This window comes from Pseudomonas sp. HP_14, from assembly GCF_055283875.1.
The window spans coordinates 57,672-115,342 of sequence record NZ_JBTOQI010000044.1; the positions used below are offsets into that span (position 1 = coordinate 57,672).

General features: G+C 57.0%; 44 protein-coding genes and 1 pseudogene (2 of these 45 cut by a window edge). 15 read left to right on the forward strand and 30 right to left on the reverse strand.

Features of this window, described 5'->3' with window-relative positions:
• The 8 genes from ACYASS_RS23370 to ACYASS_RS23405 form a co-directional block, all read right to left on the reverse strand.
• Positions 1-1,629: the 5' portion of an ABC transporter ATP-binding protein gene (locus ACYASS_RS23370; protein WP_463587877.1), read on the reverse strand. Its footprint begins 216 nt before the window's first position; 1,629 of the gene's 1,845 nt are visible here — the first part of the coding sequence; the start codon lies at positions 1,627-1,629; its stop codon lies beyond the left edge, outside the window.
• A gap of 1 nt (position 1,630) precedes the next feature.
• Positions 1,631-2,506, reverse strand: coding sequence for an ABC transporter permease (locus ACYASS_RS23375; protein WP_122666840.1), 876 nt, complete (start codon positions 2,504-2,506; stop codon positions 1,631-1,633).
• Positions 2,503-3,459 (reverse strand): ABC transporter permease, encoded by a 957-nt coding sequence (locus tag ACYASS_RS23380; protein ID WP_122666839.1) that lies wholly within the window; start codon positions 3,457-3,459, stop codon positions 2,503-2,505. The genes ACYASS_RS23375 and ACYASS_RS23380 overlap by 4 nt, the downstream gene beginning before the upstream one ends.
• Positions 3,460-3,493: 34 nt before the next feature.
• Positions 3,494-5,131 (reverse strand): ABC transporter substrate-binding protein, encoded by a 1,638-nt coding sequence (locus tag ACYASS_RS23385; protein WP_463587878.1) that lies wholly within the window; start codon positions 5,129-5,131, stop codon positions 3,494-3,496.
• Between the two features lie 93 nt (positions 5,132-5,224).
• On the reverse strand, positions 5,225-6,499 hold the full coding sequence (locus ACYASS_RS23390) for an NAD(P)/FAD-dependent oxidoreductase (RefSeq protein WP_463587879.1): 1,275 nt from the start codon (positions 6,497-6,499) through the stop codon (positions 5,225-5,227).
• A gap of 45 nt (positions 6,500-6,544) precedes the next feature.
• Positions 6,545-7,213, reverse strand: coding sequence for a haloacid dehalogenase type II (locus ACYASS_RS23395; protein WP_463587880.1), 669 nt, complete (start codon positions 7,211-7,213; stop codon positions 6,545-6,547).
• Positions 7,214-7,696: 483 nt separating this feature from the next.
• Complete coding sequence (locus ACYASS_RS23400; protein ID WP_463587881.1) at positions 7,697-8,155, reverse strand: REP-associated tyrosine transposase; 459 nt, start codon at positions 8,153-8,155, stop codon at positions 7,697-7,699.
• Between the two features lie 276 nt (positions 8,156-8,431).
• Positions 8,432-9,904 (reverse strand): aldehyde dehydrogenase family protein, encoded by a 1,473-nt coding sequence (locus tag ACYASS_RS23405; protein ID WP_463587882.1) that lies wholly within the window; start codon positions 9,902-9,904, stop codon positions 8,432-8,434.
• Between the two features lie 218 nt (positions 9,905-10,122).
• Here ACYASS_RS23405 and ACYASS_RS23410 point away from each other — a divergent pair, with 218 nt between their 5' ends.
• Both ACYASS_RS23410 and ACYASS_RS23415 read left to right on the forward strand, forming a co-directional pair.
• Entirely contained in the window at positions 10,123-10,986 is an 864-nt protein-coding gene (locus ACYASS_RS23410; protein ID WP_463587883.1) for a GNAT family N-acetyltransferase, read from the forward strand.
• Positions 10,987-11,001: 15 nt separating this feature from the next.
• The gene (locus ACYASS_RS23415) at positions 11,002-11,715 is read left to right on the forward strand and encodes a cupin domain-containing protein (RefSeq protein ID WP_463587884.1); all 714 of its coding nucleotides are present in this window, start codon (positions 11,002-11,004) and stop codon (positions 11,713-11,715) included.
• Between the two features lie 140 nt (positions 11,716-11,855).
• On the opposite strand, the gene ACYASS_RS23420 is transcribed toward ACYASS_RS23415, so the two are convergent.
• The 8 genes from ACYASS_RS23420 to ACYASS_RS23455 form a co-directional block, all read right to left on the reverse strand.
• Positions 11,856-12,725, reverse strand: coding sequence for an aldose 1-epimerase (locus tag ACYASS_RS23420; protein WP_463587885.1), 870 nt, complete (start codon positions 12,723-12,725; stop codon positions 11,856-11,858).
• Between the two features lie 32 nt (positions 12,726-12,757).
• Positions 12,758-13,672: an EamA family transporter gene (locus tag ACYASS_RS23425; protein WP_243247124.1), complete on the reverse strand. Its 915-nt coding sequence runs from the start codon at positions 13,670-13,672 to the stop codon at positions 12,758-12,760.
• A gap of 158 nt (positions 13,673-13,830) precedes the next feature.
• Positions 13,831-15,111 carry a TRAP transporter large permease gene (locus tag ACYASS_RS23430; protein WP_463587886.1) on the reverse strand — a complete coding sequence of 427 codons (1,281 nt, stop codon included), beginning with the start codon at positions 15,109-15,111 and terminating at the stop codon, positions 13,831-13,833.
• Positions 15,112-15,639: a TRAP transporter small permease gene (locus ACYASS_RS23435; protein WP_463587887.1), complete on the reverse strand. Its 528-nt coding sequence runs from the start codon at positions 15,637-15,639 to the stop codon at positions 15,112-15,114. It abuts the gene before it with no gap.
• A gap of 75 nt (positions 15,640-15,714) precedes the next feature.
• Entirely contained in the window at positions 15,715-16,728 is a 1,014-nt protein-coding gene (locus ACYASS_RS23440) for a TRAP transporter substrate-binding protein (protein WP_463587888.1), read from the reverse strand.
• A gap of 55 nt (positions 16,729-16,783) precedes the next feature.
• Entirely contained in the window at positions 16,784-17,671 is an 888-nt protein-coding gene (locus tag ACYASS_RS23445; RefSeq protein ID WP_463587889.1) for a glucurono-1,5-lactonase, read from the reverse strand.
• A 34-nt stretch (positions 17,672-17,705) separates the two neighbouring features.
• Complete coding sequence (locus ACYASS_RS23450) at positions 17,706-18,533, reverse strand: NAD-dependent epimerase/dehydratase family protein (protein ID WP_463587890.1); 828 nt, start codon at positions 18,531-18,533, stop codon at positions 17,706-17,708.
• A 225-nt stretch (positions 18,534-18,758) separates the two neighbouring features.
• A complete protein-coding gene (locus ACYASS_RS23455) occupies positions 18,759-20,027 on the reverse strand; it encodes an OprD family porin (protein WP_463587891.1) in 1,269 nt (422 codons plus the stop codon).
• 611 nt (positions 20,028-20,638) lie between these two features.
• Here ACYASS_RS23455 and ACYASS_RS23460 point away from each other — a divergent pair.
• Positions 20,639-21,097 (forward strand): metallophosphoesterase family protein, encoded by a 459-nt coding sequence (locus ACYASS_RS23460; protein WP_463587892.1) that lies wholly within the window; start codon positions 20,639-20,641, stop codon positions 21,095-21,097.
• Between the two features lie 133 nt (positions 21,098-21,230).
• On the opposite strand, the gene ACYASS_RS23465 is transcribed toward ACYASS_RS23460, so the two are convergent.
• Entirely contained in the window at positions 21,231-22,022 is a 792-nt protein-coding gene (locus ACYASS_RS23465; RefSeq protein ID WP_243247132.1) for a substrate-binding domain-containing protein, read from the reverse strand.
• A 315-nt stretch (positions 22,023-22,337) separates the two neighbouring features.
• Between ACYASS_RS23465 and ACYASS_RS23470 the strand changes: the two genes are divergently transcribed.
• Genes ACYASS_RS23470 through ACYASS_RS23485 form a run of 4 tightly spaced genes read left to right on the forward strand, consistent with a single transcriptional unit; the run spans position 22,338 to position 30,140 of the window.
• Positions 22,338-23,429, forward strand: coding sequence for a glycosyltransferase family 2 protein (locus tag ACYASS_RS23470; protein WP_463587893.1), 1,092 nt, complete (start codon positions 22,338-22,340; stop codon positions 23,427-23,429).
• A gap of 46 nt (positions 23,430-23,475) precedes the next feature.
• Positions 23,476-24,303, forward strand: coding sequence for an ABC transporter permease (locus ACYASS_RS23475; protein ID WP_463587894.1), 828 nt, complete (start codon positions 23,476-23,478; stop codon positions 24,301-24,303).
• Complete coding sequence (locus ACYASS_RS23480; protein WP_463587895.1) at positions 24,293-25,687, forward strand: ABC transporter ATP-binding protein; 1,395 nt, start codon at positions 24,293-24,295, stop codon at positions 25,685-25,687. The genes ACYASS_RS23475 and ACYASS_RS23480 overlap by 11 nt, the downstream gene beginning before the upstream one ends.
• Positions 25,653-30,140, forward strand: coding sequence for a glycosyltransferase (locus ACYASS_RS23485; RefSeq protein WP_463587896.1), 4,488 nt, complete (start codon positions 25,653-25,655; stop codon positions 30,138-30,140). Before ACYASS_RS23480 ends, ACYASS_RS23485 begins: the two co-directional genes overlap by 35 nt.
• Before the next feature lie 3 nt (positions 30,141-30,143).
• On the opposite strand, the gene ACYASS_RS23490 is transcribed toward ACYASS_RS23485, so the two are convergent.
• A complete protein-coding gene (locus ACYASS_RS23490; RefSeq protein ID WP_463587897.1) occupies positions 30,144-32,750 on the reverse strand; it encodes a DUF7657 domain-containing protein in 2,607 nt (868 codons plus the stop codon).
• Positions 32,751-33,000: 250 nt separating this feature from the next.
• Between ACYASS_RS23490 and ACYASS_RS23495 the strand changes: the two genes are divergently transcribed.
• The 3 genes from ACYASS_RS23495 (at position 33,001) to ACYASS_RS23505 (ending at position 35,555) form a co-directional block, all read left to right on the forward strand.
• Positions 33,001-33,858, forward strand: a complete 858-nt coding sequence (locus tag ACYASS_RS23495) for a class I SAM-dependent methyltransferase (RefSeq protein ID WP_463587898.1) — start codon at positions 33,001-33,003, stop codon at positions 33,856-33,858.
• An 85-nt stretch (positions 33,859-33,943) separates the two neighbouring features.
• Positions 33,944-34,309, forward strand: a complete 366-nt coding sequence (locus ACYASS_RS23500; RefSeq protein WP_463587899.1) for a GtrA family protein — start codon at positions 33,944-33,946, stop codon at positions 34,307-34,309.
• A gap of 208 nt (positions 34,310-34,517) precedes the next feature.
• The gene (locus ACYASS_RS23505; RefSeq protein WP_463587900.1) at positions 34,518-35,555 is read left to right on the forward strand and encodes a glycosyltransferase family 2 protein; all 1,038 of its coding nucleotides are present in this window, start codon (positions 34,518-34,520) and stop codon (positions 35,553-35,555) included.
• Between the two features lie 18 nt (positions 35,556-35,573).
• On the opposite strand, the gene ACYASS_RS23510 is transcribed toward ACYASS_RS23505, so the two are convergent.
• From ACYASS_RS23510 to ACYASS_RS23525, 4 genes and pseudogenes are all read right to left on the reverse strand, one after another.
• Positions 35,574-36,437 (reverse strand): methyl-accepting chemotaxis protein, encoded by an 864-nt coding sequence (locus ACYASS_RS23510; RefSeq protein ID WP_463587998.1) that lies wholly within the window; start codon positions 36,435-36,437, stop codon positions 35,574-35,576.
• A pseudogene (locus ACYASS_RS23515) lies at positions 36,429-37,493 on the reverse strand (methyl-accepting chemotaxis protein); the annotation flags it as partial. The pseudogene ACYASS_RS23515 and the gene ACYASS_RS23510, both read right to left, overlap by 9 nt.
• Positions 37,494-37,764: 271 nt before the next feature.
• Positions 37,765-39,654, reverse strand: a complete 1,890-nt coding sequence (locus tag ACYASS_RS23520) for a HAMP domain-containing methyl-accepting chemotaxis protein (protein WP_463587999.1) — start codon at positions 39,652-39,654, stop codon at positions 37,765-37,767.
• Positions 39,655-40,058: 404 nt separating this feature from the next.
• Positions 40,059-40,520, reverse strand: coding sequence for a hypothetical protein (locus ACYASS_RS23525; RefSeq protein ID WP_463587901.1), 462 nt, complete (start codon positions 40,518-40,520; stop codon positions 40,059-40,061).
• A 200-nt stretch (positions 40,521-40,720) separates the two neighbouring features.
• Between ACYASS_RS23525 and ACYASS_RS23530 the strand changes: the two genes are divergently transcribed.
• A complete protein-coding gene (locus ACYASS_RS23530; protein WP_463587902.1) occupies positions 40,721-43,351 on the forward strand; it encodes a bifunctional diguanylate cyclase/phosphodiesterase in 2,631 nt (876 codons plus the stop codon).
• 167 nt (positions 43,352-43,518) lie between these two features.
• On the forward strand, positions 43,519-45,468 hold the full coding sequence (locus tag ACYASS_RS23535) for a putative bifunctional diguanylate cyclase/phosphodiesterase (RefSeq protein WP_463587903.1): 1,950 nt from the start codon (positions 43,519-43,521) through the stop codon (positions 45,466-45,468).
• A 67-nt stretch (positions 45,469-45,535) separates the two neighbouring features.
• On the opposite strand, the gene ACYASS_RS23540 is transcribed toward ACYASS_RS23535, so the two are convergent.
• Positions 45,536-46,501 carry a LysR family transcriptional regulator gene (locus ACYASS_RS23540; RefSeq protein ID WP_463587904.1) on the reverse strand — a complete coding sequence of 322 codons (966 nt, stop codon included), beginning with the start codon at positions 46,499-46,501 and terminating at the stop codon, positions 45,536-45,538.
• A 240-nt stretch (positions 46,502-46,741) separates the two neighbouring features.
• Between ACYASS_RS23540 and ACYASS_RS23545 the strand changes: the two genes are divergently transcribed.
• From ACYASS_RS23545 to mmsB, 3 genes are all read left to right on the forward strand, one after another.
• A complete protein-coding gene (locus ACYASS_RS23545; protein ID WP_463587905.1) occupies positions 46,742-48,085 on the forward strand; it encodes an MFS transporter in 1,344 nt (447 codons plus the stop codon).
• Between the two features lie 20 nt (positions 48,086-48,105).
• A complete protein-coding gene (locus ACYASS_RS23550; RefSeq protein ID WP_463587906.1) occupies positions 48,106-49,632 on the forward strand; it encodes a CoA-acylating methylmalonate-semialdehyde dehydrogenase in 1,527 nt (508 codons plus the stop codon).
• A gap of 152 nt (positions 49,633-49,784) precedes the next feature.
• Entirely contained in the window at positions 49,785-50,672 is an 888-nt protein-coding gene (gene mmsB / locus ACYASS_RS23555) for a 3-hydroxyisobutyrate dehydrogenase (RefSeq protein ID WP_463587907.1), read from the forward strand.
• 109 nt (positions 50,673-50,781) lie between these two features.
• Here the strand turns inward: mmsB and ACYASS_RS23560 are convergent, their stop codons facing one another.
• From ACYASS_RS23560 to argH, 7 genes are all read right to left on the reverse strand, one after another.
• Complete coding sequence (locus tag ACYASS_RS23560; protein WP_463587908.1) at positions 50,782-52,146, reverse strand: MmgE/PrpD family protein; 1,365 nt, start codon at positions 52,144-52,146, stop codon at positions 50,782-50,784.
• Between the two features lie 165 nt (positions 52,147-52,311).
• Positions 52,312-53,214, reverse strand: a complete 903-nt coding sequence (locus ACYASS_RS23565) for a polysaccharide deacetylase family protein (protein ID WP_463587909.1) — start codon at positions 53,212-53,214, stop codon at positions 52,312-52,314.
• Entirely contained in the window at positions 53,207-54,055 is an 849-nt protein-coding gene (locus ACYASS_RS23570; RefSeq protein WP_463587910.1) for a polysaccharide deacetylase family protein, read from the reverse strand. Before ACYASS_RS23570 ends, ACYASS_RS23565 begins: the two co-directional genes overlap by 8 nt.
• Positions 54,056-54,115: 60 nt before the next feature.
• Positions 54,116-54,952, reverse strand: a complete 837-nt coding sequence (locus ACYASS_RS23575; RefSeq protein WP_463587911.1) for an ABC transporter substrate-binding protein — start codon at positions 54,950-54,952, stop codon at positions 54,116-54,118.
• Between the two features lie 28 nt (positions 54,953-54,980).
• On the reverse strand, positions 54,981-55,745 hold the full coding sequence (locus ACYASS_RS23580; RefSeq protein WP_122666804.1) for an amino acid ABC transporter ATP-binding protein: 765 nt from the start codon (positions 55,743-55,745) through the stop codon (positions 54,981-54,983).
• An 18-nt stretch (positions 55,746-55,763) separates the two neighbouring features.
• The gene (locus ACYASS_RS23585; RefSeq protein ID WP_463587912.1) at positions 55,764-56,639 is read right to left on the reverse strand and encodes an amino acid ABC transporter permease; all 876 of its coding nucleotides are present in this window, start codon (positions 56,637-56,639) and stop codon (positions 55,764-55,766) included.
• 18 nt (positions 56,640-56,657) lie between these two features.
• Positions 56,658-57,671, reverse strand: the 3' portion of a protein-coding gene (argH, locus tag ACYASS_RS23590) for an argininosuccinate lyase (RefSeq protein WP_463587913.1). The gene runs 414 nt beyond the window's last position; the window shows 1,014 of its 1,428 coding nt (coding positions 415-1,428); the start codon falls outside the window, past its right edge; the stop codon is at positions 56,658-56,660.

Sequence of the window (57,671 nt, forward strand, 5' to 3'; positions counted from 1 at the left end):
GCACGTGGTCGTGCCACAGGTTTCCAGCCAGCCCTGACGCAGCTCAGGGACCGAATGCACCAGCAAGTCGGTGTAGGGGTGAAACGGCGTATGGCTGAAGGACTCACGGCTGCCTTCTTCGACCTTATGACCGCTGTACATCACCACAATGTCGTCGCACAGCGCGCGCACGGTGGAAATGTCGTGGCTGATGAACAGGTACGACACACCCAGCTCCCGGCGCAAATCGCCGAGCAATTCCAGAATCGCTGCGCCGACCACTGTATCCAGCGCTGAAGTCACTTCATCGCAGAGGATCAGGTCCGGTTTTGCAGCCAGTGCCCGGGCCAGATTGACCCGCTGCTTTTGCCCACCGGACAGTTCGCTGGGACGACGCTCAGCCAGCTCACGAGGCAGGCGCACCAGATCGAGTAATTCATCGATGCGCTGACGCAAGGCAGCCCCTTTGAGGTTGAAGTACATCTTCAACGGACGGCTGAGAATGGTGCTGATGCTGTGCATCGGGTTCAGCGCGGTGTCGGCATTCTGGAACACCATTTGAATGCGTCGGAATTGATCGTCAGTACGTCCGGCCAGGTCGCCGGACAGCGGCTGCCCGTCAAATCTCAAGCTGCCTCGTGCCGGATCAAGCAGCCCCGCCACGACCCGGGCGAGAGTGGACTTGCCCGAGCCCGACTCGCCAATCACGCCAATCGCCTGACCCCGATTAATAGTCAGGTCTATGTCTTCAAGCACGCGAATCATCGGCATGCCTTGCATGTCTTTATTGCCATAACCGGCTGACATTTCAGTGATGGTCAGCAACGGCACATTCTGCGCGACCTCACTGGCCGGGCGCAGTGTCGCGTCGGGGCGGGCAGCGGCCAGCAGGCTGCGGGTGTAGGGATGCCCCGGATCTTTAAGCAACGCTGCGGTATTACTTTGCTCGACGATCTGGCCGCCCTTGAGTACCACAATCTGGTCGGCCATTTGCGCCACGACTGCCAGGTCATGCGAGACGTAGACAGCTGTCGCGCCACGCTCGCGCACGACGCGCTTGAACGCCCGCAGCACATCGATTTGCGTCGTAACGTCCAGCGCCGTCGTGGGCTCATCCAGGATCACCAGTACCGGATCGCTGATCAGCGCCATCGCCGCCATGACCCGTTGCAACTGGCCTCCGGAAACCTGGTGCGGGAAGCGCTGGCCGATGTGTTCCGGGTTGGGCAATGACAGGTCACGAAACAGCTCGACGGCTTTTACTTCAAGCTCTGCGCGCTTGCCGAGCCCATGAATCAGCGCGCCTTCGATGACTTGATCGATGAGCCGTTTTGCAGGGTTGAACGCTGCGGCTGCGCTTTGTGCGATGTACGACACCCGGTTACCGCGCAACCCTTGCAGGACGCCTTCCGGCAAATCGAGCATGTCGTGCTCGCCGATCTGCACCGAGCCACCGGCCAGACGGCAGCCGCGTCGGGCATAACCGAGCAAGGCCAGGGCAATTGTGGTTTTGCCTGACCCGGACTCACCGATCAGCGCCAGTACTTCTCCTTTCTCCAGAGCAAAGCTCACGCCTTTGACGATTTCGATGTCACCGCTGTCTGCGCTGGCGACGACTCGCAGGTCCTGGACCTTGATCAATTGGCTCATCTCAGTGTCCTCCTGAACGTCGGCTACGCCGTGATGAAAGCCTGTCGATGAACAGGTTTACGCCGATAGTCAGCGTGCCGATAGCCAACGCCGGAATCACGATGGCGGGCGCGCCCTGATTCAGCCCGCCGATGTTCTCACGCACCAGTGAGCCAAGGTCGGCGTCGGGTGGCTGGACGCCGAGACCGAGGAAGCTCATGCCGCTGAGCAGCAGCACGATGAAACCAAAGCGCAGGCCCAGATCGGTCAGAACCGGGTTGAGCATGTTGGGCAGGATTTCCACGCAGGCGATGTACAGGCGACGTTCGCCACGGGTACGTGCCACCTGCACGTATTCCAGTGCTTCGATGTTGACCGCCAGGCTGCGGGCGATACGGAATGCGCCGGGGGAAAAACTCAGCACCGCAGTGGTGATCAGCAGCGTCACCGATGAGCCAAACGCGGAGACCATGATCAGCGCCAGCATCTTGCTAGGGATCGAGATAAATGCATCCATCAAGCGGCTGATGACTTCATCCAGCCATTTCGGTACGACCACTGCGAGCAGCGCCAGGCTGGTGCCCAGACCGCTCGCCAGCACGGCTGAAATCAGCGCCAGCCCGACGGTAAAGCGCGATCCGGCCAGCACGCGGCTGAGCATGTCGCGGCCCAGATAATCTGTGCCGAAAGGGTAAGCGCCGCTCATGCTGTCAAAGACATTGTTGGACACGACTTCACCGACCGGATGGGGCGCGAGCCATGGCCCGAACAGCGCCACCAACAACCAGAAGATGCACACGAATGCGCCTGCCAGCCCCAGCCAGGATGTGCTGTGGGCGACCTTGCCCAATGACAGGTCGGGAGAGGATGGCGTCGATTTTACAATGAGGTTATTCATTGGGTTCTCAGCCTCGGGTTGGAGAGGATGGCGCACAGGTCGGCAATCAGTACCAGCCCCAGATACGCGGAGCAGAAGAGCATGGTGCAGGCTTGCACCAGCGCCATGTCGCGGTTGGTTACGGCATCGACCATCAGGCTGGCGACACCCGGATAGTTGAAGATGGTCTCGACGATGACGACACCGCCGAGCAGGTAAGAAAGGCTCAGCGCGATGGCATTGGCGATCGGGCCGATAGCGTTGGGCAGCGCATGGCGCAACACGATGCGTACGGGGCTGACGCCTTTGAGGCGGGCCATTTCCACATAAGGGCTGTCCAGTTGATCAATGACTGCCGCGCGAGTCATGCGGGCCATTTGCGCGACGATGACGCAGCACAGGGTCATCACCGGCAGCGCGTAGGTACGGATGAATTCCAGGGGCGAGTGGGTATCGCTGGCATAGGACAACGCCGACAGCCAGCCCAGATTGACCGCGAAAATCAGCACCGCGAGGGTTGCTACCAGAAACTCCGGAACGGCAACCAGCGCCAGCGTGATGAAACTCAGCGCACTGTCCAGGCGGCCGCCACGGCCCATGGCCGAACCAATGCCCAGCACCAGCGCGACCGGCACGGAAACCAGTGCGGTCGCTCCGGCCAGCATCAGGGTATTGGGGAAGCGCCCGCCGACCAGTTCGGCAACCGACATGGCGTTGGAAGCTGACTCGCCAAAATTGCCACTGAGCAGGTTCATCAACCAGCTCAGGTAGCGCACCACACCCGGTTGATCCAGGCCCATTTTTATCCGCAATGCCGCGACCTGTTCAGGCGTCGCGAATTGCCCGAGGGCAGCTTGAGCCGCGTCGCCGGGTAGCACCGCCGTAATGGCGAAGACCACCATGGAAACGATCAGCAGGGTCAGGATCGCAGCGCCGAAGCGCTTGCCGATCAACCAGAGTGTGTTGCTATTCATGGCATTGCTCCGGCAAAGGAAAAACCAGCTGCTATCAAGCGTCCAGCCAGATTTGCTCGCTGAACATGTAGCCCATGAAGCCGCCGAGCGGGTTACTGCCGTAGCCTTTGATGCGTTTGTCGACCCCGTCAATGTTGCTGATGAACACAGGGATACCGATCCCGCAGTGATCGTGAACAAGGGTCTGCATGTCGCCATACATCTTGGCGCGCTTGGCTTCGTCGGTTTCGCCGCGTGCCAGCATCAGCAACTGGTCGAACTGCTCGTTCTTCCAGGCGGATTCGTTCCACGGTGCAGCAGACTGGAAGAACTGCGAAAAAATGACGTCGGCGTTAGGGCGCGGGTTGATGTTGCCGAAACTCAGCGGGTGCTTCATCCAGTGGTTGGACCAGTAGCCGTCGCTTGGCAGACGGTTGACGTTGAGTGTCAGGCCGGCTTCTTTGGCGGACTGTTGCAGCAGCACTGCGATGTCCACTGAGCCGGTGGCCGCAGGTGAGGCGGCCACGGCCATGGTGATTTTTTCCATGCCGGCTTTTTTCAGGTGGAAGCGGGCTTTTTCCGGGTCGTATACGCGCTGTGGCAAATCCGCGTTGAAGTAGCGTGAGCCTGGAGAAATCGGCGTGTCATTACCGACGCGGGCGTAGCCACGGAACACTGCCGATTTCACTTGTTCGCGATCCAGCAGGTACTTCATGGCCAGGGTGAAGTCCGGGTTTTGCCCCGGCATCTGGTCCTGACGGATGATCAGGTCGGTGTAGTTACCTGACGGTGCATCGAACACGCTGTGCTTGGCGCTGGCGGTAATACGCGCGGTGGAGCGAGGGTTGACCTCGTTGATCAGGTGCACGTCGCCAGACAGCAGCGCGTTGACCCGTGAAGGCTCGTCGCCAATCGCGATGAATTCGATTTCGTCCAGATACGGCAGGCCCGGCTTCCAGTAGTTCGGGTTGCGCACGCTGATCGAGCGCACACCCGGTTTGAATTCCTTGACCTTGAACGGCCCGGTGCCGATGCCCTGATTGAAATCAGTGGTGCCTTCCGGAACGATCAACAAGTGCGATACCGCGAGAATCGATGGCAGCTCGGCGTTGGCGGAGCTGAGGCGAATTTGCACCTCGTTCGCGCCGGTAGCTTTGACTTCGCTGACCTGAGCCATCAACGGCATGACTTTTGAGCCGGTCAATGGGTCCTTGTGGCGGTTCAACGAGAACACCACATCGGCAGGCGTCAGCGCTTTGCCGTTGTGGAACGTCACGTCCTTGCGCAGCGTCACGGTCCACAAGGTGGCGTCGTCGCTTTCGATGCGCTCGGCCAGCTCCATCTGCGGTACCAGATGGGAGTCGAAGCGGGTCAGGCCGTTATAGAACATGAAGTGCCGGACATAGTCGGTGGACAGTGCGCCCTTGGCCGGGTCGAGGGTGTCGGCGGTAGAACTGGACATGCCAGCGACGCGAATTCGCCCGCCGGGTTTGCCCTTGGCAGGCGTTGCCGTTTCGTCGGCAAAGACTTTGCCCGCTGCGCCAAACAGACTGGTCGCACCGCTGGCGACGACACCCGCAACGCCCAGCATTCGTAACGCGTCACGGCGTGAAAGACCGCGATTGAGCCCTTCGAATACCCGCAGGCTTTCCTGGCCCGAGATCAATCGCGAATCGTCTTTGTTGTCAGCCATATCAGTTCTACCTGTCGATTAAGGGAATGCATGAGTTGCTCGCGGTTGACCGGAGCGTCCTTGAAACGCACACAACGACGGTGAAGCAAAAATCTAGTGCCGGGCATCCTGAAAGCGGTACCACGCGCCCACCAGTGGCAGGAACCATGGCGTGCCGAAGTGCCCGGGTACGGCAGGCCAGTCAAGCTCGCGCCAAGGGTTGGCTTGGGGGTTGCCGTCCATCACGTCGGCCATGACCTGGCCCATGTGAACAGACATCTGTACGCCATGGCCGCTGTAGCCCATGGAGTAGAAAACGCCTTCGTGTTCACCCGCACGCGGCAGGCGGTCGGAAGTCATGTCCACCAGTCCGCCCCAGCAGTAATCCACTTTGACGCTGGCCAGCTGCGGGAACATCTGCACCATGGCGGCACGCAATACCTTGCCGCTCTTGGCGTCGGAGGTTGCGTTGGACATGGCAAAACGCGCCCGGCCGCCAAACAGCAAACGGTTATCCGGCGTCAGGCGGAAGTAATTGCCGATCACTCGGCTGGTCACGTAGGCGCGCTGTTGTGGCAGTAATTGATCGATCAAGGTCTGGGGCAGCACCTCGGTCGCAATCACGAAACTGCCCACCGGTACGATGCGCCGCCGATACCAGCCTGGACCGCCATGCTGGCAAGCACCGGTTGCCAGCAGGATCTGTTTGGCCTGAATAGATCCTTTGGCCGTATTCAGCAGATAACCTGAAGCGTTGGCCTGCCAATTCTTGACGGCGGCGTTCTGGAAAACCTGTGCCCCGTGGCGCACTGCAGCGTCGGCCAGCCCGACGCCAAAACGCCCGACATGCATCTGCACGCCATTGCGCTGCAGCAGGCCGCCGTGGAATTCGGCAGAGTCCACTTCGGCACGTGTTTCTTGTGCGGACAGCAGCTCAACGTCCGCGTCCACTTCCCGACGAATCAGCTCGCAGGTGCGGGCCATGCCTTCGAAATGCATAGGTTTGGCGGCCAGCTTCAGCTTGCCGTTACGGGTCATGTCACACGCAATCTGTTCCTGCTCGACCAACGTAACGACAGTCTTTACGGCGCTTTCATAAGCCAGGTAATACTCACGGGCCTGATCGGCACCCAGACTGGCGGTCAGCGCCGAATAGTCCTGAGCCACGCCGGTATTGCACTGACCACCGTTGCGGCCGGATGCTTCACCGATGATCCGGTCAGCCTCCAGCACCACCACGCTTGCGCCTTTCATCGCCAGGGCGCGTGCTGCCGAAAGACCGGTAAAGCCGCCCCCGACAATCGCGACATCCACCTGGCCTTCCACCGCGCCGGTCTGTGCCCCGTTAAAAACCGGTGCGGTATCAAGCCAGTAGGATTCACTTCGCATGTCGCTGTCCTTACCTGTGGCGTTGGGTGACCAGTGCTTTGCTGCTTACAGACCGACTAGCGCAGGCAGGCCACCGATGTCTTTGATGGTGTGGTAGCCATAGGACTCGTTGGCAGGTACGTCATGGCCACGGGCAACGAATGCGCGATTCTTGATCTTCATGTCGTGGGCCGGGAACAGGTCGTAACGGAAGCTCGAAGAAACGTGCAGCACGTCCTGCGGGCCGCAACCGAGGTTGTCGAGCATGAACTCGAACGCACGAAGGCGTGGCTTGTAGGCTTGAGCCTGTTCTGCGGTGAAGACTTTATGGAACGGTGCGCCGAGCATGTTGACGTTGGACATGATCTGGCTGTCGCTGGCGTTGGAGAAAATCACCAGCGGAATCTTGTCGGCGATTTTTGCCAGGCCTGCTGGCACATCGGCGTGCGGACCCCAGGTTGGAACCGCGTCATAGTAAAGCTGGCCTTCCTGGCGGTATTCGATACCCCAACGTTTACAGGTACGCTCCAGCGCAGTCTTGATGATTTCGTCGTAAGGCACCCAGTCGCCCATGACTTGATCCAGGCGATAGGCGGAGAAATCCTTGACGAACTCTTCCATGCGTTCAGTGGGAACACGGTCCGCGAAGAGTTCGCGGGTCATGGCGCCCATGTGGAAGTTGGTCAACGTACCGTAGCAATCGAACGTAATGAATTTGGGGCGTAGAAAGCTCATTGAGTGCGGTCCTGAAGTTCGTTAAGTCGAGGCGGGGTATGCCTGTGCTTCTGGTTTGAAGCGGGTGATGCAACGCTGCACCACACCTTCATTACAACACCGTGAAATCAGCAGATGACGTTAAAAGTGCGGGCTGCTTGATAGAAAACGCCGTTTTAGGGGGCGGCCTCAGCACACTTTGCGGAGCGCTCCAGCCTTGGGCGGGCCGCGTGTTTATGTGCCTTTATGAGCGTTTATGGTGCTGAACCCGAACAGATGTGGTGCTGGCGCAGCACAAACTGCGTCAAGCCAATAAAAAACGGGAGCCGCCATCCAAGGCGCTCCCGTTGCTTCGTAGACCGCCCTTGCTCGCGAGGCGGTGTGTCAGGAGAATCGTCTCGCGAACAAGTTCGCTCCTACCGTTGCGACGCGGTGTTTCAGGCTTGCCGCTTTCCCGGTAGGAGGCACCTTGTTGGCGAGGGGGGATGAAGCGGTGGTTCGAATCTACAACCAGACTGCATCCCAAAGTGGATAATCTCCCACGCGCGTCACCAAGCCGGCCCGCACGGGATTGGCGACGATGTAGCGCGCGTGTTTGCGCAGATTTTCCTCACTGCGAAGCGCGTGATCGTAAAAACCCTGATGCCAGATCTGGCCTTCACTCCCGCTGACTTTATTGAGCGCAATAGCACTTCGGGCTTTGACTTGTTTCAACAAAAGGCTCAGCGATGTCTTCTTGAGTTGAAACAGCCAGTGGAGATGATCGGGCATCACAACCCAGGCTAAAGATTCAGCGAGGCCTTGCTGTTCGGCCCGGCGAAGCTCCTGAACGACGAGCCTTCCTAGTCTCCAGTCGGCGAAGAAAGGGCGGCGCTGATGAGTGGTAACAGTGACGATATAGAACCGGCCAATTTCGGAGTAGCGACCTTTACGAAGTCGATGTGCATTTGCGCTAAGAGCCAATCCGTGGCGCCCCTTTGAAATAGTAGAAACGCGAATTTAGCGGTCGATTGGCAAAGTCGCTCGCCTATTACGTACCTGAGTATTTCGACCTGCCGCTGCAGCGCGGTGTGTCAGGAGAAACGTCTCGCGAACAAGTTCGCTCCTACCGTTGCGACGCGGTGTTTAAGGCTTGCCGCTTTCCCGGTAGGAGGCAACTTGTTGGCGAGGCGGAGTGTCAGGAGAAGCGTCTCGCGAACAAGTTCGCTCCTACCGTTGCAGCGCGGTGTTTCTCTGCAGCTATTGAGCGATATCGATCAACACACTTTTAAAACGCAGATTGGCTTCGAATGCTTCGCGCCCCAGATCCTTGCCAATGCCGGAGCGTTTATAGCCACCGGTCGGCAGGATGTAGTCGTTGCTACGGCCATAGCGGTTGACCCAGACGGTGCCGACTTCCAGCTTGCGGATCAGGCGCAGCGCCCGATTCAGGTCAGCAGTGTGTACGCCCGCGCACAAACCATAGGTGTCGTGTTCGGCCAGTTTCAGGGCCTCTTCCTCGGTGTCGAATGCCTGAATGGTCAGCACCGGACCAAATATCTCCTCGCAGACTGCCGGGCTTTTGCTGTCCACTGCGGTCAGCAATGTCGGCTGGTAATAAGCACCGCCCATGCCTTCGAACAGCCCGCCACCGGCCAGCACTTCGGCTCCGGCCTGGCGCGCACGCTGGACGATGTTTTCGATGCGACTGGCCTGTAAATGGGAAATGATAGGAGGCAGCGTGGCGTCCGGTGACCAGGTCGGGCCAGGGCGCAAAGAAGCGAAGTAGCCCTGAAGATGCTCGATGAACGGAGCCATTATCGAGCGTTCGATCAACAGCCGTGAACCCGAAACACACACCTGTCCGGCATTACCGGTAATGGCCAAAGCAACCGTGCGTGCTGTTTTGGCCAGGTCAGGCACGTCAGCAAATACCAGTTGCGGGCTTTTACCACCCAGCTCCAGCGTGACCGGTTTAGGGCCAACCAGTGCGCAGGTGGACATGATGCTGGAGCCGGTCGCTGTTGAGCCTGTGAACGTCACTTTGGATACACGGGGATGACGACACAGCGCGTCGCCTGTGGTGCGCCCATCCCCCTGGATCACATTGAACATCCCGGCTGGAAGACCCGCCTGGATGGCCAGTTCCGCGAAACGCAGGCTGGAAAACGGCGTCAGTTCCGATGGCTTGAGCACCACCGCGTTGCCCGCAGCGAGCGCCGGTGCGACTTTCCAGTGGCCCATGCTCAAAGGGAAATTCCACGGCGCGATCGCTGCGATAACGCCATAAGGTTCGGCGATCTGCATGCCCAGCCGGTCGCTTTGAGTCGCCGCCACTTCGCCGCCGTGCTTGTCTGCCAGCTCGGCAAAAAAACGGATCCCTTCGGCGACGTAAGGAATGTCCCACGCCAGCACATCTTTATGTGGGCGCGTCGAACCTACCGCTTCCAGTGGCCCCAGGATCGCGCCGTCGGCTTCAATCAAATCTGCCCAGCGCCGCATGACGCGGGCCCGCTCGCGAGGCGGGCGGCTGGCCCAGTCACTCTGTTTGAACGCTTGCCAGGCATTGCTGACCGCTTCGTCCACCATGTCCGCGTCGGCAACCGGCAGGCCAGCGTAAACCTGCCCGTCGGAGGGGCGCGATACGTCCATGCCTGACTGGGCATCGCGATAACGACCACCGATGAAGTGCGCGCTGCGAACAGCAATTTGACGAGGATCGAAGCTATCCATGAAGGACTCCAGCGGATAAAAAAGCCAGCCTCCATGCTAGGAAAAAAGGCCAAGCATTTGCTGCCGACCTTCATGGGGTTTTAAGCAGTTACTGTGGTAAACGGCGGCCTGCCTCATGCAATCTGCCGAATCGTTCCGAGCCTCTTGCCATGAGCTGTAAACAGATGGGATACAGGCGTTATTGCCCTTGCGCGCCCCTTTGACCGGAGAGCTTTTTCATGGCCGATTCGCAACGTTCTTCATACTCGTATCGCCCGATGACTGCAGACGATGTCGACGCTGCACATCAACTTTCAGTGCAGTTGAAGTGGCCGCATCGCCGCGAAGACTGGGCGATGCTGCAGCGCGTCAGTCAGGGCTTCGTTGCTGAAGATAAAGGCCGCGTGATCGGCAGTGCATTCACCTGCCATCAAGGTGATTTCTCAACCATTGGGCTGGTGATCGTCAGTAACGAATATCAAGGCAAAGGCATTGGCCGACAGTTGATGAACCTGGCGATTGATGCCGCCACTCCTCGCACCGCCGTTCTCAACGCGACCCTGGCCGGGGCGCCGCTTTACGCGAGTATGGGGTTCGTTGATTTCGGCAGTGTCGAACAACGCCAGGGCCAGGCTCCAGCCGAAGCACCGTCAGCACCTTCGCTGGCGTTCAGCGAAAGCTGCCGCTCAGTGGGCGAAGCGGATTACCCGCGCCTGTTCGAGTTGGCCAACGCGGGCAGCGGGCTTGATCGCACTGCGGTGCTCAAGGACCTGCTGCCGAGTGTCGAGCATTCGGCAGCCATTGAGCGCAATGGGCAACTCCAGGCGTTCGCCCTGTTGCGTCCGTTTGGTCGTGGGCTGTGTATCGGCCCGGTGATCGCTCAAAACGTTGAGCAGGCTAAATACCTGATCAGCCAGTTGCTGTCGCGAGTGCCGTATTCGTTCGTGCGTATAGATATTCCGACTGATAGCGGCCTGGCGGGCTGGCTGGATCAGGCCGGTTTGAAAGCCGTCGACAGCGTTACCCAAATGGCCAAAGGCAAGGCTCCGCAGGCCAGTGCGGGCGTCACACAGTTTGCCTTGGTCACCCAGGCTATTGGTTAATCCGGAGATTCCTGAATGTCACAGCTAAAAGCTCTGCTGCTGGTTCGCGCTGACGGCAGTCAAATTGATACACCGTTGAAACAGGGCGCTTTGAGCGCTGGCGATCCGTTCAGTGATGTACGTGAGATTGCTTATGCGGGTCCCGATGGAGTGAGTGCAGGTGTAGTCAGCGCAGGAGGGGGGTGGCGCTCAGAAGCCTATCCGTTCACGGAAATGCTGGTGGTTCACAAAGGGCGCGTCAGCCTGCGTGTTAACGGTGAAACCCTCGAAGCCAGCCCCGGCGAAAGCGTGGTTGTCGAGCAAGGGGTCGCCTGTCAGATCGATGCCGTAGATGGCAGCCTGTGGGCTTTTTGCGCTGTTAGTGGCTCCGCGTCGTCGACGCAACCGGCATTAACCTGGATCGACAAGCGAGTTGCACTTGCACCGTCGGCTGCCCCCGAGGCCAGTATCTTGATTGGCCCGGCACCGCAGTGTCGCTCACACAACGCCTATGAAGCCCCGAACAGCTCCCTGCGTATCGGCGTCTGGGATTCGACACCTTATGCCCGTGGTGGCCGTCCTCATAAAGTGCATGAATTGATGCATCTGATCGAAGGGCAGGTGACTCTCACCGGCGCAGACGGCGATGCGCTGGTCGTGAAAACCGGCGACACCGTATTCGTTCCGCAAGGCGCGAGCTGTGCGTGGGAAAGCGATGTGTATGTGCGCAAGTACTACGTGGTGGTTTGATTCTTCGCTCTGAACGCGAGCATCTGTGGGAGCTGAGCTTGCTCGCGATGAACGATGACGCGGTATAGCCATGAAACCGAGTCGCCAATATCGCGGGCAAGCCCGGCTCCCACAGGGGTTTTGTGGGCTTCTTGAAATTGTTAAATCGCCCGGTAACTCAGGCTGAAGCCCAGCTCAGCCGACTCTCCCTGTTGCAACAACCGCAACCCTGGATGCCCCGGCAGATGGTGGGCGTTCACCGGGTGGCTGACGGGTTCGAAACAGAAAAAATCCAGCCCGGGCGGGCAGAACACCAGGAAAAACTCACTACCCGTTGCCCGGCATTCCAGCTCATAACCCAGATCCGGCTGACTGATCAGGCCATTGCCATCCCACTCGGTAAAACCGTTGTCCAGCCGGGTTTGCGGCAAGCTGTTCAATACATTGAAATCCCACTCGGCAGGCAGGCTCTCAAGTTGCGTTGGCAAGCCTGCTTCATCAGTCATCCAGACATGCGAAGCCTTGGCCCGCAACTGGGTGTTAGCGGTGCGGGGCAGGTAAGGGTGCAGGCCCAGCCCGTGCCAGGCCGCGCGTGGTTCCAGATGAGTGACCTTCAAAGTGATGCTCAGCGAACCGTCCTGCAAGCTGAAACGTAGCTCTGCGCGATAGGCAAAAGGAGTGGTGCTGTTCAGTTCGAGGCAAGCGTGTTGAGCACTCTTCTCCACGACCTCCCAAGGCTGCTGCCAGGCGCTGCCATGAATGGGCAGGGCATCGTTGGCGCTGTTGGGCGCAAGTGCGAACCAGCCATCAGGACCCTCAAACCCCCCGTTGCTGATCCGGTTCGACCAGGGCGCCAGCGGATAGCACGCCAGTTTACGTGCGGTTCCGGCGCTCAGGGCTTCGTCATTGCTGGGACGCAGCAGCGGCTGACCACTGGCGATCACGCTCCAGTTCACAATACTGCCGCCGGTCAGCGGGGCCAGCGTCAGTCGGGTGGTGCCATCTTGAAGCGTCAGGAGTGCCGGGTGCATGGTGATCTGCCGTATGAGTAGAGTTAGAGCGCTCAAGCCGTTTTGCGACGCCAGGTCAGCAGCACGATCCCGGTGACTACAATCAGGCCGCCAATGATCTGGCCGCCACTGAGCAATTGATCAAGGATTAACCAGCCAAACAACAGACTCGCCACCGGTTCGATGTTCATCACCGGCGCGTTTCGAGCCATGTCCAGGCGGTTCACGCAAATGAACAGAAGGGAAAACCCGACGCCGTACAACGTGACCAGACACGCCAGTGCGGTCCAGCCGGTTGAGGTGGACGGCAATGAAACACCCCCAGGCAGCACGCCGCTGAAACCTGCCAGTGCTGCGGCGCTGAATACAATCAACATGGTCAGCATGCTGCGGACGGTGCCGCGTAGGGACGAGAGCTTGTGGTCGGTGATCCACAACGCACAGGCGAAAACTCCCGCTGCGCCGAAGCCAAAGGCGATGCCTTCAAGCCACTGAGCTTCGGTGCTGTGCTGGCTGGACAAGCGCTCCGGTACGTCCAGCGCGAAGACCAGACCGATCAGAATAAAGCCCATCAGCAGGGCGGCACGGGCGGTCGGTCTGGCACCGCCTAAAGCCCAGGTGAGCAATGCCAGCAGAATAGGCGCAACGTTGGCGATCAGTAGAGCCAGCGCAACCGGAATACGGGCTACGGCCGAGTAAATGCAGAAACTTTGTGCAGCGATCAGCAAGCCCAGCAACAATTGCCAGCGCCAGGTACCGGCGGTCAAACGAGGGCGTTCTCGTTGCCAGAGCACCAGCCCGGTCAGCACCAGTAAGGTCACCCCCGAGCGACACAGAATCGCCAGCAGCAAGCCGGTGTCATGGTCGAAGGCGATACGCGCGGCGATGTGATTACCTGCGAAAGCACAGGCGAGGAGGGCGAGGAGCAATACAGCGATATGGCGGGGAAACAAAGCAGGAGCAGACATGAGCAACCAGCCTCCTTGGCTGGAAAACAAAGGCTGGCGGAGATGATCTGTAGGAGTGAGCTTGCTCGCGATGGCGTCAGATCATTCAAAGATTTTTGAATGACATATCAAATCGCGAGCAAGCTCACTCCTACAGTTTTTGCTGCTATCTCGAAGCCTTACAACACAACACTCGGCAACCACAGGGAGATTGCAGGGATGTAAGTGACCAGCATCAGCACCATGAACAGTGCGGCGTAGAACGGCAGTAGGGCTTTTACGGTGGCCTCGATGGTGACTTTACCCACCGCAGCACCGACGAACAGCACGGCGCCAACCGGCGGTGTGATGAGCCCGATACCCAGGTTCACCAGCATGATCATGCCGAAGTGCACCGGGTCCACGCCTACACCGACGATCACGGGGAGCAGGATTGGGGTCAGGATCAGGATCAGCGGTGCCATGTCCATCACGGTACCCAGCAGCAGCAACATGACGTTGATGCACATCAGGATCACGTAACGGTTATCCGACAGCGTCAGGAACGCTGTGGTGATCTTCATCGGGATTTCCATCAGCGTCAGGATGTAACCGAAGCTGGCTGCGAAACCGATCAGAATCATCACGATGGAAATGGTACGCGCCGCCCGGTGCATCAGTTTGGGCAGGTCGCGCCATTTGTAGTCGCGGTAGATGAACATGGTGACGAAGAACGACCAGACCACAGCAATGGCTGCCGACTCGGTCGCCGTGAAAATACCCGACAGGATACCGCCGAGGATGATGACCATGGCCATCAGACCCCAGAGCGCTTCACCGGCGATTTTGATCGCCTGACGCAGCGGGATCACTTCACCTTTCGGGTAGTTGCGCTTGCGGGCGAAGATCATGCACAGGCCCATCATCACAGCGCTGAGCAACAGGCCCGGCCCGATACCGGCCATGAACAGCGACGCAATGGAGACCGTGCCACCAGCTGCCAGCGAGTACAGCACCGAGTTGTGGCTCGGCGGTGTCAGCAAGGCTTGAACCGAGCCGCTGACCGTGACTGCCGTGGAGTAGTCACGTGGATAGCCAGCGCGCTCCATTTCCGGAATCAGTACCGAACCTACCGAGGCGGTGTCCGCTACCGAGGAGCCGGAGATGGCGCCGAAGAACGTCGAAGCAACGATGTTCACCAGAGACAGACCGCCACGTACGAAACCGACCAGTACCGCAGCGAACGCCACCAGCCTTCGTGACATGCCGCCTTCGGCCATGATCGCACCCGCGAGGACGAAGAACGGGATCGCCAACAGCGAGAATTTGTTCACGCCGCCTGCGATCTGGATCATCAGCGCGTCCGCTGGAATATCAATCCACCATGCACCGATCAGCGCGGAAAGACCCAGCGCATAAGCGACCGGCATGCCGATCAGGATCAGTGCGATAAAGCTGCCTAACAGTATAAGAGCGTCCATTTATGCGGCACCTTCACTTTCTTCAATCACGTCGAACCGCATGACAGCCCGGTGGCTTTGGTCGCCCAGAAAAAGTCTTTCAAGGACGAAAATCAGGGTCACGATGCCGCCAATCGGAATGGGCAGATACGAGATACCAACACGCAAGAAAGGCAGCTCCCCGATGTATTGATTCCAGGTCGTGCCGCACAGCTTGAAGCCTTTGATAATCATGAACAGCGCGACGATAGCCATCAGCACCTGCACAACCACGGCGGCAATTTTGCGCACCTGAGCAGGCATACGATCGACGGCCATGGAGACGGCCATGTGCGCACCGGCACGGTAGCTGGCTGCTGCACCGAAGAAGGTGAATACCACCATCAACAGAATGGCGGTGGGTTCAGGCCAGCTAGATCCGCTGCCCAGCACGTATCGGGCAAAAATGCCCCACGGAATGATCAGCGTCATGATCAGAATCGACATACCGGCGATTCCGACGCAGACCCGATAAAGAACATCGTTGAGACTTAGCAGCGTATTTTTCATGGAGGCTCACCACTGCGGCGGCGAACGAGCTTGCGCTCGCCCCCGCGGCGTTATCGGACTGGCTTATAGGGCTGCTTAGTTTTTCGCTGCGGCCAGGGCCGGGTTGGTCTGGACTGCCTCGATACGGCTGATCAGGTCTTTGTAAGGCGCGCCGAACTTGTCGCGTACCGGTTGGGTAGCGTCATAGAAAGCTTTCTTCTGCTCAGGCGTCAGCGTGATGAATTCCACGCCAGCGGCCTTGAGTTTGGTTTCGGCATCAGCAGACGACTTGTCCCACAGCACGCGCTCTTCGGCCTGTGCTTCTTTAGCGAGTTTTTTCACCAGTGCCTGTTGTTCAGGCTTGAGCTTGTTCCAGGTGTCTTTGGCCATCACGATTGGCTCAGGCAGGATCAAGTGCTCGGTGATGGTGAAGAACTTGGCGTTCTGATAATGGTTGTGCTGGTAGTAAGTCGGAGGGTTGTTCTCGGCACCATCGATTACGCCCGTCTGCAAGGCGCTGAAAATCTCGCCAGTAGCCATGGCGATACCGTTGCCGCCCATGTCATTGATGGTTTCGATGAATACCGGGTTGCCTTGAACACGGATTTTCATGCCTTTGAGGTCAGAGATCTGACGCACCGGTTTTTTGGTGTAGAGGTTGCGGGTGCCGCCATCCATCCAGGCCAGCGCGACTATGTTGAAGTTGGAGTTGGTGATCTTGTCGAGGATTTCCTGACCGATTTCGCCGTCGATAATCGTGCGCATGTGCGCCTGATCGCGGAATACGAAAGGCAGGTTGAAGACGTTCACATCAGGCACTACAGGGCCAACGATGCCCAGGCTGACGCGGGTCATCTGAATGGCGTTGCTCTGTACCTGCTCAACCACTTCTTTCTCGGAACCCAGCACGCCACCGGCGTACATCTTGAAGCTGATCTCGCCTTTGGACTGCTCTTCGAGCTTTTTGCCCATGTTCTGTTCGGCCACTACCGGAGCATAACCGGCAGGGTGAACTTCAGCGAATTTGATTTTGACTTCAGCCTGGGCCAGGCCCGACATGCAGAAAGCCAGCGGAAGTGCTGCGATGAGAAGCTTGCGTTTGAAATCCATGGATAACTCCAGTTTTGTTGTTTTTGTGGTGCTGGTGGATTTGTTGGATGAATCGTCAACCCTTGAACGCAGGCTCCTCCAGGCCTTTGACTCCGGGTCGCAGGGCAAAGACGCCACCGGCCAGTGGCTGGTCGCTGATATCGCCACCGGGGCGAATCGAGGTTACATAAAGCGTGTCCATGTTCGGCCCACCAAAAGCGCACATAGTGGGTTTCTTCACGGGGACGTTGAGTGATTGATCAAGCTTCCCGGCTGGCGTGAAACGATGGATCTGCCCGGCATCGTTGCCGCAGATCCAGTAACAGCCATCGGCATCTACGGCTGCTCCGTCAGGGCGGCCCAGATAGTTGTTCATGTCGACAAACAAACGACGGTTATGAGGCGTGCCGCTGTCCGTGTCGTAATCGAATGCCCAGATTTTTTGCACGCTTGGGTGGGAGTCTGACAAGTACATGATCTTGCCGTCCGGGCTGAACGCCAGGCCGTTGGGCACGATGAAATCGCTGAGTTGCGCCGTGAGTGGTTCGCTCTGTCCGCCGCCGTAACGATACATCGCGCCGACAGGTGCGCCCGCGCCCATGTCCATCAACATCGTGCCCGCCCAGAAACGACCTTGACGGTCACAGCGTCCATCGTTGAAGCGCATGCCAGGCAGCGCATGCTCAACACTGGCGAGAGCGAAGCTGCTCAGGGTGCCGTCGGCCTGTTCGGTGAGGCGATACAGACCGTCTTCCATGCCAGCGATCCAGTCACCGTTCTCGGCACGAGCGATACAGGCGAGCATTTGCGGCGCTTTCCAGCTTTGGCTGCTGTCATCGGCCGGATCCCAGCGGTGCAGTTTGCCCGCTGGAATATCGACCCAATAAAGGGCCTGTTCCTTGGCGCTCCACACCGGGCTTTCACCCGTTGCGTTCTGTGCGTCGAGAATCAATTCAGCATCCATGTCGGGCTGTCCTCTTTATTGTTTTTATCGCTGTTCAGTTGTCGCCAAAAGGACCTGATGCGACGAATGCGCCGCCTTGATAAACCATGGCCGGGTCGTCTGCGGCTGGCATCGGTTGCGCTTCGACCTTGTCGCGAAACTGCTCCGAGCTGTCCTTCGGGTGGTAGCCAAGGTGTGCTGCGTAACGGTTGTCCCACCAGACATCGCGGTTGGCGGAAGCGCCGTAAACGATGGTGTGGCCGACATTCGGCGCATACAGCGAGCGCTCGATCAGTTGCGTCAAATCGTCGAAGCTTAGCCAGGTGCTCATCATTCGACGGTTTTGTGGTTCGGGGAATGATGAGCCGATACGGATGCTCACGGTTTCGATGCCGTAACGATCAAAATAGAAGCTGGCCATGTCCTCGCCGTAGGATTTGGACAGGCCGTAATAGCTGTCCGGACGGCGCGGGGAGAGCGCATCAATGGTTTCATCCTGCTTGTAGAAGCCGATGACGTGGTTGGAGCTGGCGAAAATAATACGCTTCACGCCATGACGACGGGCGGCCTCATAGATATGGAAGACACCGCTGATATTCGCACCGAGGATTTCTTCGAACGGACGCTCTACCGAAACGCCACCAAAGTGCAGAATTGCGTCTACACCTTCAACCAGTTGGTGAACGGCTTGTTTGTCAGAGAGATCGCACAGTTGCACTTCTTCGCTGGCATCAATGGCGGGAGCCATTTCGCTGATGTCTGAGAGGCGCAGGACCTTGGCGTAAGGACGCAGGCTTTGCCGAAGAACTTTGCCCAAACCGCCTGCCGCGCCTGTCAGTAGCAGACGATTGAAGGGATTTTGGGCGGTATGAGTCGTTGTCATGAGAGTCCCTTGCAATTCTTATTAGTTGTCATCTGTTGTCGTATGACTTCCGGTGATTATTTGCAGTCGTGTATGGCTTTGTCAACGCGACTTAGGTCGAAATTGTCTGCTGGGTTCGGCGTGGGCTTTTCGTAGGAGCGGCTTTAGCCGCGAGAGTATTTTTCCATTCACCTCTAGAAAAAGCCTCCCGGCTAAAGCCGGTCCTACAGGGCCTTCATTCAGGCATTAAAGCAACGAAAGCGGGTAGCTGATGAAGATCCGGTTTTCGTCGAACTCGTTGGTGCTGAAGTCGCGACGAATGGAGGAGTTGCGCCACCGGAAGTTCAGGCTCTTGAACGTGCCACTCTGGACGGTGTACGCCAGCTCCGATTCACGGCCCCATTCCTTGCCGTCGGTGATAGCGCCAGTGTGCACATTGTCACCGCTGATGTAGCGGTTCATCAGTGTCAGGCCCGGCACGCCGAGGATTGCGAAGTCCAGGTCGTGACGCAACTGCCAGGATTTCTCCTTGGCGTTGTCATAACTGGCGTTGTAGCTATCGTTCGCCAGGGTGCCGCCGCTGGTGCCGTTGACACGGAACCAGCCGTCATCGCCACTGACTTTCTGCAGGCCGACATACAGCGTGTTGCCTTTGTATTTGGCTGAGAGCAAAGCGTAGGCGGTTTTGTTATCCAGATCGCCAGCCAGTTTGTTGCCGTCTTCTTCACCCCAGAAGTAACCCAGGTTGGCGCCGAGCGTTACGTCGCCAATCGGTTGGCTGTGCAGGACGTTGATGAATTTCTGGTTGTAGATGTCTTCCAGTTGGGCGTACCACAACCCGATCTGGGTGCGCTTTTCATTGAAGGCGTATTCACCACCGCCAAAGTTGAAGCGATCAGACTGGAAAGCGCCCCGACCGTTGAGCGACATGTCTTCCATGCTCGCGTCGTTACGTGGGCTGTTACCGCGGAACTGACCGCCATACAGGGTCAGACCGGCCAATTCTTTCGACGTGATCTGGCCGCCACGGAACGTCTGCGGCAGCGAGCGGCCGTCGTCCGAACGCAGGATCGGCAGCACTGGCATCCACTCGCCGATCTTCAATTCAGTATTGGAAACCTTGGCCTTGGCAGCGACGCCCAAGCGTCCAAAATCATCCGCCGGGCGACCATCGCTATGGATGGGCAGCAGTTGTGTGCCGCCAGTGCCCTTGCCGCCATCAAGCTTCACCGAATACATGCCCAATACATCAACCCCGAACCCGACCACGCCTTGGGTGTAACCGGATTTGGCATCCAGAATGAAACTCTGCGTCCACTCCTCGGCCTTGCCCTGCGGGGCTGCGCTGTTGGGGTAGGACGGGTTGGTGAAGTTACGGTTGAAGTAGGCGTTACGGAAAGTCAGTGTGGCTTTGCTGTCGTCTACGAAACCTTCGGCCATGCCCATTAACGAGAAAGTCAGGCCCATCGTGCCCAGCCCTAGAAGGACCAGCGAACGTTTCTTTTGAGATGTCATTATTGTTGTGCTCCCATTTTTTTGACAAAGCAGTCCTCCAGCGGCCGTTGATCGGCCTGTACGATGGAAGAATGCAAGGCGCCCCCATGCCGGGGCTTAAGACCTGAACCGCAATGCGGACGAGCCTTTACTTCGAAACGGAAAAACCGTTAGCGAATTCGATGAAAAGAGGATTTATCCCGGGCTTGATCGGGAGCGCGAATACAAGCTCTTACAGGACACGAGGTGTGCTGGTTGCTAAAGCGCGGACATTGCGGGGTTCGAACGAGGTTCGTCATACGTGTGCTTCCCTGATTATTGTTATTTTTGTTATCTGTCGTCGTACAACTTTTGGCGATATTTGCAGTCTGCTTTGGCTTTGTCAATAAGCCTTTCGGACGGGTTTGAGGAATGTCAGGACGTTGTCGATGAGTGGCTCGCAGAAGGGCAGAGGACCGTCTTTCGCCACGCGTCTCTCGGCGCATTGGCCATTCAATCCCCAACATAATTTCACAGACGAAACGCGCTTCCCCTGTGGGAGCCGAGCTTGCTCGCGATGCAGGCGCTTCGATTTAGCGAGCAACTCGCATTGATCCTGTCGCGGGCATGTTTATCAACCTGGAGCCATCATCATGAAAATAGGCCTGATATCCGACACCCATGGCCTGTTGCGCCCTCAAGCCCTGGACGCGCTCCAGGGCTGCGAGCACCTGATTCATGCGGGTGATATCGGCAAGCCCGCTATCCTCGATACCTTGCGTGAGCTCGCGCCGCTGACCGCTGTGCGTGGCAACAATGACGAGGACGCCACCTGGGCCAGCGATGTGCCCTATTCAGAGGTACTGCATGTGGAGGGCGTAGGCATTTACGTGACCCACATTCTGGCTGATGTACCGCAACCACTGCCCGATGATGTTCAGGTCGTCGTCGTGGGTCACTCCCATAAACCGCTGATCGAGCAACGCGACGGCGTACTTTTCATCAACCCGGGCAGCGCCGGGCCACGGCGTTTCAAATTGCCGATTTCGGTTGCCTTGCTGCACATTGATGAGCAAGGCGTAAGGGCTGAGCTGATTGAATTGGCTGTGTGAAGCTGGAATACATCCTGTAGGAGCTGCCGAAGGCTGCGAAGCTTTTATCCTGACACACCGCGATCGCAGCCTTCGGCAGCTTTTACAGGTCAATGTTAGCCGCGGGCTGGGCGGTGACATGGATCATGAGCGGCTATTTGGCCACCGGATCCAGGCCGCTTTTTTTGATCGCATCGGCTGCGGCCACTGAACCCAGATACTCCAGCAGTTGCCGGGCTTGCTCTGGATGCGTGCTGCGCGAAGATACGGCGCCGGAATAAAGCGTCATTTGCTGGGCCTGATCTGGAATCAAACCGATGATGTCGATCCCTTCAACCGGCTTGAGCTCGCTCAGTTGCTGAAAACCGATCTGTGCTTCGCCACGGGCTACAACCTCACCGACCGGCGTCGCAGGGATCATGCGGCTTTTGCTCTGCATCAGATCCCCTATATGCATCTGATTGAACAGCACCCGCGACAGGTAAACGCCGCTGGCGCTGTCTGAATAGGCGACGGACGTAGCATCAAGCAAGGTCTTTTTGAACGCTTCCATGGTGCTGATATCGGGTTTGGGCGCGCCGTGCTGCACAGCCATGGCAATGTAGGATTTACCCAGATCGACGCGACTCTTGGGGTCTATCTGACCATTTTTGATGAGCTTATCCAGCGCCGAACTTACCATCAGGACCACATCGGCAGGTTCATTGCGGGCCAGCCGATTGGGGATCGCTTGCGGTGTGGCGCCCATCGACGGTGCAGCCTCGGCCACCAGGCGCACGCCGGTACGCTGCTCATAGTCGCCGCTGATTGCATTGAGCGCGCCCATGATGCCACCGGAGCTGAGAACGATCAGGGAGACGGGTTTGGCGGGTGTCGCGGCGCTGACGAAGGCCGCAGGAGAGATGAAGAGGACGGCGCCAAAGAAGCATGAAAGAATTTTTTGCATGTGGAGATAGACCTTGCAGTGTAAGAAACCCGACGATTATGTGGCAAAGCCGACAACATTGCGCGGCTATCGAACAGCCGATTTTCGAACGAAAGACATTTTCACAGCAGGGTGAAGTTAACTAACGGATACAGTTTTTGTTTCAAGTTTGTAACACCTGTAGGAAATTGCATATTTCGTGCTCTCGGTTTTATTCATGATTTCAAAGGCCTGTGAAACAAACGACCATTCATCGCCCCGGCAGACTTAAATCTCTTTTGACTGCCACACTGGTTTACACAATTAGGCACTCTCCTTTACCTAGGTAATCCGACAATGATCAACGATCATTTGACCGGAACCTCGTGCTGTATTCATGGCCGTTCGCGTGTAGATGAAAGTTCTGAGTGTTCCCTGAATAAAATAGGTGCGTCTGAAACTTGCGCGGCGGTAGCGTTGGCGTCAATAACCCATCGCGATCACGCCGTTGTTGAACCCTGGCCTATTAGTGTTTCAGTCTTGATACTGATGTGTACTTATAATGGGCAGTCGTTTTTAGAAAAACAGTTGCAGTCGATCAAAGATCAAACCTGTCACGACTGGCACGTTGCTGTTTCAGATGACGGGTCAGAGGACGCAACGGTCAATATTATAAACCGCTACCGGTACCTGTGGGGTGAAGATAAAGTCAGCCTGTGGCGCGGGCCTGAGCGAGGCTTTGCCCGTAACTTTATTTCAACCATCTGTAATAAAAACCTGTCCGCAAGTTATTACGCCTGGTGCGATCAGGATGATGTATGGGATGTGCATAAGTTACAGGCTGCGCTGACGTGGTTGAACAGTGTTCCCGAGGAGGTCCCTGCGTTGTATTTCGGTCGCACGGAGTTAGTTGATCAGCGCGGGGACGCATTGGGTTATTCGCCGTTGTTTCGGCGTCCACCTTCGTTCGCCAACGCATTGGTTCAGAACATCGGCGGCGGTAATACCATGGTGTTGAATCATGCCGCGCGTTTACTCCTGGAAGAAGCCGGGCAACATCTGGACATCGTCTCCCATGACTGGTGGGCGTATTTGTTGATCACCGGTGTGGGTGGCAACGTTTTCTACGATGCCACACCTTATGTTCATTACCGGCAGCACGGCGCCAATCTGGTCGGTTCGAACTCCGGCTGGTCAGCCCGAGTGGTTCGGATACGCATGTTGTTTCAAGGCCGTTTCCGGCACTGGAATGCGGCCAATATTGCAGGTCTGGAAACGATCCAGCATCGCCTTACGCACGAAAATCGACTCATTCTGGAAAAATTCAAAGCGCTGCGTGGTCAGCATTTCCTCGGTCGGCTACTTGGCCTGCGCCGCTCCGGAGTCTATCGCCAGACGGTGCTCGGTAATCTTGGCTTGCTGTTTGCCAGTGTGATTAACGAAATCTGACAGGCGTGGCTTCACGCATCATTTCAATAAGGAGCTTCCTATTAACGTGACCCCCCATCTAACGCCTGGGGCCGACCCCCTGAGTCTTATTCGCAGCCTATGGCAGTATCGTCAACTTATCGCTGTCATGACCAAACGAGAAGTCATTGGCCGTTATCGAGGCTCGATAATGGGCCTGGCCTGGTCTTTCTTTAACCCCGTCCTGATGCTTGCTGTTTACACGTTTGTTTTCTCGGAAATCTTTCAAGCGCGTTGGGTCGGTCAAGAGACCGGAAAAGGTGGTTTTGCAATTCTTCTCTTCGTAGGGATGATTGTGCATGGCCTGTTTTCCGAGTGTGCCAACCGTTCGCCCGCCCTCATCATTTCAAACAGCAACTATGTCAAGAAAGTCGTTTTTCCGCTGGAAATCCTGACCGTAGTCACATTGGGGTCCGCCCTGTTTCATACCCTTGTCAGCCTGGTGGTCTTATTGGCTGCTCAGTTTTTATTGACTCAGCAGTTGCAAGTCAGTGCCCTGTTTTTTCCGTTGATATTACTGCCTTTGGTGATCGCGACATCAGGCGTCAGTTGGGGCCTGTCCGCCCTGGGTGTTTATCTGCGCGATGTGGGACAGGTGATTGTGGTGCTCACCACCGTATTACTGTTTTTATCACCGGTACTGTATCCCGTGGCGGCATTGCCAGCAGCCTATCAGCCCTGGCTGAAACTCAATCCGCTGACGTACATCATTGAGGAAAGTCGCAATGTATTACTGCTCGGAAAATTCCCGCAATGGGACAGTCTGGCGACAGCCATGTTGATCGCGTTGGCGATTGCCTCAGCCGGGTTCTGGTTTTTTCAGAAAACCCGCAAGGGGTTTGCCGATGTCATCTGAAGAAAATGTCATCAGCGTACGTGACATTTCCAAATGCTTTCATACCTACGAAAAACCTTTTGACCGGCTCAAGCACTCCATCATCCCCCGCCTGCAACGCAAACTCGGATCCCCTGTAACGTCCTATGGCAGAGAATTCTGGGCACTGCGCAACATTGATTTTGACGTTCGCCGCGGTGAAACCGTGGGCATCGTTGGGCGCAATGGCTCAGGCAAGTCCACGTTGCTGCAGATTATCTGTGGGACTTTGACGCCTTCGGCTGGGGTTATACAGACCCATGGTCGGGTCGCGGCGCTGCTTGAGTTGGGCTCCGGCTTCAATCCGGAGTTCACCGGGCGGGAAAATGTCTATCTGAATGCTGCGGTGCTTGGTCTGGATCGTGACGAGGTCGATCAACGTTTTGATGCCATTGCCAGCTTTGCGGATATTGGTGAGTTCATCGATCAGCCGGTCAAGGCGTATTCCAGTGGCATGGTGGTTCGTCTTGCGTTCGCGGTACAGGCTCAGGTAGATCCCGACATTCTGGTCGTGGACGAAGCGCTTTCAGTAGGCGACGCACGATTCCAGGCCAAATGCTTCGAGCGGTTGCGGCAGTTGAAAAACAATGGCACCAGTATCCTGCTGGTGACTCATGCCAGCGAACAGGTGGTCACTCACTGCGACCGTGCCGTTCTACTGGAGCAAGGGAGGGTCGAGATGCTCGGGCCCGCGAGGCCGGTGATCAACCGTTATCTGGATATTCTTTTTGGTCGGGACACGCCTGCCGAACGCATGCAGGCGCGGTCAGAGAAACTATCGGCTGTAGCCAGCCTTGATACTTCCCGGGCGGGTACAACACCGCAGTTACTATTCGATCAAGGCGCTTACGCCAGTCGTGCCGGGTTCAACGCTCATGAGTATCGATGGGGCAATGGCGCTGCCAGCGTGCTGGACTTTCACCTTGTCGCCGATGGTCGCTGCTTTCCTGCCGTCATCGAACCCGGTGCTGAAGTGGTTCTGCATCTGGCCATCCGCTTCCACCGAATGGTCATCAACCCGATCCTTGGCTTCACGATAAAAACCAAAGAAGGAGTGACCGTTTACGGCACCAACTCCTTGTTGCTCTCCTGTGCCGCGACTCAACGACTCGGCGCAGCCGACTCCGATGCCATTGCCTGCCTGCAGTTCACCAACCGACTTGCCAGTGGTGACTACTTCATCTCCATCGGTGTTGCCTCTAGGGAAGGTGAGGACGTCGTTCCCCATGATCGTCGTTACGACTCCATTCATTTCGTCGTGCCATCAACCCCGCAAGCGCTTGGCCTTATAGATCTGGCCGTCACTATGGATATCGATCAGGTGCCTGAACATGATCAAGCTACAAGAGAAGGGATACCGCTTTAACTCCGAGACCGGCATATGGGTGCGCGACGATTATCAGGGGCTTTCTTACAGCGATGGTGATGAAAGCGAAGAGCGGATAGCGCGGATTATCCGAGAGGCTGAAGATTTGTCAGTCCTGTCCAGGGAGTTGACTAATCAAAGCGTTGGTTGGGCGTCGATTTATCATCTGGACAGTGCCAGGGCCAATATCCTGCGCCCGTTCGAGGGCTACCTTTGCGGGCGGACGCTGGAGGTCGGCGCTGGTTGTGGTGCCATCAGCCGTTATCTGGGGGAGTGCGGTGGTTCCGTCCTGAGCCTGGAAGGCAGTGTGCGCCGAGCTCATATAACGGCGAGCCGTACGCGGGACCTGGATAATGTCGTAGTGGTCGCCGAACGTTTTGAAGAGTTTGATACCGACGAGCGTTTCAACGTCGTGACGCTTATAGGCGTGCTGGAATATGCCGGTGTCTTTAGCCAGGACAAGGACGCAGCACTTCGGATGCTCAAGCGTGCGCGTCAGCTGTTATTGCCCGACGGCAAGCTGTTCATCGCCATTGAAAATCAGTTGGGGCTGAAGTATTTCGCCGGGGCCCCCGAAGACCATATCGGATTACCTATGTATGGGATCGAGGGGCGTTACACCAAAGGAAAACCACAAACGTTCGGTCGAAAAGAACTGGACGCCCTTATCAAGGCGGCAGGTTTTCAGCAGTCAGAGTTCCTGTACCCGGCTCCGGATTACAAATTGCCCCACTCGATCATCACTGAGCGGGGGTTCAATACGGACTCATTCGATGCGGCAGCCCTGGCCTGGCAAAGCGCCAAAAGAGACCTGCAATTACCGAAGGAAACTACGTTCAATCTTGAGCGTACCTGGCCTGTGGTGATCTCCAATGGTCTCGGTGCTGAGCTGGCAAACTCGTTTCTGGTCGCCGCGTCATGTGCTGCTGAAACCTGTGTGGTGGCGAATATTCTGGCGTATCACTACAACACTGGTCGTATCCCGGTGTTCTGTAAGTCGTCACGGTTTATCAAAACCCCGACAGGTATTGAAGTTCAGCATGAGCGGCTGTTTAAAGGCCCGGGGAATCAACCCGAAAGTCATTTTCAACATATCCTCACAGACGTCGACTCCTACGTCTGTGGCGCTCCTCTAAGCCAGCGTTTCGTCAATATTGCGACCACGCCGGACTGGATGACCCAGGATTTTGGGGTGTTTATCCGGGAGTATCTGGAGCACCTGCGAGCCCTGCTTTCAGTCCACGAGTGCAGCCTTGAGCTCAAGCGTATCGATGAGCAGTTGCCAGGTATTTTTGTCGATGCTGTGCCGCAGAACATCTTGGTCAAATCCGACGGTACTCCGCTGTTCATTGATGTCGAATGGGATTTATCGGGAGGTGTGGAACTGGGCTACTTGCTGGTGCGTGGACTCCTCCCGCTCATCACCAGCACCCAGCCCTTTCACCCCAGCATCATGCCGCCCACCCGCAAGCAGTTCATGTTAGAAGCGATTGACTCGGCAGGTCTGGTCATTACCGAGGAGGATATCAATCGCTACGTTGCGCTTGAGGCGTTGTTTCAGGGCCTGGTCACCGGGCGTTCGGCCAGTGAGTTCCTCGATTGGAAACCCGATGAGCCAATCAATCAGAAGGTGGTGCCTGCTGCAGTGCCTTTGCAAGCCAAGCTTTACTACAGCAACGGCGATGGCGAATTCAAGGAGTATGCGTGCATCACTCACGAATTGATTCCCGGCCATCAACAGTTGTGTTTTTCTTTTGCCTCGATGCCAGCCCGTCCCCAGCGATTAAGGCTCGACCCGGTCGACCAGAAGGTCTCGTTCGCACTGGATAATGTGCGCCTGCTCAGGGGGGGCAACGAAGTCTGGGCGTGGGACCGTGATGTCCAGAGTCTGATCGCTACCTCCGGGTTGATGAGGGTCGACAAGTCCGGTACGCCTGTCTTTTTCTTGAGTCTGGATGACGATCCTTATCTGGAGTTACCGGTTGACCTGTCTTTCATTGATGGGGTTGAGCATCTCAGCCTGCACCTTGACCTGGTGCTTTACACCGACGAGGTCATGGCGAGGCTGGTCAGCGTTGAGCTTAATAGCGTCAGCCAGTATCAGCAGGCGTTCCAGAGTTCGCTTGCACCGCTGGCTGAGCAAATTCAGGCGCTGAGCCGCAGTGTGGGAAATCTGGACAGGGTCACTCATGGCCTTGCTGAAAGTGTGATCGAGTCCGAGAAGGATACGATCGGCATGGTTGAGCGATTGCTGGTTGATCATCGCCAGATACTGACGCGGCAAATGGGAGAGCTGGACAGAGTCACTCACTCGCTGGCCGAAAGCGTCATCGAGACCGAGCATGAAACGATTGAGACCATCGAGCGCCTTTTGAGTGATCAGAGCCACGTTGCTAACGAACGAGGCGTACAGATAGAGCGACTAAAACAAGAGTTGCGCAGCCAGCAAATCGACAAAGACACCCACATCCATCATTTGAACCTGCATGTTATTGCGCTGGAGTCGTCATACAGTCGCAGGCTCTCCGCGCCCGTGCGTAAATCGCTAAGTGCCATCCGGCGCGTCAAGCGTATCTCGACGTTGGTCCCCTCAATGGTCCAGCGTGGCGGCGGACTCACGGAAACCATGGCCAGGGTTATTCGCGTTCTCAGGCAGCACGGCGTAAAGGGGCTCGTCGACCGGGTACGCTGGTTCAGCGGCACCGATCATGGTCAGAACGAAGACCTGTTGGCTCCCGAAGTACCCAGCCGCCACGACTATGCGGCATGGATCGAGCGCTATGACACGTTGAGCGTGCAGTCGCGCTGGGAGATAACCGAACATATCCGCACCTGGGAAAAACAACCGCTGATTTCCATCATCATGCCGGTGTTCGATCCGCCTCTGGATCTACTCCGGGCGGCGGTCGATAGCGTGCGATATCAGCTTTATCCCCATTGGGAACTGTGCATTGCCGATGATGCGTCTACTGATCTGGATGTCCGGCAATATCTGGAGCAGCTCCAAAACGATGATCCTCAAATCAAAGTGGTTTTTCGCGAACACAATGGTCACATATGCGCAGCGAGTAATTCGGCGATAGAACTCGCCAGGGGGGATTATCTGGCGCTGATGGACAACGACGATCTGATCGCAGAACACGCCTTGTATTGGGTTGCGCGCGCGGTCGTGGAGAATCCCGAAGTCGGGCTGATCTATTCGGACGAAGACAAGATTGACCTGCTGGGCAAACGCAGCAGCGCTTATTTCAAGCCCGACTGGAACGCTTTTTTGTTTCGCTCGCAGAACATGATTTGCCACTTGGGTGTTTACCGGCGCGATGTTGTTGAGCGTGTCGGAGGTTTTCGCCTGGGGTTCGAAGGTGCGCAGGATTATGACCTGGCCATGCGCTGTGCCGAACAACTCAAGCCCGATCAGATCTTTCACATCCCGAGAGTGCTCTATCACTGGCGCATCCACGAGGGCAGCACGGCACAAGGAGGCGATCAAAAACCCTATGCGGCAGAGGCTGGCCTCAAGGCGCTGAACGAGCATCTGCAACGTCAATCCATGTCAGCTCATGCGGAATTACTGCCTATGGGCATGTATCGGGTTCGTCATCGGCTGCCCGATGTTTCGCCATTGGTGAGCCTGATCATTCCGACGCGTAATGCGCATGTACTGGTCAAACAATGCATCGAGAGCATCCGGCAACTGACAACCTATGAAAACTACGAAATCATTCTCGTGGATAACGGCTCTGACGACGAAGAATCGCTTCGCTATTTCGCCGAGCTCGAAGGCGAGGCTGGTGTACTGGTGATACGCGATGAGCGACCTTTCAATTATTCGGCGCTGAATAATCTCGCGGTGAGCCAGGCGCGTGGCGAATTAGTGGGTTTGATCAACAACGATATAGAGGTCATCAGTCCTCAATGGCTGGAGGAAATGGTCTCGCTTGCGCTGTTACCTGGCGTGGGAGCCGTAGGGGCCCGACTCTGGTATCCAGATGATCGACTTCAGCATGGTGGCGTCATAGTCGGGATTGGCGGGGTCGCTGGACACTCACATAAATGCTTGCCCAGAGGCGAGTACGGCTACTTCTGTCGCGCATCGCTGATTCAGGAAATGTCCGCAGTGACCGCCGCGTGCATGGTCATCAGGAAATCAGTGTTCGAGCAGGTCAAAGGGCTGGACGAGGTTAACCTTAAAGTCGCTTTCAACGATGTCGACTTCTGCCTGCGTCTGCGCGAAGCGGGTTATGTGAATGTGTTTACGCCTTTCGCGGAGCTGTACCACCACGAGTCAGCGACTCGCGGTGCGGAAGACACGCGCCGCAAGAAAAAGCGCTTCAAGCGTGAGATTGATTACATGCTCGCAAGGTGGCCAGAGCTCAAGGTGGATTACGCCTACAACCCCAACCTGACCCTGGACCATGAAGACTTCGGCCTCGCGTGGCCGCCGCGGGTTTAGTTTCTATTTGACTGTGAACCAGCTCCAGCCATTGGCTGTACCGGCAAACGAAAGGCCTTTGTTCTCATCAAGCCTTGATGTGTCGTTGTCGGGCGCCAGGACGACATTGGCGCCCGACAAACGGAAATCGAACGTCGCCAGGTTGAGGGTCACCATGACGATGTCGGGGTGAGGTGTACCTAGTTTGTAGGCCCCTGCCGGGGGTTGTGCTCCGACAAAGGCGAGATGCTGGTAGCGGTTATAAACGTCTCGCTGTTTCCCGTCTGGATCCATTCGGCTCCACAGTGTTTTTTGCGGGAAGTAATTGATTCCGTTGACGACTGATATTCCGGATGCAATCAGGAACATTGCAGGCGTCGTGCTCTCCAGGACCACAACTCTTTTACCTTTCAGGGCGCTGGCTAGCGTGTCGGCAGTCGTGGGTACAGGACGCAGCCGGACTTCGCTGGGGGCGATGCTGATGGGATGAAAGCTCACTGTAGTCGCCAGCGACAGCCCCAGACTGATGAGGACAAAGGGTTTGAATCTGTTGGTTATCAGGAAGTAGCTGAGGGCAGCAGTGATGAGAAGTATCAATATCAACAGGCTGGATGTCATGCCGGACGTCAGGGTGCTGTCCAGCTGTGCGAGGCTGCGGTACACGATATAAATCCAGCCCACGGAGACCGCGACGGCAATGACTTTGACAGTTTGTGTGGCCTCTTGCGGTTGAGATTTTTGGCCCAACAAGAGTCGGGTAAGAATCAGGCTCGCAAGGCCCAATGCCAGATCAGCGCGATAGGGCGCAGAACGCCCCCACAAAGAGTATTTGGCCAGATCAGTCGGGAAACCGACAAACATGTAGTAGAGCAGTACTCCGCATATCGCGGTGAGCGACCATTCCAGTGCCGTCAGCCTGTTCTGTATGGCTCGCAATGCGACCAGGGCCGCCAAGGGCAGTAGCAGGTAATAAAAACTGGAGATTTCGCTTTGATTACTCATGGTGCTGTTGATCAGTTGCAGGGTCGGGATGTTCGTGAAACCTCTAAGCAGCAGTGGAAGTGTTGCCGTACCGCCCACGGTGAGCCGCTGCCCGGGATAGACCGTCTGGGACATTGTCTGCACCGCATCGCTGGCGTCTAACCACCATGCGGCGACGAGGGCGCCCGCTACACCCATCGCAAACAGATAGGTTATGCCTCTTGGAAGCGTTAGCTGCTGGTGGAGCTTTTCACGGATGACTATTCCTATCGTCATGGCAACGAACACGTAGCCGACTGAAACCTGCCAAGGGGGATACAGGATGAACGCAAACCCGGCACTCGCGAGTCCGAGCAAAACGCCCAACGGAATCAGCCTGTAGAGGGAGGAAGTTTTGAGAATCTGCAACGCACTGAGCAATATCAAGCAGGGGAAGAAAACGGTGTAAGCGGGCCAGAAGGACCAGCCAACGACATAAGGTGCGCAGCAGAACAGCGCTGAGAACAGGAAGCCATGCTTCCAGTGCTCGTCAGACAGCCTGTTGAGTACGAACGCCAGTGCCAGGAAGCATCCGACGATTGGAAAACACCAGTTCCATGACAACGCACGCCTCAAATCAAATACAAAAAAGCCCCATGTGGCGGGCTTGGCCAGTGCCGTGACATGAGCGATGGGAACGCTGGTCATGCTGGTGACCATCATGTTCTGGCCATCCTCCCCCACGTTCTTGTTTACAACTGGAAACGGCGGCTCATGGTTGAATTGCGCTATGGCAAAGGGGGTCTGGACCAGCCACTCGTCGCTGCGTATTGGCTGGTCGTTGCCCATGATTCTGATGCTGTCCATTTCGACAAAGGGAGCATTGGCCTGGCCATGGTGTAACGAAGATCCCGTTAATCCCAGACCCACAAAGAGGAATGAAACCAGCAGGACAAATGAACTGAACAGCGCGGGCTCTGATAGGCCCAGCGCGAATCGGTGATTGATCCGCTGAGTGATCACGGTCGATTTAATGAACGCAATGGCCAGGAACAGCACGCTAAAGGCAATGATCAGTTTTATTGGGCGGATAACGCTCTTGTCATTGGCAGGGTCCTGATAAACATAAAGGCTTTGCGCAGTTGCCGAGGGTGTCAGTGTTATCGACTCACCTGACGCAATCCGGGCTATCGCCGTGACTGCGTGTACCCCGGTTTTTATGCCGTCGGGTATTTCGAATGAAACTCTCCATCCTGAATTCAACCACTGAGGCCGCTGGAAGATTTCCGCCACGTCTGGCCGCAAAGGCTTTTCAAATACCCCGGCGTACACCTCTTTGTCATCCAGCCGTATTGCGATCGAGGTGATTTGTCGGCTGGCCTGCTCGGCGGCGGCCCACCCTTGAGCGGTGATGCGATTGTTTTCAAACGTGATCAAGTCGATATGACCTCGACCTGCCACGGGCGATAGTTGTGGCTCGGTTGCCCAAACGGTACTGCAGTTAATACTCAGCAGTAGTGCAATGTTGAACATATAAAACGGTTTGAAAATACTGAGTTCAGCCCTTGCTTCGTGGGCGCGCGCGCGAAAGGCGACTATCAGTCCTTTGATACAGGATGCGGCGTTGATAATGAGGCATGTCGAATAGCGAGGGCGAGAATTTGACGTCATTTATTGGCTGCCTTCTGTTTTAAATGATCAGTGACCAATCCAGAAAAACAGCGCTACTCTGGTGAGCGCAATCTGTGAAGCAGGCGTTGACTATACGATGTGCTTTATTGCTTTAGCAACCGGCGGACATGAACTATCGTGCTAGTCTAAGTCACTGTTATAGCCCTGTAGTGATAGCAAGTGTAACGTCAGCCTTACAATAACGTCGGCGTGCGAGTCATCACGTGATTTCGATAAGGGGGGTAATAGGATGTCGCTCAATAACTGTCCGGTGTGTGAAACACGGTTGAAAGAGTCGTTGTTTAACTGGCATTTTTCCTGCCCGAGTTGCGCCTATGAGCAGTCGAGTCTCTTGCCTGCCATTAATGAAAATAGGGCGCACGACAATATCGACGAGGCGGCAAGAGAAACGGGGCTGCGGGAGCTGCGACTCAGTAATTTCAGAATACTGCTGCAGGCCATCACCGCGTTGAAGCCCGAGGGTGGGCGCTTACTGGATGTGGGGAGTGCACACGGCTGGTTTCTTGAGGCCGCCATGGGTACTTATGACGTATTGGGTGTGGAGCCCGATGAAGCCATCTGTGCCGCCAGTGCTGCGCGTGGTCTCCCTGTCCGGAACGGCTATTTTCCGGATGTTTTACTGGACCTCGAAACATTTGACGTGATTGTATTCAACGATGTTCTGGAACATATTCCGCCGGTTATCGAGATCCTGCGGTCCTGTCATGAACGACTCAATGAAGGTGGTTATCTGGTTGTCAATTTGCCCAGCAGCAATGGCGTGTTTTATCGCGTCGCCCGGGTGTTTTCGCGGTTGGGTTACACGGGGTTCTTTGAGCGGCTTTGGCAAAAAGGCTTGCCTTCACCGCATGTGCATTATTTCAATGAACATAACCTTGCCGCGCTCCTTGAACGCAACGGTTTTGTAATGACCTCTACCGGGCGGCTGCCTGTCGTCAGCCTCACGGGGTTGTATTCCAGAATTTCCTTTGCCGGGAAAATGGGGCGGTTGAGCAAAGTTATTATTTATTGTGCCGTTGCCCTTGCATTGCCGGTTCTAAAGTTACTGCCCAATGACATTGTTTATTTAGTAGCGCGCAAAGCCTGACGGGTTAAAAACGAGGCCTGACTATCGGGCGGTCTTTTCATAAGACCGATTTTTCAACAGGATCCAGGTATGTGTAGCGGGCATTATGGGACGATTTTTTTTGCGGTATGTCGGCGTGGGCATGGTGAATACGGTGATTCACTGCGGTGTATTTGCAGTGCTGTTCTTCTGTGTAGGGGCCAGCCAGGCTGCGAGCAATTTGCTGGCTTTTACAGTAGCCGTAACCTTTAGTTTTTTTGCCAATGCCCGGTTCACGTTCAGCGCCGATGCTACGGCAGTGCGCTATTTCCTGTATGTCGCTTTCATGGGGCTGTTGGCTGGCACTTTTGGCCTGCTGGCCGATATCTGGGCGCTTCCTCCTCTTCTGATGCTGACGCTTTTTGCCTCTTTTAGCCTGGTGTGCGGGTTCATCTATTCCAGATTCATTGTGTTCTCAAAAACGCGGTCATGAGTGCTGCCAGGCTCATGAACGTTATTCGCTTTACAGGCTAATCGGGCTGGCCTGATGTGATTCCCGCTGACACGGCGTTCCTGCATTTCGCCAAAAGATGATGTATCCAAATTCCGGTTGCGCCGTGTTGCGGAGCAGCAGTCAGGTCCGGACTCTTCCAGAAAGCTGGGGCCGTGATGTACCCACAGAGCATCACCAAGGTACACACATGACCCATATCGCAATCGTTCTGCCGGCGTATAACGAAGAGCTTACCGTTGCTGCGACGATCGAAGATTTTTTTCAAGAGCTGCCAGATGCCTCGATCTGGGTGATAAACAATCGCTCGACCGACGCCACTGAGCACATTGCCCGGCAGACCCTGCAGAGGTTGAGGTGCCTGGGTGGAGTGGTCAATGAGCCTCGACCGGGCAAAGGCAATGCCGTCAGGCGCGCGCTTCTGGATATCGATGCTGAAGTCTACGTGCTGGCCGACGCTGACCTGACTTATCCCGCATCTGATGTTCACGCATTGCTCAAGCCCGTGCTGGCTGGCGAAGCCGATATGGTCGTGGGTGACAGGCACAGCCAAGGGCAGTATGCCGTCGAGAACAAGCGCGCATTGCACGGGTTTGGAAACCGTTTGGTACGTGACCTGGTGAACCGGTTATTCGGTGCAAACCTGGCCGATATCATGAGCGGTTACCGGGTTTTCAATCGGCGTTTCGTCAAAAGCTATCCGATACTTGTGGAAGGTTTCGAAATTGAAACTGACATGACGCTCCATGCACTCGACAAGCGTTTTCGTATCGTCGAAATTCCATCGGATTATCGTGACCGCCCCAGCGGGAGCTTTTCGAAGCTCAATACAGTCAAGGATGGGGTGCGGGTCGTGAGTACTATATGGAACATCCTTCGCTATTACCGACCCATGCTTTTCTTTGGCGGTTGCGCATTGATATTCGCGCTGGCGGGCCTGATCGCTGCCGTCCCGGTGATCAACGACTGGATCCGTGAGCAGTACATCTACCATATCCCGCTGGCTATCCTGGCAACGGGACTGGAGCTGGTTGCGGTGGCGATGGCTTCGATCGGGTTAATACTGGATTCAATTTCACAGCAGGATCGAAGGCACTTCGAGCTTGAGTTGTTGCGCATGACTCACCCTGCTCAGGGGCAGGCTGGTTGGAGCTCGCCTGAGAATGGACGGGAAGCCCGACCGGTTACTCAGGAGCGCGCTAACTCACAAAGCACAAAGCATCTGTGAGCGCGCGGCTGATTTAAGTCAAATCCTGAAATGACTCACCATCGTCTGCAACTGATTACCCAGACGCGCCAGCTCAACGCTGGACGCGGCAGTCTCTTCACTGGCCGAAGCGGTCTGCTCGGAGATGTCGCGCACGCTGATGATGCTGCGGCTGATTTCTTCAGCCACAGAGCTTTGCTGCTCGGCAGCGGCGGCGATTTGCTGGTTCATGGACTGAATGCTGGAAACCGTCTGGGTAATGCTGCCTAGCGAGGTCCCGGCTTTGCGGGTCAGGGCGACGCTGCTGTCGGTCAGTTCGCGGCTGCTGAGCATGATGCTCGAGACCTGACGCGTGCCGTTTTGCAGGCCGCTGACCAGGCTTTCGATTTCTTCGGTCGATTGCTGGGTCCGTTGCGCCAGGCCACGGACTTCATCTGCTACGACGGCAAATCCACGACCGGCTTCCCCTGCGCGCGCCGCTTCAATGGCGGCGTTGAGGGCCAGCAGGTTGGTTTGCTCGGCAACCGCTTTGATCACGTCCATGACCTTACCGATCTTGTCGCTTTCCTGTTCCAGCTGAGTCATCGCATCGGCGGAACGCACCACTTCAGAAGCCAGACGCTCGATTTGTGCGATGGCTTCACCGACGACTTTGTCGCCTGCGCGGGCTTCGCTGTCGGCTGCCGAAGCGGCCTGGGATGCTTGCTCTGCGTTGCGGGCAACTTCCTGCACGGTGGCTGACATTTCGTTCATGGCGGTGGCAACCTGGTCAGTTTCGACCTTCTGGCTGTTGACCCCGGCGCTGGTCTGCTCGGTCACTGCGGAAAGCTCTTCGGCAGCGCTGGCGATCTGCGTGACGCCATCACGAATGCCGCCGATCAAGTCGCGCAGCGTGCTGCCCATACGCTGAATACCTTGCTGCAATTCGCCCAGTTCATCGCGGCGGGTTACGACGGCACTGTGTGTAAGATCGCCGGAGGCAATGCGCTCGACTACATTCAGCGTGTCCCGCAGCGGACGGTTGATCTGTTGGGTGATGACGGCTGCCGCAAGTGTGCCCAATACCAGTGCCAGCAGCGTGCAGGTGATTTGCAGAGTGCGTGCCTGACTGGTGTTCTGTTCGCGAGCATTGAGCTGGAAGTCGTACATGGCGTCACTTGCCTGAGTGATCGCGCGCCCTTGTTCAAGGGTTTCTTTCGTGGCGTCCATGACATCCGCATTGGCTGCTGTGAAGCGCTGTACGGCGGCGCGATAGCCGATCAGCGAAGTCTCTAGCTGCTTGAGCTTGTCACCATGTCTGGTTCCAAAGGTCGCGTACAGCTGCTCCATGCCTTTGAGTGCAGTGTCGAGTTGCCGGAACGCGTTGTCTTTGGTGCTCGTCGTCGCGTTACCGGTATAACCGCGGACTTCGTAGCGCACCAGTGCCAGGTTTTCCTTGGCCTTCATGATGTCCTGATAGGCAGCGAAGCGTTCATCACCTGAAGGCATCTGCATCACGTCATCCAGAATCTGACCAATCAGCTCTGCGCCTTTGACGGCATAGACGCCCATCTCTTTGCGTACTGAGGCGTCGGTTTTATAAGCCTCGCGCATCTTGCTCAGCGACTTCTGATAATCAGCGGTCAGGCTGCTGATCTTCTGCAGGCTGCCCAGGTTGGTTGCGCTGGCAAATACCGTGGCAAGACGCTTTTGTTGCGCATCGAACTGATCCAGTGCCGTTTGTGCCACGGCCGCGCTTTTCTCGTCGCCCTTATCCACCACATATTGCAAGCGTGCGGAGTTCACGTCGTCCAGCAGAGCATTGAGCTGGGTGATGTCGACCATTCTGTCGCTGCGTTCAATCAGCTTGCTGACGCTACTCCAGCCTGTGGCTGCAAGCACGGCAGTCAGAATCAGCACTACGCCGAAACCCAGCGCCAGTTTCATTTTGACGCTGATATTTGCAAACCACGTATTCATGACACTCCTTGGAAATCTTGCCAAAGCTGCAGTAAGGGAGCCAGCGATAGAGATGAACGGACGACGCTGATCACTGATCGAGGCGCTAGCCTGAAACAAATTGATATATATGAATGTATGAATACTAAAAATTGTGGCGCTTGGCCATCAATTTTTTGGCGTCATTTTATCTAGGGTGTCGGGACGATCTTGCAAATACGTGCTTCAGAAACGCTCAAGCCCGGCATTTAGCCGGGCTTGAGGTGTATTGCGAGGTGCTGACTGAAAAGGGTCAGACCTTGAAGTGGCTCACCAGCATTTGCAGCTGATTGCCCAGGCGGGCGAGTTCAACGCTGGATGCGGCGGTCTCTTCGCTGGCCGAAGCGGTCTGCTCGGACACATCGCGCACGTTGATGATGCTGCGGCTGATTTCCTCGGCCACTGCGCTTTGCTCTTCCGCTGCGGCCGCGATTTGCTGGTTCATCGCTTGAATGTTGGAAACCGTCAGCGTGATGCTTTCCAGCGATGTACCGGCCTTGCGAGTCAGGGTCACGCTGCTTTCAGTCAGCTCACGGCTGCTGAGCATAATGCTTGAAACCTGACGGGTGCCGTTCTGCAAGCCGGCGACCAGCGCTTCGATTTCTTCGGTGGATTTCTGTGTGCGCTGCGCCAGACCGCGGACTTCGTCAGCGACTACCGCAAAACCGCGACCAGCTTCACCGGCACGCGCAGCTTCGATCGCAGCGTTGAGGGCCAGCAAGTTGGTTTGCTCTGCGACGGCTTTGATCACGTCCATGACCTTGCCGATCTTGTCGCTTTCCTGCTCAAGCTGAGTCATCGCGTCAGTGGAGCGCACGACCTCAGCGGCCAGACGTTCAATCTGCACGATGGCTTCGCCGACAACTTTGTCACCGTTGCGTGCTTCTTTATCGGCTACCGATGCCGCGTGGGACGCTTGCTCGGCATTGCGTGCAACTTCCTGCACCGTGGCCGACATTTCGTGCATGGCGGTTGCCACTTGATCAGTTTCAACTTTCTGACTGTTAACACCCGCGCTGGTCTGCTCGGTGACTGCAGACAGTTCTTCTGCGGCGCTGGCAATCTGCACAACGCTGTCACGGATATTGCCGATCAGATCACGCAGGGTTGTACCCATGCGCTGAATGCCCTGTTGCAGTTCACCCAGTTCGTCGCGACGGGTCACGACCATGGTGTGCGACAAGTCGCCGGAGCCGATGCGCTCGACAACTTCCAGGGTATCTTTCAATGGACGGGTGATCTGACGCGTGATGATCACTGCCGCCAACACGCCCAGCACCAGGGCAAGCAGGGTGCAGATCAATTGCATGTTGCGTGCGTCAGCGCTTTCGCTGTCGCGACGATCCAGCTGGATCTGGTACATGTCATCACTGAGTTTGACGATAGTTGCGCCTTGGGTCGTCATGTTTTTGCGCAGTACCGCGAGGCTGGCAATGGTGGTTTTGAAGCCAATCAAAGAGGTGCGGTACTCGCCCAGCTCGGCTTCCAGCTGCTTGAGACGGTCAGCTTGTACGCCACTGAAAGTCGATTGAGTGGCTTGCAGACCTTTGATCGCGTTCTCGATCTGGTTCAGCGCCTTTTGCTCATTTTCAGGCGTGGTGTTCCCGGTATAACCGCGAGTCTCATAACGCGCGAGCATCAGGTCCTGTTTGACCTTGCTGATGGCTTGATACTGTTCGAAGCGGCGTTCGTCGTCTGCGCCCAGGTTCAATACATCAGCGTAGAGTTGATCGACCAGCGCATTACCTTTGTCGGCATGAACGCCCATTGCATCGCGTGCGCTATTGCTGGCTTTGTAGCCCGCGCGCATTTCGGCGAGGCCTTTTTCATATTCGGCGATTACGGTGCTCAGTTGCTTCAACAGTGCAATGTTTTCCGGGCTCTTGAAGCTTTTCAGCAGTTTTTCCTGCTGAGCCTTGAAGCCATCCAGGGCCACCTGAACGGTCTGAGCCACGGTGTCGTCACCGTCTGCGACCATGTACTGCAAACGCGTCACGCGTAATTTGGTCAACTGGGCATTGAGTTCGGTGATGTCACTCATCCAGTTGCTGCGGTCAATGAGTTTGCTCAGGCTGTTCCAGCCAGTCAGAGCGAGGATGGCAGTAAAAATAAGCACGAGCCCAAAACCGAGGGCGAGCTTCATATTGACGCTGATATTGGCGAACCAGCTGTTCATTGTGTTTCTCCACGAGTTTTTTTGCTTGGAAGATCAATCACAGCCGGAGCGTTATTTTTTTAAGGCAGCGAGATATCTGTACAACACCCTATCGGCAAGGGTTTACGAACCTGAATGGCCGATCGTCAAAAAGTAAGGCACAGTTTCAAGCAGTTGTTTGATCAACAGTTTTTTAATCGCGGAAAGTTTTAAGCAGATATCGGACATCATATTTGTTGAGCTAATTATCACGCAGATAATTGGATCCAATTATCTCTTTCGCAGAGTGTGTTGGTTAGGCGGGCTTTATATATACCCCGATGACCACAAGGCTTTATTGCAGACAAAATTAAGCCCGGCCAAAGCCGGGCTGTTTGAAGAGCAGAATAAAATCAGCTCAGACGATTTGCACCAACGTGGTCAGCACCATCAGCGGCGAGGCGATTTGCACCGACGTGATCAGCACCATCAGAAGTGAGACGGTTAGCACCGACGCGGTCAGCACCGTCAGCAGCGAGACGGTTAGCACCGACGTGATCAGCACCATCAGAAGTGAGACGGTTAGCACCGACGCGGTCAGCACCGTCAGCAGCGAGACGGTTAGCACCGACGTGATCAGCACCATCAGAAGTGAGGCGGTTAGCACCGACACGGTCAGCGCCATCAGCAGCGATGCGGCTTGCACCGACGTTGGTATGAACTGCACCACCTTCAGCCACAACGATGACTGCCGGAGTAGGGTCTATCAGGTTGGTGTCGTTGTTGCCTGGAAGGCTTGGAAGCTGTGGAGAAGCGAAAGCACTTGAAGCCAGTACGGAGAAGGCAAGGCCGAAAATCAGTTTTGAAGTTTTCATGGTAGTTGCTCCAGATCGGGTTAGTTGTTAACTCGGTATGGAGGCAATGCTACGCCGCTGAGATTTATTAAGAAGTCAATGCTATTGGTACCCATCATTGGCCAAATTGATAGTTGGAAATGCCGCTCAAGGAACGGTGATTCAGGTCGATGACGAGGTGCATTCGAATTTCTTTTATCGGCGTACATGGGTAGCTGCATGTGAACGAAGCCCAGGCAACAGCGAGCCGTTATAAGGGCTCCTACAGCACCTTCCTTTTACCTCTTGGGGTGCTGTTCATCGGTGCTGTCCTTTCCTATGGATTGGGCGCATTGGATAACGCACGCTCTCGAGACAGCGAGCGAGATGGCGTGACGTTGCAGCTCAGCAGTCTGGGGACGCGATTGGCGGAGCGCGTTCGATTTGCTTTCAGTGGCACCGAGGGTATCGCGCAGCTCATCAGCATCGACGGCAGTATTTCCCCACAGCATTTCAGGCGCATGGCTCAAAGCGCAATCGAGGCTGTCCCTTACATTCGCCACATCGTCATCGCGCCCGGTGATGTGATTCAGGATACCTACCCCCTGGCAGGCAACGAGGGCATTATCGGGCTGAACTATAGAGCCCGACCGGAGCAGTTCCCCCTGATTGTGAAAGCGCGTCTGTCGGGCGCGGCTTTGCTGGCAGGGCCTGTGACCTTGTATCAGGGCGGCCGGGAACTGATCTACCGCCGTCCTGTTTTCCTGTCTGCCCATGATGAACATGATGCTTACTGGGGCCTCGTTTCTGTGGTTGCCGGTACTGAAGCGTTGCTGAAAGCCGGTGGCCTTGAGGAAGAGCAAGGGCTCAGAGTGGCGCTGCGCGGCCAGGATGGTCGAGGGTCTGCGGGCGGGATGATTTACGGCGATGCAGCGCTTTTTGATGGCGATCCCGTCGTCGTCGAGGTCAGTATTCCCGGTGGCACCTGGCAACTGGCGGCTCAGCCCAAGGCTGGCTGGGCAAAAGTCACCATTATCGACTCCTCGCTTTTTCTTCTGGCTATTTCCACATCGCTGCTGCTGAGCATTTTTATTCTGCAGGCCAGCTTTAATCACCGATTGATTCGTCGACGAAACTCCGAGCTGCGCGATGAAATCGCCGAGCGGGAAAATATTTCGTCTTCGTTGGTACAAAGTGAGGATCGCTTTCGCACTTTGTTCGAACGTTCTCCTGACCCTATCTGGATCAGAGGCCAGGATGGGCGGATTAACCTGGGCAACTCTGCTGGGCTTCGAGCTTTGGGGTTCGAGGGCCCTGCATTCCCGAGCGTTACCGTCGCCGATATTTCACCGCAGTTCCAGCCGGATGGTCAGTCCTCTGCGGACAAAGCTGCAGCCTTGAGGGCCGAGGTCGAGCGTGAGGGTTCATTGCGTTTTGAATGGGACCACAAGCGTGTGGATGGCAGTGTCTTCCCCACCGAGGTGACGCTGTGCACCATGCAGCTTGCACACGAGCAGGTGACGTACGCGATCGTGCGCGATATCACCGCTCGCAAGGAGGCTGAACGGGGGCTTGAGCGTCTGGCTCATTTTGACTCGGTGACCGGCCTGCCTAATCGGGTGCTGTTCCACAAACAGCTGAATCAAGGCATTGAGCAGGCAAAGCGGCAAAACAACTGCATGGCCGTGCTGATGCTGGATCTGGATGGTTTCAAAATGGTCAACGACAGTCTTGGCCACCCCATGGGGGATTTATTGCTGCAACATGCCACTCGCCGTTTTGTCGATGCGGTGAGGTTCGGGGATGTTGTCGCCCGATTGGGGGGCGACGAGTTTGGTTTCATTCTCGACGGGCTTGAGTGCGAGGCGGACGCCGTCCCTGTGGTGGGGAAGATCCTGCGATCGTTACAGGAACCGTTCGATCTGGAGGGCACCGCCGCACTCGTGACCGCCAGTATCGGCGTCACGATGTACCCCGCGAATGGTGCTACCGCCCAGGCGCTGCTGACTCAGGCCGATACGGCGATGTACGCCGCCAAAGAAGGCGGGCGCAATGATTTCTGTTTCTACCAGTCGCATATGACCACGCTGATTCAGGCGCGAGTGGCGCTGGAGGCCGCACTGCGTCAGGCACTTGAACGCAATGAGTTCGAGGTCTGGTATCAATCCAAGCTGGATCTGAAAAGTGGCCGGGTTGAGGGGGCGGAGGCACTGATCAGATGGCGCAGCCCGACGCTTGGGCTGGTGTCGCCTGCCGATTTTATCCCGCTTGCAGAGCGCACCGGGTTGATCGTCTCTATTGGCCAGTGGGTGCTGGAGCACGTGTGCCGTCAGGCCCGGCGCTGGCGCGATAGCGGAGTATTTACCCGGCACGTGGCGATCAACGTCGCAGTGCTGCAAATAGAACGCGGAAATTTTGTCGAAGACGTGCGGTTGGCTTTGCAGCGCCATGACCTGCCGCCTCAGGCGCTCGAGATTGAAGTCACCGAAAGCCTGATCATGAATCGCCAGGAGTTGGCGCACACGGTACTGAGTCAGTTGCGCAGCATGGGGCTGACTGTCGCCGTCGATGATTTCGGCACGGGCTACTCGTCCCTGGCGTATTTGAAAGACTTGCCCATCGACAACCTGAAGATAGATCGCACGTTCGTTTCCGGTCTGCCCCATGACAAAGCCTACGTCGCGATTACCCAGGCGGTTATCGAATTGGGTCATGCACTGGGTTTCACTGTCACCGCCGAAGGTATTGAAACCCCGGAACAACTGGCCTTCCTGCGTAATGCCGGTTGTGACACGGGGCAAGGTTATTTGATCAGCCGACCCATGCCGGTAGACGAATTTGAAGAATGGCTGGGGGTTCCCATCCCGACTTGAAAACGTGATCTATAATCAAATGGCCACCATTCATCGGAAGGTTTTCATAATCCTGTCATCCGGCCGACACGAATGAGTAAGCGCACTGTCCATTGATGCACTTGGCCCACACTGGAACGGAGATCCGGTCGGTTTTAAAACTGGATGAAATTTCAGAGCCGCGCCTCATGAAGAAAACGTTGCTCGCCAATTTGCGAGCGCTTATGTCTGTGCCTCACGACAACCCCGGCTTGGTCAAAGCCCAATACATCGCGTTGTCCCGACAACTGCCGATGATGTATTTCATTCTGCTCATCAATACGCTGGTGTTGGCGGGCACTCACTATTCATTGGCACCGCGCTGGCTGGCCGTTTATTGCCCGCTGATCATGACGGTATTCGGTGTCATCCGTGCTGCGGAGTGGTGGCGAACCCGCAACCGCATACCCAGCCCGGGACAGATGCTGGCTGCCTTGAAGCGCACGAATCGTCTTGCGCCCTTTGTCGCGGCCGGGTTTACCGCGTGGTCGCTGGCGCTGTTTCCGTATGGCGATAGCTACGGTCAGGCTCATGTCGCCTTCTACATGGCGATTACGGTCATCGGCTGCATCTTTTGCATGATGCATTTGCTCCCCGCAGCGCTGGCGACCACGGTTGTGGTCAACACCGCGTTTGTGATTTTTTTCGCATCGACCAACAACATCACTTTTATTGCCACTGCGATTGATGTGCTGCTGGTCTCCGTTGCGATGCTCGTCATTCTGAAAGCCCAGTACGGCGATTTCACCCGGCTGGTGAACATGCAGGCCAGCACTGAAAGGCTCAGTAACGAGAACCGTCGCCTCGCCAACATGGACAGCCTGACCGGGCTGGCAAACCGCCGACAGTTTTTTTCTCAACTGGAAGCCTTGCTGACGAATGCCCGCGAGCAGGACGTGCGTCTGGCGGTTGGCTTAATCGACCTGGACGGCTTTAAACCGGTGAATGATCTTTACGGCCACAGTATTGGCGACAAGCTGCTGTATCAGGTCGGGCAACGTCTGACAGGACTGCTCGATGACGGCGTGCACCTGGCCCGACTGGGCGGCGACGAGTTTGCGTTGATCATGACCGATGCCAAAAGCGACGAGCAATTGCGTACTTTCGGTGAGCTGATCTGTGCGCAAATGCGTGAGCCGTTCATGCTCGTGGATATTCCGATTCAAATCAGTGCTTCCTTCGGTATCGCAACGTTTCCTGATCTGGCGGCCAGCGAAACCGAAGTCTATGAGTACGCCGATTACGCGCTTTACCAAAGCAAGCGGAACAGACCCGGTACGGTCTGTATGTTTTCCGCTGCCCACCGTCAGCAACTCAATCGGCAAGGGCTCACCGAGCAGGCCTTGCGCAGGGCTGACTTGCATGAAGAGTTTCACGTGGTCTTCCAGCCGATCATGGACATCTGCACTCAGCGCACCGTAGCGTTCGAAGCACTGGCTCGTTGGAAAAGCCCTGAATTGGGTAACGTCCCGCCCAGTGAATTTATCCCCATCGCCGAACGCATCGGCATGGTAAACCGCCTCACTGTGCCGCTGCTGACCAAGGCCCTACGGACTGCAAAGTCCTGGCCCGCCGGGGTTCATCTATCGTTCAACCTGTCCGCGCATGACTGCGGGTCGGAAGAGGCGGCGCAGATTATCGTGCAGGTCATCAAGGACAGCGGATTCGATCCGGCGTGCCTGGACCTTGAAATCACCGAAACGGCGGTTATTCAGGACCTGGCCCAGACTCAAGCCGCCATCGCCCTGTTTCGCAACCTGGGCTGCGGCATTTCCCTGGATGACTTCGGTACCGGATATTCGAGCCTTAGCCAGATACATGCCCTGTCCCTGACCAAACTCAAGGTCGACCGCACCTTCGTTACCGACCTGCACCTCAACCCGGCGAGCTTCAAGATCGTCAAATCGCTGATTGCGTTGTGTCACGACATGCAGCTTGAGTGCATCGTCGAAGGGGTGGAAACCGAGGCCGAACTGGATGCGCTGAAAAGCCTGGGCTGTATGTCGGCGCAGGGCTACCTGTTTTCGCGGCCGATGCCACCGGAAGACATTGACCGGTGGTTTAACAGTGAGCAAGTGAGCCTGGTCTGCGCGCTCTGAGATGACCGGAACTGCTGAATGCGATGGCTGCGTGTCAGGCTAAATGCTTCGCAGCCTTCGGCAGCTCCTACAGATGCCTAGCGAGACTATCCGCAAACCTCAGTTCCCGCGATTGCCCCAGCAGCAACCCCTGATTCAACTCTGTCACCTGCCGGATGTAATCCCATAACACCGTAATCCGCTTCAACTTCCTCAAATCCTCGCGGCAATACATCCAGAAATGCCGGGTGATGTTCACCTCCTCTGGCAGTACCGGTATCAGTCGCGAATCCTGAGCGGCTAGAAAGCACGGCAAGATGGCCAGTGCACGCCCTTGCAGCGCAGCGAGGTATTGGGCAATCACGCTGGTGCTGCGCAGTTGCGCCTGCGCGCCGGGCAGCAGATTGCTGAGGTAAAGCAGTTCGGAACTGAACGCCAGATCATCCACGTAGCTGATGAACGTATGCGCGGTCAGGTCAGCGCTGCTATTGATGGGCGCATGAGCGTCGAGATAGTCCTGGGTCGCATACAGGCGCAGGTTGTAGTCGCACAGTTTGCAGCACACATAAGGCCCATGTTCCGGGCGTTCCAGGGCTATGACGATATCGGCTTCACGCTTGGAAAGGCTGATGAAGTGCGGCAGCGGCAGAATGTCCACCGAGATGTCTGAGTAGTTATCAAGAAAATGGCTGAGCTGCGGCGTGATGAAAAAACTGCCGAAGCCTTCGGTACAGCCGATGCGAATATGCCCGGACAAGGCCAGGCCTGATCCTGAAACCTGCTCGCAGGCCAAATGCAGGGTGCTTTCGATGGACTCGGCATAGCCCAGCAATCGTTGCCCCTCGGCGGTGAGGACGAAACCGTTATTGCGGGACTTCTCGAACAGCAGCGTCCCGAGCGAGCCCTCCAGCGAAGTAATGCGTCGCGACACAGTGGTGTAATCCACCGCCAGACGTTTGGCTGCAGTGCTGGCCTTACGGGTGCGGGCCACTTCAAGGAAAAACTTCAGGTCATCCCAGTTCAGGCTGGTCAGGGAGGTGATGTTTTTTTGCATGTTGGTCCTGCTTTTATGTGCGTTCTTGTTAGAAGTTTGCACATCTATACTCCAATGCACGGCCTGACGAAATGCAATCCGGTAGGAACGAACTTGTTAGCGATGCGATATTTCTGATTACGCAGGCCCAGCGGCTCGCCAACAGGTTGGCTCCTGCAGAAATCGATCCCCGTTGAAAAAATCCCAGGCAACACCCCACGACATAACACCCTGCACAACAATAAATAAGCGGAGGAGTTTATGAAGGACGCAATGACGGCGGACGCTGGTGCACTCGATGCCGGTCCCGCGAAGAAAACCAAATCCTATCGTCTTGCCGGTGCGGCGAGCATGGCGGGCACTACCATCGAGTGGTACGACTTTTTCCTGTACGGCACTGCCGCCGCTTTGATCTTCAACAAAATTTTCTTTCCGGCTCTGGACCCGATCACCGGTGTATTGGCGGCATTCGCCACCTATGCAGTGGGCTTTCTCGGGCGGCCTTTGGGCGGGATTATTTTCGGGCATTTCGGCGACCGCATCGGGCGCAAATCCATGCTGTTGATGACGCTGATGATGATGGGTATTCCGACCATCATCATCGGTCTGATTCCCACGTATGAGCAGATCGGTTACTGGGCGGCGCTGATTCTGGTGGTCATGCGCTTTCTGCAAGGCATGGCGGTCGGTGGCGAGTGGGGCGGCGCGGTATTGATGGCCGTTGAACATGCGCCCGAAGGCAAAAAAGGCTTCTATGGGAGCCTGCCACAAACCGGTGTGGGTGCCGGTTTAGTGCTGGCTACGCTGGCCATGGGCATGGTCGCCAAACTTCCCGAAGAAGACATGCTCAGTTGGGGCTGGCGACTGCCGTTTATTGCCAGCATCGTATTGCTGGGCGTCGGGTGGCTGATCCGTCTGAAGGTCCCGGAGTCGCCGGATTTCGAAAAGCTCAAGCAGGACAAAATCGCCGTCAAGGTGCCGCTGTTCAGGGTGCTGCGTGAACACCCACGCGAGACCCTGACGATTATTGGCGCGCGCACCGCAGAGAACGCCTGGTTCTACATGTCGGTGACCTTTGCTCTGGCCTATGCGGCCAATCAGCTACAGATTCCACGCGCCGATGTGCTCAATGCGATCACCGCGGGCGCGGCCCTTTCACTCATCACGATGCCGTTCTGCGGCTACCTCTCGGACAAAGTCGGCCAACGCCGCTTGTACTTCGCCGGTTTACTGCTGCTGTGCACATTCGCTTATCCCTTCTTCGCCATGCTCGGCACCCGTGAGCCGGTGTTGGTCTGGTGGGCGATGGTGCTGGCGGTAGGGGTGATCTTCCCGATCCTGTATGCCCCTGAATCCCTGTTGTTCGCCCGGCAGTTTCCGGCAGAAATCCGTTACAGCGGGATCTCGGTTTCAGTACAACTGGCTGGCGTATTAGGCGGTGGTTTCGCGCCGATGATTGCCACCAAGCTGCTGGCTTACGCCGATGGCAGCCCGCATTACGTGATCGTTTATCTGGTGGGTATGGGCGTTGTGGCTCTGGTTTGTACCGCGCTGATGAAGCGTGATCCGCCTCGGCATCGGGCGTCCAGCCCGAGTCCCGAATAACTGTTGATCAGGAGATTTCGATGAACGCTTCCCCTAACAAAAAGGACAATAACGTGGATCGAGTCAAGCTACTGATCGACGGCGAATGGGTGGAATCACAAAGCACCGAGTGGCACGACATTATCAACCCGGCGACCCAGCAAGTGCTGGCTCAGGTGCCGTTCGCCACACCCGGCGAAGTCGATGCCGCCGTGGCCGCCGCGCAGAAGGCTTTTCAGACCTGGCGTCATACACCGATTGGTGCGCGGATGCGCATCATGCTCAAGTTGCAGGCGTTGATTCGTGAACATTCGCCGCGCATTGCCGCAGTGCTCAGCGCCGAACAGGGCAAAACCATCGCCGATGCCGAGGGCGATATCTTTCGCGGCCTGGAGGTGGTGGAGCACGCCTGTTCCATTGGCAGCCTGCAAATGGGCGAGTTCTCCGAGAACGTCGCGGGGGGTGTTGATACCTACACCTTGCGCCAGCCCTTGGGCGTCTGCGCTGGCATCACCCCGTTCAACTTCCCGGCAATGATCCCGTTGTGGATGTTCCCGATGGCCATTGCCTGCGGCAATACCTTCGTGCTCAAGCCCTCCGAACAGGACCCGATGTCGACCATGCTGCTGGTTGAGCTGGCAGTGGAGGCGGGCGTTCCGCCGGGCGTACTCAATGTGGTGCATGGCGGCAAAGAGGTGGTGGACGCCATCTGCACCCACAAGGACATCAAGGCCGTGTCCTTTGTTGGCTCCACGGCCGTCGGCACTCACGTCTACAACCTTGCCGGTCAGCATGGCAAACGCGTGCAATCGATGATGGGCGCGAAGAACCATGCCGTGGTGCTGCCTGACGCCAATCGTCAGCAGACCCTGAATGCGCTGGTCGGGGCCGGTTTCGGCGCTGCCGGTCAGCGTTGCATGGCCACGTCGGTGGTCGTCCTGGTCGGTGCGGCGAAACAGTGGCTGCCGGACCTCAAAGCCCTTGCTCAGAAACTCAAGGTCAATGCCGGAAGCGAGGCGGGTACCGATGTCGGCCCAGTCATTTCCAGACGCGCAAAGCAGCGGATTCTGGACCTGATCGAAAGCGGAGTGAAGGAAGGCGCGAAGCTGGAACTGGATGGTCGTGACGTCAAGGTGCCGGGTTTTGAAGATGGCAATTTTGTCGGGCCGACGCTGTTCTCTGGCGTAACCACCGACATGCAGATCTACACGCAGGAGATCTTCGGCCCGGTGCTGGTCGTGCTGGAAGTCGACACGCTTGATCAGGCCATCGCGCTGGTCAACGCCAATCCGTATGGCAATGGCACCGGCCTGTTCACCCAGAGCGGCGCGGCAGCACGCAAATTCCAGAGTGAAATTGACGTGGGCCAGGTGGGCATCAACATCCCGATTCCGGTGCCCGTGCCGTTCTTCAGCTTCACCGGTTCACGCGGATCCAAGCTCGGCGACCTCGGTCCATACGGCAAACAGGTGGTGCAGTTCTACACTCAGACCAAGACCGTCACCAGCCGCTGGTTTGACGATGACAGCGTCAACGACGGGGTGAATACCACCATAAACCTCAAGTAGAAGAAAAATCCTGTGGGAGCTGAGCTTGCTCGCGATAGGTGCACCGCAATTCTAGAGTGAGCCGTGTCCAGCCTTATCGTCGGAATGCCGCCCAGACCAAGCTCAGCTCCTACAGGGAATTGCGGTGGGTTTGAAACACAAGGAGAACAACAATGAAAATCGCATTCATCGGCCTGGGTAACATGGGCGCGCCGATGGCCCGTAATCTGCTCAAGGCCGGGCATCATCTGCATCTGTTCGACCTCAATATCACCATCCTCAACGAGCTTGCGGCGTTGGGCGGGCGTATCAGTGAGTCGCCCAGACATGCGGCACAAGGCGCTGAACTGGTCATCACCATGCTGCCCGCTGCCGCCCATGTGCGCAGCGTCTATCTCAGTGAGGATGGCGTGCTCGCGGGTATCGGCTCAGGGGTGCCCGCAGTGGATTGCAGCACCATTGACCCGCAAACCATTCGCGAAGTGGCTGCCGCAGCGGCTAAGCAAGGCGTGAGCCTGGGCGATGCGCCGGTTTCCGGCGGTACCGGGGGCGCACAGGCAGGTACGCTGACATTCATGGTCGGTGCCAGCGACGAGCATTTCGAAACGCTCAAGCCAGTGCTGGCGCAGATGGGCAAGAACATCGTTCATTGCGGTGGCATCGGCACCGGGCAAATCGCCAAAATCTGCAACAACATGCTGCTGGGTATCTCCATGATCGGCGTGGCCGAAGCCATGGCGCTGGGCGATTCGTTGGGCATCGACACTGAGGTGTTGGCCAAAATCATCAACACCTCGACAGGACGCTGCTGGAGTTCCGAGATGTACAACCCATGGCCGGGCATCGTCGACACCGCGCCAGCTTCCCGAGGTTATACCGGCGGCTTTGGTGCCGAGCTGATGCTCAAGGATCTTGGCCTGGCCACAGAGGCGGCGCGGGTCGCACACCAACCGGTGATCCTCGGCGCGGTGGCACAACAGCTGTATCAGGCGATGAGTCAGCGTGGCGAGGGCGGCAAGGACTTCTCGGCGATTGTTGAGGGGTATCGCAAGAAGGTATGAAGCCTCGGTAGGAGCGAACTCGTTCGCGAGGCGATGGTGCAGGCGCCAAATTTCTTTTGGTTCACAGAATTTCTCGCGAACAAGTTCGCTCCTACCGATTAGTGCTGTGTCAGGTGTGCTGTCGCAACAGATCCAGCAATTCCTGCAAGTCAGTAATGTGCTGCAGATTCATGCACAACTCGCCCAGGTGTTCGGCCTGCATCGCGGGCAGTGCACGGGTGGCCAGCGAGCTGTATTTCTGCCACAGCTCGCTGTCGCCAATCGGGTTCAACGGGCCACCCAGCGGGGTTTTGATTTGTAATGAAGCGCTGCGCCCGTCTTCGCACAACAGCGTGACATGCGGCTCATCCAGTGGCGCAAGCGACGCATCGACGTGCATTTGAATCTTCTGCATGAACGCCAGCAACGCCGGTGATGTGCGCTTTTTCTCTTCGTACGCATCAAGCCCCGCATGGCCCAGTACGCAACGCACCGTCAGGGCGTATGGCAGGCTCATTTGCGCAGCCGCCAGGGTTTGTGTGTCGAGCCCGGCGCACATGTCCACCAGAAATACGCTGGCGTTCACCTTGATGGATTTCACCTGGTCTGCATTGATTTGCAGCTCGTTCAGCAACTGACCGATGGCGTCGATGGCCGAGTGGGTGCCACGGCACGCCGCATACGGTTTGATGGAGCAGCGTGCCAGTTTCCAGACCTCGCCCAAGCCTTGTGTCAGCGCTTGAGGTTGTGCCGTGTCGCGAGCGAGTGTGCGCAAGAATCCGCCCCACACGTCGTCGAACACCTGTGTCGGCCCGGTGATGCCTTCTCGGGCGAGCAATGCTGCGAGTACACCGCCTTCGGCCGGGCGTCCGGCATGGAGTTTTTTGCTGTCGGCGCCATCGTGAATGAACGCCCACAAACCGCCACTCATACTGGCTGAAAGGCCCAGTGCCGATCCGGTCTGTTGCTCATCAAGCCGCAGCAACCGTGCGCACGCCGCTGCTGCGCCGAATACACCGCAGGTTCCAGTGGAGTGCCATCCCGCTTCGTTGTGAGGTGAATAGCCCCCGCAAGCTTCAAGTACTCGGCGCGCCACGTCGTAGCCGATGATCATGGCGGTGATCAGTTCTTTGCCGTCCGGCATCGGCTCGCACAGCGGTAGCACCGCAAGCATGGCCGGAACGACGACCGCGCCGGAGTGATCGCAACCGCCTGAATCATCCAGCTCCAGCGCATGCGCGGCGATGCCATTGATCAACGCGGCGTTTCGAGCTGACAAACCATAGTCGGCACCCCAGATCACCGATGCGCCTTCTGCTTCGCTGGCGTTCATGGCGCGCAGCGCGTTTTGCGTCAGAGGAGTTTGCGACCCGGCCAGCGCAGCGCCCAGGGTGTCGAGCAGATGCTGCTTGGCTTTAACGACCAGTGCTTCGGGCAGCTCATCGAATGAAGTGCGGCAGATGAATTGGCTGAGGGTGGTAATGGTGTTGCTCATAAGGAAAAACTCATCAAGGCGCAAAGCGGTCTGAATTGAAATGCATTTCCTTGTAGGAGTGAGCTTGCTCGCGATTCGGTTTCTTGGTCGGCGAATTTCTCGCTTGAATTGACGCCATCGCGAGCAAGCTCACTCCTACAAGTTCAATATATGCCGATGTAAATCTTAGGCATTTTGAGTTTTGTAATGCCTCTCAAACACCGCAGCCGGGTGATCTTCAGGCAGGGTGCTGTGGTTACCGCTCCACCAATCGGCGACCTCCTCGGCAGTGGCAAACCAGACATCCGGTTGGGCCTTGAGCCAAATCAACAGCTCCAGCAGCAAGCCGCTGCGGCCAACAGTGCCGAGGGTTTCCGGGTGCAGACGCAGCACGTAACACAGGCCGAAACGGTGGAAGCCATTGAAGTCATGCTGCCAGTTTTTCAACACCTCGGCGCTGGAGCCGATTCGCGCCTGGCTGACCGGCACGGCAGGCGCAAGGTTGAAGGCGAAGTAAGGCTCGTCTTCCAGCTCGCAGTGCAGCGGCAATTCAACCAGCGGTTGGCTGTCAGCGTTGGTTGCCGGATGCAGGTAGGGCAGATCATCGCCTGCCCAGGACGACGACCAGGCGATTCCTTCTTCGCGTAAGGCATCGACGAAGCCCGGTGCATAACTGCCCGCGGGTGCGCGAAAACCGCTGGGACGCTGACCGGTCATCTCGGCGATGACCTGGCAGCCTCGTTTTAGCGAGGCCCGTTGTGCGTCGAGGTCCAGTGCTGAAAAGTCTTCATGGCGATAACCTGAACAGGCGATTTCGTGTCCGGCAGCGTTGATGGCTTGAATCACCTGCGGATTTTCCTCGGCAACAATACCGGGGATGCACCAGGTCGATGGCAGGTTCTGATCAGCCAGAATCTGCAGCACGCGTTGCACGCCGCGCGTGGTGCCGTAGCGCCATACCGAAAGGCTTTTATCCCGCCCTGCAATGGCCGGGGCCTGAGTCAGGATGCCGTGCACATCGTTGTAGTCGAACGTGATGACCACCGCGCAGCGATACGGTGCAGGCCAGGTTGAACGGGCTTCACTCATGGCGGTGCTCCTTGAGCCAAAAGTTGACGACGTCGTTGCAAGTCGCGAACCAGACATCCGGATGGCTGTGCATGTGTTCGAGAAAGCGTTCGAGAATGCCGATGCGCCCCGGTTTACCGCTGATCTTGGGGTGGAACAGCGTGGTCATGCACAGACCTTCGCGATAGGTGCCGTCGAACTCGCGACACCAGTTGTCCAGCGTCTGGTCGTAGCTGGCGATGCGGTCCAGCCCGGCGGGATAGTTCGGCGCCCGGGTGTAAGCCAGCGAGGCGTAATCGTCCAGCTCCCAGCGGCCTGGAATTTCCACTAAGCCGTCTGGCTGACCGGGCACTTCAATGAAATACGGGCGGTCGTCGCCACGCATGCTGCTGGAGTAGGTCACGCCGCAGTCCATGAGCAAGGCGGGCGTTTCTTTGTGCCAGTCGCCCGAAGGCGTGCGGAAACCTGTGGCAGTGATGCCCAGATAACGTTTGAAAATATCGGCGCTGACTTTCATGACGTCGCGCTGGGCTTGCAGGTCCAGGGCGAAAAAAGATTCGTGGCGATAACCGTGATAAGCCACTTCGTGGCCGTGTTCGATGATTGCCTGGCACTGGCGCGGCCAGTTTTCCACCACCCAGCTCGGGACAAAAAATGTCGCCGGTGTGGCATGGGCTTTGAGCATGTCCAGCAAGCGTGGCAATGCGCGATAGGGGCCATAGCCGCCGAAGGTGAAGTATTCCGGTTTCTGCCAGATCGAGCCGTCGAGCATGGCGGCACCGGTCGGGCCGTCCAGATCGAAGGCCAGGGCGACACTGGCGCGGGCGTTGTTCGGCCAGCGCAGATCGTTAGGGGCAAACATGGGGAGTCTCCGTCTGTGTGAATATCACCCGCCCGGTCCTTGGGCGAGTGCAAGCCTGCTTTACTTGGCGCCGTTCAAGACAGCTTGTTCGACCGCGCCGTTCTTGAGTTGCCACTTGCCGAGGATCTGCTCGTAAGTGCCGTCTTTGATCATGTCGTTGAGGGTCGCGATGATCGCTGTGCTCAACTCGGCGTTGTGTTTGGCGACGCCCAGACCGGTCAATTGACGAGACAATGGCTCACCGATCACCTTGAATACACCAGGCTCCTGGCCCTGAATGTACGGCAGGGTTTCGCTGCCTTGCACGGCGGCGTCCAGGCGCGACTGACGTAGTTGCGCACGTGCATCGGCGCTGCCTTCGGTACCGACTACGGTGATGGCCGGTTTGCCCTTGGCGACGCAATTCACGTCACTCCATTTGGCGATCTCTACCGGGAACGTGGTACGGCGGCTGGTGCCGATCTTCTTGCCGCACATGTCTTCGACGGTCTTCAGGTCTTTCTGCGATTCGAGGGTGTAGAACTGCGGGCCTGTGCTGAAGTAGTCGACGAAGTCCACGGTCTGCTGACGCTCAGGGGTGTCGGTCATACCCGACAGCACGATGTCGATACGGTTGGTTGCCAGGCCGCTGACCATTTGCTCGAAAGCGGTTTCCTGCCACTTGATCTCAGTACCCAGACGCTTGGCAATTTCGGTACCCAGGTCGTAATCGACGCCGGTCAGTTTGCCGGTCGCCGGGTCCTTGAAATCCATCGGAGGGTAATTCGGGGCGATACCCGCGGCAATGAAGCCCTTTTCCTTGATGGATTTTGGCAGTGCGTGAGTGTCGGCTGCCCAGCTCGAAACCGAAATCAGGGCGGACAGTACGGCGGTAGCGGTAAGCGCGAAAGTTTTCAAATCGGACATCCTCAGCAAGGGTTAGGGATCAATTCAGAACGGCAGCAATAAAATCCTGGGTACGTTGATTGCGCGGGTTCATCAGCACGTCTTCCGGTGCTCCCGTCTCTATGATTTGCCCCGCATCCATGAACACCACGCGGTTGGCCACTTCCCGGGCAAAGCCCAGTTCGTGAGTGACCACGATCATGGTCATGCCGCTCTTGGCCAGGTCGCGCATGACCGACAGCACTTCCCCTACCAACTCAGGGTCAAGCGCCGAAGTCGGCTCATCGAAAAGCATCAGCTTGGGGCGCATGGCCAAGGCTCGGGCGATGGCGACCCGTTGCTGCTGACCACCCGAAAGCTCGATGGGATAAGCATTGGCCTTGGCTTCCAGGCCGACACGCTTGAGCAGTTCCATGGCCAGTTCACGGCAATCCTCAACAGGTTGGCGCAGCACCTGGGATGGCCCTTCGATGATGTTTTCCAGCACCGTCATGTGGGCGAACAGGTTGAAACGCTGAAACACCATGCCGGTCTTGAGCCGCTGTTTAGCGATTTGGACGTCGCTCAGTTCCACCAGCTTGTGGCCGTCGGTACGGAAACCGAGGATTTCGTCATCCACCCACAAGCCGCCAGCGTCGACTTTTTCCAGCTGGTTGATGCAACGCAGCAAGGTGCTTTTGCCCGAGCCTGACGGGCCGATGATGCACAGCACTTCGCCGTGAGGGATTTCCAGATTCACGTTCTTGAGCGCCTGAAAGTCGCCGAAGAACTTGTTGACGTCTACCGCCTTGACGATGTTCAGCATGATTGCGCCTCCTGAGGCTCAGTTACGTTTGCCAGCGCCACGGGCGAAGCGTTTTTCCAGTCGGCTCTGACCAAACGTCAGGATGGTCACGACCGCCAGGTACCAGATGCCGGCCACGATCAGCAGCTCCATGACGCGGGCGTTGGCGTAGTAAATGTTCTGCGCGTTGTGCAGCAGTTCCGAATACTGGATGACGCTGGCCAGACTGGTCATTTTCACCATGCCGATGAACTCGTTACTGACCGGCGGGATGATGATGCGCATGGCCTGCGGCAGGATGATCCGGCGCAACGCTTGCAGACGCGGCATGCCGATGGACTTGGCGGCTTCGTACTGGCCGCTGTCCACTGACAACAGACCGGCACGCACCACTTCGGCGGTGTAGGCACCTTGGTTGATGCCCAGGCCCAACAGCGCAGCGGCAAACGGCGTAATCACCTCAACAGTCTTGAACTCGAACAGACCGGGGATGCCCAGCGTCGGGAAGATCAACGCCAGGTTGAACCACAGCAGCAATTGCAGGATCAGCGGCGTGCCCCGGAACAGCCAGGTGTAACCCTGAGCGACATAGCGCAGCAGCGGGTTCTGCGACATGCGCATCACCGCTACGATGACCCCGAGTACGACCCCCAACGCCATGGCCAGAATCGACATGATGATGGTGTTGAGCAGGCCGAACATGATCGATTCGGCGGTCAGGAACTGCCGCACGAAACCCCATTCGATATTGCCGTTGATGAAGGCGTTAACCAGCCCGATCAACATCACCACGATGAGTGTCGCGGCGAAGTAGCGGCCGTAGTAACGACGCGGCACGACCTTGTAGGTCGAAATGTCGTACTTGGCCGCGAGTGAAGCGCGCTCGGCGCTCGCAGAAACTTGAGGCTTTGGCATGAAATACTCTCCGTTGGATCAGCCGCGCGGACCCGCGTAGTCGAGTGCCCATTTTTCCTGCGCGATCAGTTGCTGCTTGAAGCGCTCGATCTGCTCGGCCACCCGTACCGGCGACGTTCCGCCCCAGCCGCTGCGGGCTGCCAGTGCCGCTTCCAGCGTCAGTGCGTCGAGCACTTCCGGCGTCAGGCGCGAATCAGTCGCAGCCAGTTGTTGGGTGGTGAGTTCTTCCAGGCCGATATTATTTTCTTCGCAGAGCTGCACCAGCTTGCCGGTGATTTCGTGCGCCTCCTTGAACGGCACGCCGCGTACGGCCAGCCAGTCAGCCACTTCCGTGGCGAGGGTGAAGCCCAGCGGTGCCTGACGCAGCAATTCGTCGGCGCGAACTTTCATGGTCTGGACCATACCGGCAAACGCTGGCAGCACCAGATGCACGGTTTCCAGGCTGTCGAGAATCGCGTGTTTGTCTTCGCTCAAGTCGCGGTTGTAGGACAGTGGCTGAGCCTTGAGCACAGCCAGAATGCCGGTTAGGCTGCCGATCAACCGGCCTGATTTACCACGGGCCAGTTCGGCGATATCCGGGTTCTTTTTCTGCGGCATGATCGAGCTGCCGGTGGCGTAACCGTCGTCCAGTTCCACCCAGCGGAACTGACGCGACGTCCACAGGCAGAATTCTTCGGCCAGTCGCGAAATGTTGATGCCGAGCATGCTGCTGCAGAACAGGAATTCCGCGACGTGATCGCGGCTGGCGACCGCATCGATGGAGTTCTCGCAGGGGCCGCTGTAGCCCATTTCGGCTGCCGAGCGCTGCGGATCGCGAGCGATGGCCGAGCCTGCCAGTGCGGCTGCGCCCAAGGGCGACAGGTTGAAACGTGTGTCCCAATCCTGCAGGCGCTGGATGTCACGATGAATCGCCTGGGCATGTGCCATCAGGTGGTGGGCGAACACAATCGGTTGCGCTTGTTGCAGGTGAGTAAAGCCCGGCGCGATGGTGTTGATGTGCTGCTCGGCTTGCGAGACCAACGCCTTCTGCAA

Coding starts and splice junctions, on each gene's coding strand:
- ACYASS_RS23375 (WP_122666840.1), bottom strand. CDS start 2,506: ATGAATAACCTCATTGTAAAATCGACGCCATCCTCTCCCGACCTGTCA.
- ACYASS_RS23380 (WP_122666839.1), bottom strand. CDS start 3,459: ATGAATAGCAACACACTCTGGTTGATCGGCAAGCGCTTCGGCGCTGCG.
- ACYASS_RS23385 (WP_463587878.1), bottom strand. CDS start 5,131: ATGGCTGACAACAAAGACGATTCGCGATTGATCTCGGGCCAGGAAAGC.
- ACYASS_RS23390 (WP_463587879.1), bottom strand. CDS start 6,499: ATGCGAAGTGAATCCTACTGGCTTGATACCGCACCGGTTTTTAACGGG.
- ACYASS_RS23395 (WP_463587880.1), bottom strand. CDS start 7,213: ATGAGCTTTCTACGCCCCAAATTCATTACGTTCGATTGCTACGGTACG.
- ACYASS_RS23405 (WP_463587882.1), bottom strand. CDS start 9,904: ATGGATAGCTTCGATCCTCGTCAAATTGCTGTTCGCAGCGCGCACTTC.
- ACYASS_RS23410 (WP_463587883.1), top strand. CDS start 10,123: ATGGCCGATTCGCAACGTTCTTCATACTCGTATCGCCCGATGACTGCA.
- ACYASS_RS23415 (WP_463587884.1), top strand. CDS start 11,002: ATGTCACAGCTAAAAGCTCTGCTGCTGGTTCGCGCTGACGGCAGTCAA.
- ACYASS_RS23420 (WP_463587885.1), bottom strand. CDS start 12,725: ATGCACCCGGCACTCCTGACGCTTCAAGATGGCACCACCCGACTGACG.
- ACYASS_RS23425 (WP_243247124.1), bottom strand. CDS start 13,672: ATGTCTGCTCCTGCTTTGTTTCCCCGCCATATCGCTGTATTGCTCCTC.
- ACYASS_RS23430 (WP_463587886.1), bottom strand. CDS start 15,111: ATGGACGCTCTTATACTGTTAGGCAGCTTTATCGCACTGATCCTGATC.
- ACYASS_RS23435 (WP_463587887.1), bottom strand. CDS start 15,639: ATGAAAAATACGCTGCTAAGTCTCAACGATGTTCTTTATCGGGTCTGC.
- ACYASS_RS23440 (WP_463587888.1), bottom strand. CDS start 16,728: ATGGATTTCAAACGCAAGCTTCTCATCGCAGCACTTCCGCTGGCTTTC.
- ACYASS_RS23445 (WP_463587889.1), bottom strand. CDS start 17,671: ATGGATGCTGAATTGATTCTCGACGCACAGAACGCAACGGGTGAAAGC.
- ACYASS_RS23450 (WP_463587890.1), bottom strand. CDS start 18,533: ATGACAACGACTCATACCGCCCAAAATCCCTTCAATCGTCTGCTACTG.
- ACYASS_RS23455 (WP_463587891.1), bottom strand. CDS start 20,027: ATGACATCTCAAAAGAAACGTTCGCTGGTCCTTCTAGGGCTGGGCACG.
- ACYASS_RS23460 (WP_463587892.1), top strand. CDS start 20,639: ATGAAAATAGGCCTGATATCCGACACCCATGGCCTGTTGCGCCCTCAA.
- ACYASS_RS23465 (WP_243247132.1), bottom strand. CDS start 22,022: ATGCAAAAAATTCTTTCATGCTTCTTTGGCGCCGTCCTCTTCATCTCT.
- ACYASS_RS23470 (WP_463587893.1), top strand. CDS start 22,338: ATGATCAACGATCATTTGACCGGAACCTCGTGCTGTATTCATGGCCGT.
- ACYASS_RS23480 (WP_463587895.1), top strand. CDS start 24,293: ATGTCATCTGAAGAAAATGTCATCAGCGTACGTGACATTTCCAAATGC.
- ACYASS_RS23485 (WP_463587896.1), top strand. CDS start 25,653: ATGATCAAGCTACAAGAGAAGGGATACCGCTTTAACTCCGAGACCGGC.
- ACYASS_RS23490 (WP_463587897.1), bottom strand. CDS start 32,750: ATGACGTCAAATTCTCGCCCTCGCTATTCGACATGCCTCATTATCAAC.
- ACYASS_RS23495 (WP_463587898.1), top strand. CDS start 33,001: ATGTCGCTCAATAACTGTCCGGTGTGTGAAACACGGTTGAAAGAGTCG.
- ACYASS_RS23500 (WP_463587899.1), top strand. CDS start 33,944: ATGGGACGATTTTTTTTGCGGTATGTCGGCGTGGGCATGGTGAATACG.
- ACYASS_RS23505 (WP_463587900.1), top strand. CDS start 34,518: ATGACCCATATCGCAATCGTTCTGCCGGCGTATAACGAAGAGCTTACC.
- ACYASS_RS23510 (WP_463587998.1), bottom strand. CDS start 36,437: ATGGGCAGCACGCTGCGCGACTTGATCGGCGGCATTCGTGATGGCGTC.
- ACYASS_RS23520 (WP_463587999.1), bottom strand. CDS start 39,654: ATGAAGCTCGCCCTCGGTTTTGGGCTCGTGCTTATTTTTACTGCCATC.
- ACYASS_RS23525 (WP_463587901.1), bottom strand. CDS start 40,520: ATGAAAACTTCAAAACTGATTTTCGGCCTTGCCTTCTCCGTACTGGCT.
- ACYASS_RS23535 (WP_463587903.1), top strand. CDS start 43,519: ATGAAGAAAACGTTGCTCGCCAATTTGCGAGCGCTTATGTCTGTGCCT.
- ACYASS_RS23540 (WP_463587904.1), bottom strand. CDS start 46,501: ATGCAAAAAAACATCACCTCCCTGACCAGCCTGAACTGGGATGACCTG.
- ACYASS_RS23545 (WP_463587905.1), top strand. CDS start 46,742: ATGAAGGACGCAATGACGGCGGACGCTGGTGCACTCGATGCCGGTCCC.
- ACYASS_RS23550 (WP_463587906.1), top strand. CDS start 48,106: ATGAACGCTTCCCCTAACAAAAAGGACAATAACGTGGATCGAGTCAAG.
- mmsB (WP_463587907.1), top strand. CDS start 49,785: ATGAAAATCGCATTCATCGGCCTGGGTAACATGGGCGCGCCGATGGCC.
- ACYASS_RS23560 (WP_463587908.1), bottom strand. CDS start 52,146: ATGAGCAACACCATTACCACCCTCAGCCAATTCATCTGCCGCACTTCA.
- ACYASS_RS23565 (WP_463587909.1), bottom strand. CDS start 53,214: ATGAGTGAAGCCCGTTCAACCTGGCCTGCACCGTATCGCTGCGCGGTG.
- ACYASS_RS23570 (WP_463587910.1), bottom strand. CDS start 54,055: ATGTTTGCCCCTAACGATCTGCGCTGGCCGAACAACGCCCGCGCCAGT.
- ACYASS_RS23580 (WP_122666804.1), bottom strand. CDS start 55,745: ATGCTGAACATCGTCAAGGCGGTAGACGTCAACAAGTTCTTCGGCGAC.
- ACYASS_RS23585 (WP_463587912.1), bottom strand. CDS start 56,639: ATGCCAAAGCCTCAAGTTTCTGCGAGCGCCGAGCGCGCTTCACTCGCG.